Source organism: Ramlibacter monticola (assembly GCF_016722785.1).
Lineage (GTDB): Bacteria > Pseudomonadota > Gammaproteobacteria > Burkholderiales > Burkholderiaceae_C > Ramlibacter > Ramlibacter monticola.
In genome coordinates, this window is sequence record NZ_JAEQNE010000002.1 from 1 (window position 1) to 56,964 (window position 56,964).

The 56,964-nt window shown below is 65.6% G+C and carries 50 protein-coding genes and 5 pseudogenes (1 of these 55 only partly in view); 32 read left to right on the forward strand and 23 right to left on the reverse strand.

Annotation, left to right across the window (positions count from 1 at the left end; all coding sequences use genetic code 11):
- The 7 genes from JJ685_RS07985 to JJ685_RS08015 all read left to right on the forward strand — a co-directional run.
- A partial coding sequence (locus JJ685_RS07985; protein WP_408015460.1) for a ribulose-phosphate 3-epimerase occupies window positions 1-446 on the forward strand: 446 nt, incomplete at its 5' end.
- A gap of 161 nt (window positions 447-607) precedes the next feature.
- Window positions 608-1,633, forward strand: coding sequence for a phosphogluconate dehydrogenase (NAD(+)-dependent, decarboxylating) (gene gnd / locus JJ685_RS07990; protein WP_201673738.1), 1,026 nt, complete (start codon window positions 608-610; stop codon window positions 1,631-1,633).
- Entirely contained in the window at window positions 1,630-3,045 is a 1,416-nt protein-coding gene (gene zwf / locus JJ685_RS07995; protein WP_201673739.1) for a glucose-6-phosphate dehydrogenase, read from the forward strand. The genes gnd and zwf overlap by 4 nt, the downstream gene beginning before the upstream one ends.
- Entirely contained in the window at window positions 3,042-3,755 is a 714-nt protein-coding gene (locus tag JJ685_RS08000) for an HAD family hydrolase (RefSeq protein WP_201673740.1), read from the forward strand. The genes zwf and JJ685_RS08000 overlap by 4 nt, the downstream gene beginning before the upstream one ends.
- Entirely contained in the window at window positions 3,752-4,846 is a 1,095-nt protein-coding gene (gene tal, locus JJ685_RS08005) for a transaldolase (protein WP_201673741.1), read from the forward strand. Before JJ685_RS08000 ends, tal begins: the two co-directional genes overlap by 4 nt.
- Before the next feature lie 28 nt (window positions 4,847-4,874).
- On the forward strand, window positions 4,875-6,713 hold the full coding sequence (locus tag JJ685_RS08010) for a glycoside hydrolase family 15 protein (RefSeq protein ID WP_236598840.1): 1,839 nt from the start codon (window positions 4,875-4,877) through the stop codon (window positions 6,711-6,713).
- Window positions 6,710-7,420, forward strand: a complete 711-nt coding sequence (locus JJ685_RS08015) for an ROK family protein (RefSeq protein ID WP_201674701.1) — start codon at window positions 6,710-6,712, stop codon at window positions 7,418-7,420. Before JJ685_RS08010 ends, JJ685_RS08015 begins: the two co-directional genes overlap by 4 nt.
- 19 nt (window positions 7,421-7,439) lie before the next feature.
- Here JJ685_RS08015 and JJ685_RS08020 read toward each other — a convergent pair whose 3' ends face one another.
- Window positions 7,440-7,652 carry a hypervirulence associated TUDOR domain-containing protein gene (locus tag JJ685_RS08020; RefSeq protein ID WP_201673742.1) on the reverse strand — a complete coding sequence of 71 codons (213 nt, stop codon included), beginning with the start codon at window positions 7,650-7,652 and terminating at the stop codon, window positions 7,440-7,442.
- Entirely contained in the window at window positions 7,642-9,714 is a 2,073-nt protein-coding gene (tkt, locus tag JJ685_RS08025) for a transketolase (RefSeq protein WP_201673743.1), read from the reverse strand. The genes JJ685_RS08020 and tkt overlap by 11 nt, the downstream gene beginning before the upstream one ends.
- Before the next feature lie 98 nt (window positions 9,715-9,812).
- On the opposite strand from tkt, the gene JJ685_RS08030 reads away from it, so the two are divergent.
- The 8 genes from JJ685_RS08030 (at window position 9,813) to JJ685_RS08065 (ending at window position 16,721) form a co-directional block, all read left to right on the forward strand.
- Complete coding sequence (locus JJ685_RS08030) at window positions 9,813-10,199, forward strand: aldo/keto reductase (protein WP_330901729.1); 387 nt, start codon at window positions 9,813-9,815, stop codon at window positions 10,197-10,199.
- Between the two features lie 37 nt (window positions 10,200-10,236).
- Window positions 10,237-10,983, forward strand: coding sequence for an SDR family oxidoreductase (locus JJ685_RS08035; RefSeq protein ID WP_330901730.1), 747 nt, complete (start codon window positions 10,237-10,239; stop codon window positions 10,981-10,983).
- Between the two features lie 12 nt (window positions 10,984-10,995).
- A complete protein-coding gene (locus tag JJ685_RS08040) occupies window positions 10,996-11,232 on the forward strand; it encodes a putative quinol monooxygenase (RefSeq protein WP_201673745.1) in 237 nt (78 codons plus the stop codon).
- Window positions 11,233-11,523: 291 nt separating this feature from the next.
- Window positions 11,524-12,582, forward strand: coding sequence for an AI-2E family transporter YdiK (gene ydiK / locus JJ685_RS08045; RefSeq protein WP_201673746.1), 1,059 nt, complete (start codon window positions 11,524-11,526; stop codon window positions 12,580-12,582).
- Window positions 12,583-12,652: 70 nt separating this feature from the next.
- The gene (locus tag JJ685_RS08050) at window positions 12,653-13,120 is read left to right on the forward strand and encodes a hypothetical protein (protein ID WP_201673747.1); all 468 of its coding nucleotides are present in this window, start codon (window positions 12,653-12,655) and stop codon (window positions 13,118-13,120) included.
- The gene (locus JJ685_RS08055; protein ID WP_201673748.1) at window positions 13,117-14,631 is read left to right on the forward strand and encodes an ATPase domain-containing protein; all 1,515 of its coding nucleotides are present in this window, start codon (window positions 13,117-13,119) and stop codon (window positions 14,629-14,631) included. Before JJ685_RS08050 ends, JJ685_RS08055 begins: the two co-directional genes overlap by 4 nt.
- Entirely contained in the window at window positions 14,628-15,737 is a 1,110-nt protein-coding gene (locus JJ685_RS08060; protein ID WP_201673749.1) for a sensor histidine kinase, read from the forward strand. Before JJ685_RS08055 ends, JJ685_RS08060 begins: the two co-directional genes overlap by 4 nt.
- Window positions 15,738-15,851: 114 nt before the next feature.
- Entirely contained in the window at window positions 15,852-16,721 is an 870-nt protein-coding gene (locus tag JJ685_RS08065) for a slipin family protein (RefSeq protein WP_201673750.1), read from the forward strand.
- Window positions 16,722-16,730: 9 nt separating this feature from the next.
- Here JJ685_RS08065 and JJ685_RS29685 read toward each other — a convergent pair.
- Window positions 16,731-16,892: pseudogene (locus JJ685_RS29685) on the reverse strand (IS630 family transposase); the annotation flags it as partial.
- A 24-nt stretch (window positions 16,893-16,916) separates the two neighbouring features.
- On the opposite strand from JJ685_RS29685, the gene JJ685_RS08070 reads away from it, so the two are divergent.
- On the forward strand, window positions 16,917-18,014 hold the full coding sequence (locus JJ685_RS08070) for an NAD(P)-dependent alcohol dehydrogenase (RefSeq protein ID WP_201673751.1): 1,098 nt from the start codon (window positions 16,917-16,919) through the stop codon (window positions 18,012-18,014).
- A gap of 70 nt (window positions 18,015-18,084) precedes the next feature.
- On the opposite strand, the pseudogene JJ685_RS29690 reads toward JJ685_RS08070, so the two are convergent.
- Window positions 18,085-18,271 (reverse strand): annotated as a pseudogene (locus JJ685_RS29690) (IS5/IS1182 family transposase); the annotation flags it as partial.
- A gap of 623 nt (window positions 18,272-18,894) precedes the next feature.
- Here JJ685_RS29690 and radC point away from each other — a divergent pair.
- Window positions 18,895-19,410, forward strand: a complete 516-nt coding sequence (radC, locus tag JJ685_RS08080) for a RadC family protein (RefSeq protein ID WP_201673753.1) — start codon at window positions 18,895-18,897, stop codon at window positions 19,408-19,410.
- 92 nt (window positions 19,411-19,502) lie between these two features.
- On the opposite strand, the pseudogene JJ685_RS08085 reads toward radC, so the two are convergent.
- Window positions 19,503-19,757 (reverse strand): annotated as a pseudogene (locus JJ685_RS08085) (nucleotidyl transferase AbiEii/AbiGii toxin family protein); the annotation flags it as partial.
- On the reverse strand, window positions 19,754-20,371 hold the full coding sequence (locus JJ685_RS08090) for a type IV toxin-antitoxin system AbiEi family antitoxin domain-containing protein (RefSeq protein WP_201673754.1): 618 nt from the start codon (window positions 20,369-20,371) through the stop codon (window positions 19,754-19,756). The gene JJ685_RS08090 and the pseudogene JJ685_RS08085, both read right to left, overlap by 4 nt.
- A gap of 260 nt (window positions 20,372-20,631) precedes the next feature.
- On the opposite strand from JJ685_RS08090, the gene JJ685_RS08095 reads away from it, so the two are divergent.
- Complete coding sequence (locus JJ685_RS08095; protein ID WP_201673755.1) at window positions 20,632-21,831, forward strand: hypothetical protein; 1,200 nt, start codon at window positions 20,632-20,634, stop codon at window positions 21,829-21,831.
- A 50-nt stretch (window positions 21,832-21,881) separates the two neighbouring features.
- Here the strand turns inward: JJ685_RS08095 and JJ685_RS08100 are convergent, their stop codons facing one another.
- Window positions 21,882-22,280 (reverse strand): excisionase family DNA-binding protein, encoded by a 399-nt coding sequence (locus JJ685_RS08100; protein WP_201673756.1) that lies wholly within the window; start codon window positions 22,278-22,280, stop codon window positions 21,882-21,884.
- Between the two features lie 955 nt (window positions 22,281-23,235).
- Between JJ685_RS08100 and JJ685_RS08105 the strand changes: the two genes are divergently transcribed.
- From JJ685_RS08105 to JJ685_RS08115, 3 genes are all read left to right on the forward strand, one after another.
- Window positions 23,236-23,700, forward strand: a complete 465-nt coding sequence (locus tag JJ685_RS08105; protein ID WP_201673757.1) for a single-stranded DNA-binding protein — start codon at window positions 23,236-23,238, stop codon at window positions 23,698-23,700.
- A gap of 77 nt (window positions 23,701-23,777) precedes the next feature.
- Window positions 23,778-24,641 (forward strand): DUF932 domain-containing protein, encoded by an 864-nt coding sequence (locus JJ685_RS08110; protein WP_201673758.1) that lies wholly within the window; start codon window positions 23,778-23,780, stop codon window positions 24,639-24,641.
- A 100-nt stretch (window positions 24,642-24,741) separates the two neighbouring features.
- Window positions 24,742-25,095 carry a DUF7673 family protein gene (locus JJ685_RS08115; protein WP_201673759.1) on the forward strand — a complete coding sequence of 118 codons (354 nt, stop codon included), beginning with the start codon at window positions 24,742-24,744 and terminating at the stop codon, window positions 25,093-25,095.
- A gap of 140 nt (window positions 25,096-25,235) precedes the next feature.
- On the opposite strand, the gene JJ685_RS08120 is transcribed toward JJ685_RS08115, so the two are convergent.
- From JJ685_RS08120 to JJ685_RS08130, 3 genes are read right to left on the reverse strand one after another with little or no spacing between them, the layout of a single operon-like run.
- Window positions 25,236-25,697 (reverse strand): hypothetical protein, encoded by a 462-nt coding sequence (locus tag JJ685_RS08120; RefSeq protein WP_201673760.1) that lies wholly within the window; start codon window positions 25,695-25,697, stop codon window positions 25,236-25,238.
- Window positions 25,694-26,434 carry a StbB family protein gene (gene stbB, locus JJ685_RS08125; RefSeq protein ID WP_201673761.1) on the reverse strand — a complete coding sequence of 247 codons (741 nt, stop codon included), beginning with the start codon at window positions 26,432-26,434 and terminating at the stop codon, window positions 25,694-25,696. The genes JJ685_RS08120 and stbB overlap by 4 nt, the downstream gene beginning before the upstream one ends.
- The gene (locus JJ685_RS08130; RefSeq protein ID WP_201673762.1) at window positions 26,431-26,811 is read right to left on the reverse strand and encodes a hypothetical protein; all 381 of its coding nucleotides are present in this window, start codon (window positions 26,809-26,811) and stop codon (window positions 26,431-26,433) included. The genes stbB and JJ685_RS08130 overlap by 4 nt, the downstream gene beginning before the upstream one ends.
- A 411-nt stretch (window positions 26,812-27,222) precedes the next feature.
- Between JJ685_RS08130 and JJ685_RS08135 the strand changes: the two genes are divergently transcribed.
- Both JJ685_RS08135 and JJ685_RS08140 read left to right on the forward strand, forming a co-directional pair.
- Window positions 27,223-27,798: a hypothetical protein gene (locus tag JJ685_RS08135; RefSeq protein ID WP_201673763.1), complete on the forward strand. Its 576-nt coding sequence runs from the start codon at window positions 27,223-27,225 to the stop codon at window positions 27,796-27,798.
- A gap of 9 nt (window positions 27,799-27,807) precedes the next feature.
- Entirely contained in the window at window positions 27,808-28,782 is a 975-nt protein-coding gene (locus JJ685_RS08140; RefSeq protein WP_201673764.1) for a relaxase/mobilization nuclease domain-containing protein, read from the forward strand.
- Between the two features lie 167 nt (window positions 28,783-28,949).
- Here JJ685_RS08140 and JJ685_RS08145 read toward each other — a convergent pair.
- Window positions 28,950-29,301 (reverse strand): annotated as a pseudogene (locus JJ685_RS08145) (transposase); the annotation flags it as partial.
- A gap of 438 nt (window positions 29,302-29,739) precedes the next feature.
- Between JJ685_RS08145 and JJ685_RS08150 the strand changes: the two are divergent.
- The 9 genes and pseudogenes from JJ685_RS08150 to JJ685_RS29695 all read left to right on the forward strand — a co-directional run.
- Complete coding sequence (locus tag JJ685_RS08150; RefSeq protein ID WP_236598841.1) at window positions 29,740-30,636, forward strand: WYL domain-containing protein; 897 nt, start codon at window positions 29,740-29,742, stop codon at window positions 30,634-30,636.
- Complete coding sequence (locus tag JJ685_RS08155) at window positions 30,633-32,021, forward strand: toll/interleukin-1 receptor domain-containing protein (protein ID WP_201673766.1); 1,389 nt, start codon at window positions 30,633-30,635, stop codon at window positions 32,019-32,021. Before JJ685_RS08150 ends, JJ685_RS08155 begins: the two co-directional genes overlap by 4 nt.
- Complete coding sequence (locus JJ685_RS08160; RefSeq protein WP_201673767.1) at window positions 32,018-33,559, forward strand: argonaute/piwi family protein; 1,542 nt, start codon at window positions 32,018-32,020, stop codon at window positions 33,557-33,559. Before JJ685_RS08155 ends, JJ685_RS08160 begins: the two co-directional genes overlap by 4 nt.
- A gap of 210 nt (window positions 33,560-33,769) precedes the next feature.
- Entirely contained in the window at window positions 33,770-37,021 is a 3,252-nt protein-coding gene (locus tag JJ685_RS08165; RefSeq protein WP_201673768.1) for a helicase-related protein, read from the forward strand.
- On the forward strand, window positions 37,018-37,782 hold the full coding sequence (locus JJ685_RS08170) for a DUF4391 domain-containing protein (protein ID WP_201673769.1): 765 nt from the start codon (window positions 37,018-37,020) through the stop codon (window positions 37,780-37,782). Before JJ685_RS08165 ends, JJ685_RS08170 begins: the two co-directional genes overlap by 4 nt.
- Window positions 37,779-38,504 carry a DUF6988 family protein gene (locus tag JJ685_RS08175; RefSeq protein ID WP_201673770.1) on the forward strand — a complete coding sequence of 242 codons (726 nt, stop codon included), beginning with the start codon at window positions 37,779-37,781 and terminating at the stop codon, window positions 38,502-38,504. Before JJ685_RS08170 ends, JJ685_RS08175 begins: the two co-directional genes overlap by 4 nt.
- Window positions 38,505-38,519: 15 nt before the next feature.
- Window positions 38,520-40,424, forward strand: a complete 1,905-nt coding sequence (locus tag JJ685_RS08180) for a site-specific DNA-methyltransferase (protein ID WP_201673771.1) — start codon at window positions 38,520-38,522, stop codon at window positions 40,422-40,424.
- Between the two features lie 13 nt (window positions 40,425-40,437).
- The gene (locus JJ685_RS08185; protein ID WP_201673772.1) at window positions 40,438-43,530 is read left to right on the forward strand and encodes a type III restriction-modification system endonuclease; all 3,093 of its coding nucleotides are present in this window, start codon (window positions 40,438-40,440) and stop codon (window positions 43,528-43,530) included.
- A 681-nt stretch (window positions 43,531-44,211) separates the two neighbouring features.
- Window positions 44,212-44,403: pseudogene (locus JJ685_RS29695) on the forward strand (ArsC/Spx/MgsR family protein); the annotation flags it as partial.
- On the opposite strand, the gene JJ685_RS08195 reads toward JJ685_RS29695, so the two are convergent.
- From JJ685_RS08195 to JJ685_RS08250, 12 genes are all read right to left on the reverse strand, one after another.
- Window positions 44,399-45,649: a DUF1173 domain-containing protein gene (locus tag JJ685_RS08195; protein WP_236598903.1), complete on the reverse strand. Its 1,251-nt coding sequence runs from the start codon at window positions 45,647-45,649 to the stop codon at window positions 44,399-44,401. The pseudogene JJ685_RS29695 and the gene JJ685_RS08195 sit on opposite strands and share 5 nt — an antisense overlap.
- Before the next feature lie 16 nt (window positions 45,650-45,665).
- Window positions 45,666-46,805 (reverse strand): LPD7 domain-containing protein, encoded by a 1,140-nt coding sequence (locus JJ685_RS08200; RefSeq protein WP_201673773.1) that lies wholly within the window; start codon window positions 46,803-46,805, stop codon window positions 45,666-45,668.
- Between the two features lie 29 nt (window positions 46,806-46,834).
- Entirely contained in the window at window positions 46,835-47,488 is a 654-nt protein-coding gene (locus tag JJ685_RS08205; RefSeq protein WP_201673774.1) for an OmpA family protein, read from the reverse strand.
- Between the two features lie 21 nt (window positions 47,489-47,509).
- Window positions 47,510-49,501 carry a type IV secretory system conjugative DNA transfer family protein gene (locus JJ685_RS08210; protein WP_201673775.1) on the reverse strand — a complete coding sequence of 664 codons (1,992 nt, stop codon included), beginning with the start codon at window positions 49,499-49,501 and terminating at the stop codon, window positions 47,510-47,512.
- Window positions 49,498-50,586: a P-type DNA transfer ATPase VirB11 gene (virB11, locus tag JJ685_RS08215; RefSeq protein ID WP_201673776.1), complete on the reverse strand. Its 1,089-nt coding sequence runs from the start codon at window positions 50,584-50,586 to the stop codon at window positions 49,498-49,500. The genes JJ685_RS08210 and virB11 overlap by 4 nt, the downstream gene beginning before the upstream one ends.
- A complete protein-coding gene (gene virB10 / locus JJ685_RS08220; protein WP_201673777.1) occupies window positions 50,583-52,073 on the reverse strand; it encodes a type IV secretion system protein VirB10 in 1,491 nt (496 codons plus the stop codon). Before virB10 ends, virB11 begins: the two co-directional genes overlap by 4 nt.
- The gene (locus tag JJ685_RS08225) at window positions 52,070-52,990 is read right to left on the reverse strand and encodes a TrbG/VirB9 family P-type conjugative transfer protein (protein ID WP_201673778.1); all 921 of its coding nucleotides are present in this window, start codon (window positions 52,988-52,990) and stop codon (window positions 52,070-52,072) included. Before JJ685_RS08225 ends, virB10 begins: the two co-directional genes overlap by 4 nt.
- Complete coding sequence (locus JJ685_RS08230) at window positions 52,987-53,736, reverse strand: virB8 family protein (RefSeq protein ID WP_236598842.1); 750 nt, start codon at window positions 53,734-53,736, stop codon at window positions 52,987-52,989. The genes JJ685_RS08225 and JJ685_RS08230 overlap by 4 nt, the downstream gene beginning before the upstream one ends.
- A 98-nt stretch (window positions 53,737-53,834) precedes the next feature.
- On the reverse strand, window positions 53,835-54,530 hold the full coding sequence (locus JJ685_RS08235) for a type IV secretion system protein (protein WP_201673780.1): 696 nt from the start codon (window positions 54,528-54,530) through the stop codon (window positions 53,835-53,837).
- 26 nt (window positions 54,531-54,556) lie between these two features.
- Window positions 54,557-55,657 (reverse strand): type IV secretion system protein, encoded by a 1,101-nt coding sequence (locus tag JJ685_RS08240; RefSeq protein WP_201673781.1) that lies wholly within the window; start codon window positions 55,655-55,657, stop codon window positions 54,557-54,559.
- Window positions 55,658-55,671: 14 nt separating this feature from the next.
- Window positions 55,672-56,079 carry a hypothetical protein gene (locus tag JJ685_RS08245; protein ID WP_201673782.1) on the reverse strand — a complete coding sequence of 136 codons (408 nt, stop codon included), beginning with the start codon at window positions 56,077-56,079 and terminating at the stop codon, window positions 55,672-55,674.
- On the reverse strand, window positions 56,076-56,964 hold the 3' end of the coding sequence (locus tag JJ685_RS08250) for a VirB4 family type IV secretion/conjugal transfer ATPase (protein WP_201673783.1). Its footprint extends 1,607 nt past the window's final position; the window shows 889 of its 2,496 coding nt (coding positions 1,608-2,496); its start codon lies beyond the right edge, outside the window; the stop codon is at window positions 56,076-56,078. The genes JJ685_RS08245 and JJ685_RS08250 overlap by 4 nt, the downstream gene beginning before the upstream one ends.

The window sequence follows — 56,964 nt, forward strand, 5'->3', positions numbered from 1 at the left end:
TCCGGCCTGACGCGCTTCGCTTGCCGAACAGCCGTCAAGGAAGAAAAGACGAAAATCCCCCCGTCCTGGCCTGGAGGAATTTGACCCGGCCACAGGTGGAGGAATTTGAGGTGGCCATCCGGGTGCTCAACCCCGGCAGCCCCGTCGCCTTCGTCGAGCAGGTGCTGCACCTGTGCGACATCGTGCTGATGATGTCGGTGAATCCAGGCTTCGCCGGACAATCCTTTCTTCCCGAGGTGCTCCCGAAGATCCGCGAACTTCGACGAATGTGCGACTCGCACGGCCTGGAGCCGAGGATCGAAGTGGACGGAGGCATCGACGCTGCCACCGCGAGCCTTGCGGTGGAAGCGGGGGCCAGCGCGCTCGTCGCGGGTTCGGCGGTGTTTTGCAGCGACAACTGCGCCGATGCCATTGCGCGGCTGCGTTCGAGCGCTGCAACTCACTGAGCCCGACTCACGGCATCCGTCTCGCACCTCAGCGGCGCGCATCGCAAGCTCGGCGGGCTCTCAACGTGGGACTGCTCTTACGGGTTCTGAGTTGATCAGCCGATTGCGCTGCAAACCATCGCTGAGCAGCATGGAAGGTCACTCCCCACGAGGAGAACTCCATGCAGCTCGGCGTGATCGGATTGGGTCGGATGGGCGCAAGCATGGTGCGCCGCATGCTCGGCAAGGGCCTCGACTGCATCGTCCATGACCCGCAGCCCGCTGCCGTTACCCGCATGCGAAGCGAAGGTGCCAAAGGCGCGGCATCGATCGAAGCGCTGGTCTCGCAACTGACGCGACCGCGGGCAGTGTGGCTGATGGTTCCGGCCGGCGCGGTCGACGATGTCATCGACGAGCTGACGAAGTACCTCGAGCCCGGTGACATCGTGATCGACGGCGGCAACTCCTACTACCGCGACGACATCCGCCGCGCGAAACGATTCGCGGCTTCGGGCCTGCATTACGTCGACGTCGGGACCAGCGGCGGGGTCGCCGGCTTCGATCGCGGTTACTGCCTGATGATCGGCGGCGAGGAAGCCGTTGTCCAAACGCTCCAGCCGGTCTTCTCCGCCCTCGCCCCCGGCGTCGGCGCAGCGCCTCGCACAGCGGGGCGTGCCGGCGAAGTCACCGGTGTCGAAGAAGGGTATCTGCACTGCGGGCCGCACGGCTCAGGCCACTTCGTCAAGATGGTTCACAACGGCATCGAGTACGGCCTGATGGCCGCCTATGCCGAAGGGCTCAACATCCTGCGCAACGCGGGCGTCGGCAAGCATGCGCGCACGACGGATGCCGAGACCACGCCGCTGCGCGAGCCTGAGTTCTACCAGTACGAGCTGGACCTCCCACGCATCGCAGAACTCTGGCGCCGCGGCAGCGTGATCGGCTCGTGGCTGCTCGACCTCACGGCCAACGCGCTGCTGCACGATCCGCAGCTGAATGACTACGACGGGCGCGTCTCAGATTCGGGCGAGGGGCGTTGGACGCTCCAGGCCGCCATCGACGAAGCCGTCCCGGTGCCCGTGTTGAGTGCGGCCCTGTATCAGCGCTTCTCCTCGCGCGGCCAGGCGGAGTTTGCCAACCAGCTGCTTTCGGCCATGCGGCACGAGTTCGGCGGCCATGTCGAGAAGGCCGCGGAGCGCGCGAAATGACCGCCAACGCAGGGCGTGCGCATGCGCAGCACTCGGACGCGCTCGTCGTCTTTGGCTTCACCGGTGATCTGGCAAGCAAGAAGATCATCCCGGCGCTCTACGCCATGGTGAAGAAGGGGGCGTTAACGGTTCCTGTCATCGGGGTCGCGTCTTCGCCCCTGGGCATCGAAGCGATCCGACAGCGTGTTCGGGAGAGTCTCCAGCGCGAGGGCGGCATCGACGACAAAGCCGCCTTCGATCGCCTGCTTGGCCCTCTGCAATACGTCAGCGGCGACTATCGGAATGCGCGGACCTTCGCCGAACTGCGCACCGCCCTTGGCCCTGCACTGCGTCCGGCTTGCTACCTGGCGATTCCTCCGGGTCTGTTCGCCACGGTGATCCGCAGCTTGGGGGCTGCCGGCCTGGCGCGCGACGCACGCGTGATCGTCGAAAAACCATTCGGCCGCGACCTGGCCTCTGCAATCGAGCTGGATGCGATCGCCCGCTCGGTGTTTGCCGAGTCGTCGATCTATCGCATCGATCACTTCCTTGGCAAGGAGGCGATCATGAACATCCTCTATTTCCGCTTTGCCAATTCGTTCCTCGAGCCGATCCTGAACCGCGACCATGTGGCCAGCGTGCAGATCACGCTGGCAGAAGACTTCGGCATCGGCGACCGGGGACGTTTCTATGAATCCGCCGGTTGCCTGCGCGACGTGGTCGAAAACCACCTGTTCCAGATCGTCGCGCTGCTCGCCATGCAGCCGCCCGCCAGCCAGAGCTACGCCGCGGTGCAAAGCGCGAAGGCCAGCGTGTTGCGCGCCATGCGTCCGCTCACCCCGGATGACCTGGTGCGCGGGCAGTACGAGGGCTATCGCAAGGAGAGGAACGTGGCTGCCGATTCCGACGTCGAGACGTTCTGCGCGGGGCGCCTCTTCATCGATTCTTGGCGCTGGGCCGGCGTGCCGTGGTACCTGCGTTCCGGCAAGCGGCTTCCAACGAATGCCAGCGAGGTGCTGGTGCAATGGCGCGCGCCTCCGCAAAGGCTGTTCGACGATGCCGATCTCGCGGAGGGTCGCGCCAACTACTTGCGGTTTGCATTGCATCCGGTCGCGGCGATCGCGCTGGCCGCGCGCGTCAAGCGTCCCGGCCATGAATTCGCGGGCGATCAGCGCGAACTCTACTTGTGCGAAGGCGCCCTCGCGGGCGAGTCACCCTACGAACGCCTGCTGGGCGACGCGATGGCCGGCGATGGATCGCTCTTCACCAGCCAGGACGCCGTGGAGGCCGCCTGGGCGGTCGTCCAACCGGTGCTCGAGCGGCACCACCGCGCATTGCCCTACGAAGTCGGCACCTGGGGACCGGAAGCGGCCGACTCGCTGGTCGCGCCGCCTGGCGGCTGGCACAAGCCGCAATCCGGGCGCGCGCAATGACATCGGACGTCGTGTTCCTGCTGGATGTCGACAACACTCTGCTCGACAACGACGCGATCGTCGCCGACTTGCGGCAGCATCTCGAGCAGGCGTTCGGCGTGGCCAATGCAAATCGATACTGGACGATCTTCGAAGGGTTGCGCGACGAACTCGGCTACGCCGACTACCTCGGCGCGCTGCAACGCTATCGCGCCGGCTCGATGGATGGCGGCGATGCGCAGCGGCTGCTGCTGATCTCCGCGTTTCTCATCGACTACCCGTTCTCCGAGCGGCTCTATGCGCGTTCGCTGGAGGTCATCGAGCGCCTCGGCGCATTTGGCCCGACGGTGATCCTCTCGGATGGCGACGTCGTGTTTCAACCGCGCAAGGTGCAGCGCTCCGGGTTGTGGGACGCCGTCGCCGGACGGGTCCACATCTACGTCCACAAGGAATTGATGCTGGACGCGGTGCAGCGCATGTATCCGGCCCGCCACTACATCATGGTCGACGACAAGCTTCGCGTGCTCGCGGCCATGAAGGACGTCCTCCGTGAGCGTCTCACGACCGTGTTTCCACGCCAAGGCCACTACGCATTGGACGTCGCCAACATCGCGAAGTATCCGGCCGCCGACATGACGGTCGAGCGCATCGGCGATCTCGCCGATCTCGACATCTCGACACTGCCGGGCGTCGCGCCCGGCGCACCGACAGCGACCCAGGAGCAATCATGAACGGCAACACCCAGCAACTTCATGCGCTCGGCCAGAGCCTCTGGCTCGACAACATCAGCCGCGACATCCTTGTCGACGGCACGCTCGCACGCTACATCGCGGAATTTTCGGTGACCGGCCTGACCTCGAATCCCACCATCTTCGAGAAAGCCATCGGCGAGGGCACGCTCTACGACCAGGCGATCGCCGATCTGGCGCGTCACGGTAAGTCGGGCGAGCAGCTGTTCTTCGAGCTGGCGTTGCAGGACTTGCGGCAGGCGGCCGATCTCTTCCGGCCCGCCCACGACGCGACCGGCGGCGTCGACGGCTGGGTCTCTCTCGAGCTGTCGCCGCTGCTGGCGGACGACACTGCAGCGAGCATCAAGGCCGCGGCGACGCTGCACAAGGCAGGCGACAGGCCCAACCTGTTCATCAAGATCCCCGGTACCGCGGCCGGCATCCCGGCCATCGAGGAGTCGATCTTCGCCGGCGTGCCGGTCAACGTGACCTTGCTGTTCTCGCGCGAGCAGTACCTCGCTGCCGCCGAAGCCTACATGCGCGGCATCGAGCGCCGTATCGCCTCCGGACTCGACCCAAAGGTTGAGTCGGTCGCCTCGCTCTTCGTCAGCCGCTGGGATGTCGCGGTCAAGGAGCAGGTCGCGCCAAAATTCCACAATCGACTCGGCATCGCGATCGCGATACGCACCTACAAGGCGTACCGCGACCTCCTGGGCTCGGCACGGTGGCAGAAGCTCTCAAGCGCGGGGGCCCATCCGCAACGGCTTCTTTGGGCCAGTACCGGCACCAAGGATCCCGCCGCGCCGGACACGCTTTATGTCGAGGCTTTCGCCGCGCCCGACACGATCAATACGATTCCGGAGAAGACGCTGCAGGCCTTCGCCGATCATGGAAAGGTGCGCTCTGCGATGCGGTTCGATGGCGGGGATGCCGAGGCCGTGCTTTTGGAATTCAGGCGCGAGGGCATCGACGATGACGCGCTGGCCGCGCGGCTTCAGCGAGAAGGCGCCGAGGCGTTCTCGAAGTCGTGGCGGTCGCTGCTTTCCCGCTTGTCGGACAAGAGCTCTCAATTGGCCGGCGCGACGTCGCCGTGAGCGCGGGCGCGCGAGGCGTGAGCAGCTGATGCCCGCCCGGATCGAAGACTACGCGATGATCGGCGACATGCGCACGGCCGCGCTGGTCGGGCGCGACGGTTCGATCGACTGGTTCTGCGTTCCGCGCTTCGACTCCGGCGCCTGTTTCGCGGCGTTGGTCGGCACGGAGGAGAACGGCCATTGGAAGATCGCGCCGCGCGCCGCCGCCAAGGTGCGCCGTCACTACCAGAATGGCGGCCTGATCCTGGAGACCCGCTTCACCAACGAAGGCGGAAGCGTTTCCGTCGTGGACTTCATGCCGGTCGGCGAAGCGGACACATCGATCGTGCGCCTGGTGATCGGCCGCGAAGGCAAGATGTCGATGCAAACGCAGCTCGTCATCCGTTTCGACTACGGCGTGTCGGTGCCGTGGGTGAATCGCGTGGACAACGAGACGCTGACCGCGATCGCCGGGCCGTCGATGCTGGTGCTGCGCACACCCGTGCGTCTGCACGGCCAGGACCTGCACACCGAGGGCCGATTCACGGTGAAGAAGGGTCAGACGATTCCCTTCGCCCTGACCTATGTGCCGTCGCACCTGCAGCCGCCTCCGCCGCCGGATGTCCAGGCACTGCGCGAGCGCACCGAAGAGTTCTGGCGCGACTGGTCGCGGCGCTGCGAGGTCAAGGGGAAGTGGTCGAAGCATGTGCGGCGGTCGCTGGTCACGCTCAAGGGACTGAGCTTCCGTGCCACCGGCGGCATCGTCGCCGCGCCGACCACCTCGCTGCCGGAAAAACTCGGCGGCGTGCGCAACTGGGACTATCGCTACTGCTGGCTGCGCGACGCCGCTTTCACGCTGCTCGCGTTGCTGAATGCCGGCTATACCGACGAAGCTGACGACTGGCAGAACTGGTTGCTGCGAGCGGCAGCGGGCAGTCCGGACCAGCTGCAGATCATGTACGGCGTCGCGGGCGAGCGCGACCTACCTGAAAGAGAACTTGACTGGCTCACCGGTCACGCGGACTCGCGGCCGGTTCGCGTGGGCAACGCAGCCTCCGACCAGATGCAGCTCGACATTTACGGCGAGCTGGCCGACGTGATCAAGCACGCCGCGCTTGGCGGCCTCGCGGCCGCGCCGCGCCGCGAGGAGTTGCGCGTAGCGTTCCTGAAGCACCTCGAAAAAGTCTGGCGATTGCCCGACTACGGCATCTGGGAGATCCGCGGCGAGCCGCAGCACTTCGTTCATTCCAAGGTGATGGCCTGGGTCGCGTTCGATCGTGCGTGGCGGGCACGCGAGTCCGCGAAGAACAAGTCGCAACGCGCGCACTGGAAGAAGCTCGCCGCCGAAGTCCACGCCGACATCTGCCGCCAGGGCGTCGACAGCGCGCGCGGTTGCTTTGTACAAGCCTACGGTTCGCAAGGCCTCGACGCAGCGCTGCTGCTTCTGCCCATCGTCGGCTTCCTGCCGCCTACCGACACGCGCATCGAGGCAACGGTGGCGGAAATCGAAAGATGCCTCATGGCTGGTGGCTTGGTGCTGCGTTACCAAACCGCGAGCGGCGTGGACAACTTGCCGCAAGGCGAGGGCGCGTTCCTGCCCTGCAGCTTCTGGCTGGTCGAACTGTACGTTCTGATGGGCCGACAGCAAGAAGCGGTGAGGCTGTTCGAGCGGCTGCTGAAATGCCGCAACGACGTCGGCTTGCTGTCAGAAGAATACGACCCCCGCGCGAAACGCATGTTGGGCAATTTCCCACAAGCCTTCAGCCACGTCGCACTCATCAACTCGGCGCTTTGCCTGTTGCATGCCACGGGGAAAGGCGAACAGCCGCGTCCGCAAATGCGACACCAAGAGATCTCGCCGCCCACAGCGCGCAGAAAGAAAGCGTGACGGCCGTGCGCATTCTTGCCATCGACATCGGCGGCTCGCACCTGAAGGCATCCATCCTCGATGCGCGCGGGCGAATGCTGACGCAGAAAGTGACGGTGAAGACGCCCGATCCTTGCCCGCCTCGTGCGATGGTCGACGCGTTGGTGGCGCTGGTCCGACCGCTGCCGGCTCACGACCGGATCGCAATCGGTTTTCCCGGAGTCGTGCGCGATGGGCGGGTGATCACCGCGCCGCATTGGGTCACGAAGGAGTGGGCGGATTTCGAACTGCCGAAAGAGTTGTCACGGCGACTGCACGGCGCACCCGCGCGCATGATCAACGATGCCGAGATGCAGGGCCTGGCTGTCATCAAGGGCAAGGGGCTCGAGCTGGTGCTGACGCTGGGCACCGGCGCGGGCACAGGCCTTTTCCGTGACGGAGACGTCATGCCCCACCTCGAGCTGGCGCATCACCCGATTCGCGGCAACAAGACCTACGACGACTACATCGGCGACGCCGCGCTGAAGAAAGTGGGAGTGAAGCGATGGAACCGGCGCGTGGCGCGCACCGTCGACATCCTGTATGCGCTGCTGCATTTCGATCACCTCTTCATCGGTGGTGGCAACGCCGCGAATGTCTCGATCAAGCTGCCGGACAACGTGAGCCTTGTCTCCAACGATGCCGGCATCGAAGGGGGGGCCATGCTGTGGCGCCGCGATGGTCAATGAGGCGCGATGGCCTGTCGGCTTAATCGAGCTTGTGCAGCGCGCGTCCCTTGTGCAAGGCGATGTGTTCGGTCTTGTCGCTCTTGATCTCGTATTGGGGGTCGTCGGGGCTGCAGCGATGCATGTGGCCCTTGTAGTCGGTGTCGCGCGTGTGGACCTTGATGATGCGGCCGGTCACGTACCCGGCTTCGGAGTTCCACCGGACATGGTCCCCGACCTTGAACTCATGGAGCATGCATCTCCCCCGTCCTGGCCAACAGCCTGCGCGCGCGCGACACCACGTTCTCGACGGTGAACCCGTATTCGCGCAGCAGCACGTCGGCGGGCGCCGACGCACCGAAACGGTCGACGCCGAGCATCTCACCGCGATCGCCAATGTAGCGGTGCCAGCCTTGCGCCACGCCCATCTCCACGGCAAGACGCGCGGGCACATCCGGCGGCAGCACCTCGTCGCGATAGTCTTTCGATTGCGCCTCGAACAGATCCCAACTGGGCATCGACACGCAACGCACCGCGATGCCCTCGCCGCGCAGGCGCTCGGCAGCGGCGACGATCAGACCCACTTCCGACCCGCTGGCGATCAGGATCAGCGCGGGGCGCCGATCCTTCGCGTCGCTCAGCACATAGGCGCCGCGGCGCAGGCCTTCCGCATTCGCATTGCGCGCGCGGTCGAGCGTGGCGACATCCTGACGCGTGAGGACCAGTAGCGCGGGTCGATCACGCATCTCGATCGCCACTTTCCAGGCCACCGCCGTCTCGTTGGCGTCGGCAGGACGGATCACCGTGAGGTCGGGCATCGCGCGCAGGCTGGCCAGTTGCTCCACGGGCTGATGGGTCGGTCCGTCTTCACCCAGCGCGATGCTGTCGTGCGTGAAGACGTGCACCACGTGCAGCTTCGACAGCGCCGCGAGGCGGATCGCGGGACGCATGTAGTCGGAGAAGATCAGGAAGGTCGCCCCGTAGGGAATGAATCCGCCGTGCGCGCCCAAGCCGTTCACGATTGCGCCCATCGCGTGTTCGCGCACACCGAAATGAAGGTTGCGACCGGCAGGGCTCCAACCACCGCCGTCCGATCCCTGCGTGTCCTCACCGGTGGCCACGGGTGGATTGAAGTCGCCCAGGTCCTTGAGCGCGGTCTTGGTCGACGGGTCCAGGTCGGCCGAACCGCCCGTCAGCGCGGGCAGTTGCGGCGCAATGGCATTCATCACCTTGCCCGACGCGGCCCGCGTGGCCATGCCCTTGGCGTCGGCGGGAAAGACCGGAATGTCGGCATCCCAGCCGGCCGGCAAGTCACCGCGCAGCCGGCTTTGCAATTCCGCAGCCAGATCGGGGGAGGCCTGCGCATAGGCTTTCATGCGCGCGTTCCAGTTCGCTTCGTCGCGCTCGCCGCGCGAAAGCGCTTCGCGCATGCGCGCGAGCGCGGCTTGCGGAATCAGGAACGGCGGCTCGCTCGGCCATCCGAGCCGCTCCTTGGTCAATTGCACTTCGTCCGCGCCGAGCGGCGAGCCGTGAGCCTCGTAGCTGTCGTGCTTGTTCGGCGAGCCGTAGCCGATGTGCGTGCGCACCAGGATGAGCGATGGTCTCGATGTTTCCGCGCGCGCGCACTCCAACGCCTGGTCGATCGCATCGACATCGTTGCCGTCGGCCACCGACTGCGTGTGCCATCCATAAGCGTCGAAGCGCGCCGCGCGGTCCTCGGAAAATGTCATCGGGGTACCCGCGGACAGCGTCACACGGTTGTCGTCGTACAGGCAAATCAATTTGCCGAGTTTCAGGTGCCCCGCCAGCGACGCGGCCTCAGATGCCACACCTTCCATGAGATCGCCGTCACTGACGATCGCGTAGGTGCGGTGGTTGACGATTTCGTGACTCGCTCGGTTGTATCGCGCCGCGAGCTGTGCCTCCGCGATCGCCATGCCGACCGCGTTCGCAAAGCCCTGCCCCAGTGGGCCGGTGGTGACTTCGACGCCGGGCGTGTGTCCGCGTTCGGGATGGCCCGGCGCCTTGCTGTCCCACTGCCGGAAGCTCTTGATGTCGTCCAGCGGCACGTCGTATCCGCTCAGGTGCAGCAGGCTGTAGAGCAGCATCGAACCGTGCCCGGCCGAGAGGATGAAGCGGTCGCGGTCCGGCCAGGCGGAATTGCGTGGGTTGCACTTGAGATGCCGGCTCCACAATGCATACGCCATCGGCGCAGCGCCTAGCGGCATGCCTGGGTGTCCGCTGTTGGCCTTCTGCACCGCGTCCACCGACAGGAAGCGGATGGTATCGATGCAAAGTTGGTCGAGCGCGTCTGACATGGGGCAAACCCATTGTTCCACCATGACGCGAGCCTCGGTGCTCGACAACAAGAACTTGCGCGCGGTCGCTACGAACGCGATGGATCCCGGAAGAGCCGGTGCATTTTCTGGCGCTTTGCTGGTTCCTCTTCTTCATCATGGCGCGTGTGACATTGGTGTTCATCACCGGCGCGCGCAGGAACCTGCCGCGCTTCGCCGACGAAGCGCGGGAAGCCAATCACAACCTGGTCGCGCTGATCGGTGAAGTGGCCAAGCGGAAGAACGCAATGCCGGCACAGGTCGCGCTCGCCTGGCTCCTGGCACAGAAGCCGTGGATCACGTCGATCCCGGGAACCACCAAGTTGCATCGCCTCGAAGAAAACATCGGGGGCGCAAACGTCGAGTTGACCGCCGCCGATCTGCAGGAACTGGCCGACGTGATGGCGAAGGCGCCGGTCACGGGCGAGCGCTACAACGCCCAGATGATGAAAACCGTCAACCGTTGAGGCGCCTGAAATGACTGCACCCACACTCGAAGGGCGCGTGGTGCTCGTCACCGGCGGCGCGACCGGCATCGGCTTCGGCGCGGCCAAGCGCCTGATCGAACACGGCGCGATCGTCTACATCACGGGGCGCCGGCAGGACGTGCTCGACACGGCTGCCGGGAAGCTTGGAAAAGGGACCCATGGCATCCGGGCCGACGCCAGCATCAAGGCCGACATGCAGCGTGTCGCAGACGACATCAAGGCCGCGCATGGCCAACTCGACATCCTCTTCGCCAATGCCGGCGGTGGTCACGCCACGCCGCCGATGGATTTGACCGAGTCGCAGATCGACAGCGAGCTGTCCATCAACATCAAGGGCGTCGTGCTGACGATGCAGACGATGCTCGGGGTGCTGCGTAACGGCGCTTCGGTTGTCCTCAACGCCTCGATCACCGCCGACATGGGCCTGCCCGGCTTCGCGGTGTACGCCGCGACCAAGGCGGCCGTGCGTTCGCTCGCGCGAAGCTGGACGACCGACCTCAAGCACCGCGACATCCGCATCAACACGATCAGCCCTGGCGTGGTGCCGACCGAGGGCTACGGCCACGAGCAGAAGATGACGGACCGGCAGGTTGCCGATTACGTCGAGCGCGTCGCGACCGAGATCCCGGCCGGCCGTGTCGGCACGGCCGAGGACATCGGCGACGCCCTGGTCTTCCTGGCATCCGACCAGAGCCGCTACATCCGCGGCGTCGACCTGGTCGTCGATGGCGGCATGACGCGCGTCTACGCTGGCAAGAACTGAGGCCAGCACGAAATGCCGAACAACACACAGGATGAAGTCCACATCGTCTGCGAGCTGCGCTGCTCAACCGAGAACCGCGACCGCGTGCGCGAGCTCGCGCTGCGGTTCGTCGAGCCGGCGCGGGCCGAGCCGGGCTGCCTTTACTACGACCTGCACCAGAAGCGCGGTGCGCCGGACACGTTCTTGATCATCGACGGGTGCCGTCCCTCGCGCAGCTCAGCGACCCGCCGGCGGCGGCGATATCACTAGCTAGCTAGTGTCCTGAGTCAGAGGTTCGCAGACAAAAGCTCTCGATGCTTGCGAAGATGTCGTCTGCGGACGTCCTCGCCGAGACGCCTCGGTGAACACGACTCCGTCTTCCTCAGCTCGCGCTGCCCGGGTACGATCGAAAACCTCGGTGCGCCCGGGTTGCTCATCGCGGCTGGAGTTCCATGCAAGCGATGCCCGCCGGCCCCGGGCTGGTCCGTTTGCAAGCCGCGCGCAGTCCACTTGAGAATCGGGAATGCTGTTCAGACGAGCGGAACCACTTCGGGGTGCCCCATGGCGGAACGTCAACGCGAGCTGACCCGAACGCTTCTCGGCGCTATCTTCCTGGGCGGGTTGATCGTGGCGTCGCTCTGGATCCTGCGGCCGTTCGTTGCCGCCGCGATTTGGGCGACGATGATCGTCGTCGCCACGTGGCCCGTGCTGTTGTGGTTCCAGGCTCGGTTGTGGAAGCGCCGGTGGCTTGCCATTGCCGCAATGACCGCGGTGTTGCTGCTCGTGTTCGTAGTACCGCTGGCGCTCGCGATCGGCACGGTGGTCCTGAACGCAGACGAACTCGTCACGTGGCTGAAATCGATGGCCAGCTTCCGCATGCCGACGCCCCCGGACTGGATCGCCCGTCTGCCCTTCATCGGGTCGAAACTGACGCTGGCCTGGGAGCAGGCCGCAGCGTCAGGCGTCGAGGGGCTGCTGTCGCGAGCGATGCCTTATGCGGGAAGGTTGACGCAATGGTTGGCCTCGGAGGCCGGCAACGCAGGAGTCCTGTTCATTCAGTTCCTGCTGACGCTGATTCTCACGGCGTTGATGTACGCGAGCGGCGAAGCCGCCGCGCTGGTCGTTCTACGCTTCGGCCGCCGCCTGGCGGGGGACCGCGGCGAGAACGCCGTGCGGCTTGCCGGCCAGGCAATCCGCGGCGTCGCGCTCGGGGTGGTCTTGACGGCGGTCGTGCAGGCTGCACTCAGCGGGATCGGGCTGGGTGTGGCTGGAATTAAGTTTGCCGGGCTGCTCACGGCGGTGGTTGCCTTCTTGTGCATTGCGCAGGTCGGCCCGTCGCCGGTGCTGGTTCCCGCGGTGATCTGGCTTTATTGGAGCGGCGAGACGACGTGGGGCACGTTCCTGCTCGTCTGGTCCATGGTCGTTGTGATCATGGACAACTTCCTTCGGCCCGTGCTCATCAAGCGTGGCGCTGACTTGCCGCTGTTGCTGATCTTTGCTGGCGTGGTTGGTGGGCTGCTGGCATTCGGTCTGGTGGGTGTTTTCGTCGGCCCTGTCGTGCTCGCAGTGGCCTATACGCTGCTCCGAGCCTGGATCGACGACGACAGACTCGACCCATAGCGCCCCACTATGTTGTGGGGTGTCCCGACCGGTGCCACAACAAGTTACCCTGCGCCGCAGTCGGGAGACCTTGAGCGCACAATGGTCCAATAGTCTCGAGCGATTCCCTGCCGGGGCTTTCGGTGGGAGGCTGCAAATCGATGCTCCACGACGCTCGCACGACAGCGAGAATGATCCAGGCGCCGCGGCGGATGCTGCAGTCGCGGCATGGGCGGAAATCGACGCGCTGCTCGCGCCGGTTCTCGGCCGGCGCGGTGTAGCCGCGCTGTACCAGCGCAGCGTCCATCTGACGCTGACCACCCGCCCGTGGCTCGCCCCCGCCCGGGATGGACTGCTGCAGCCAGGCGGGCTCGCCCCATTGCACACCGCCCTGGCCGCACAGGACGGTTTGACCGCCGCCGCCGCCAGCGCGGAACTGCTGGCGAACTTCCGCGTTCTGCTGGTCAGCCTTCTCGGTGAGTCGTTGACCACCCGACTGCTGGCTCCGCAGCAACGCGCGCCCCCGCACGGCGACGCCGCCAAGGAATCCCAGCCATGAATGCCGCCAACGACCGAGCGATCATCCACCGCCTCCTCACCGGAGTGCCCGGCCTCGACGACGTGCTGGGAGGCGGCCTCCCCGAGTTCTCCTTCAACGTCATAGCGGGCCCCCCGGGGTCCGGCAAGACGACGCTGGCGCACCAGATCATGTTCGCGCTGGCCAGTGCGGAGCGTCCGGCCCTCTACTTCACCGTCCTGGGTGAGCCGCCGGTGAAGATGCTGCGTTACCAGCAGCAGTTCGATTTCTTCGACGCCGGCAAGCTGCAACACGCCATCCATTTCATCAACCTCGCGGAGGAGGCGGCCTCGGGCGACCTCGGCAAGGTGCTGCATCGCATCCTGGCTGAAATCGAGGCGAAGGGACCGGGGCTCGTATTCGTCGACTCCTTTCGCTCGCTCGCGACCACGGGGGCGGACGGCGCGGTGCCCCTGCGCAACCTGCAGGAATTCGTGCAGGAGCTGGGTGTGCTCATGACCAGCTGGCAGGCGACCACCTTCCTCGTCGGCGAGTACCCGGGCAACGACAACAACCCGGTGTTCACGGTGGCCGACGGCCTGATCTGGCTGCGCCAGAGCGAGCAGCGCAACTCGGTGGTGCGCAAACTGGAGATCGCCAAGATGCGAGGGCAAGCGACCCTGGCTGGCCTGCACTCGTTCCGCATCGACAGCGCCGGCATCCACGTGTTCTCGCTGCCCGCGCTGGACCGGCCGCAACTGCGGGCGGCCCCGCATCCGTCGCGGCAGCGCGTGCGCATGGGTGTCGAGGGGCTGGACGACATGCTGGGGGGCGGTCTGCCGCGCGGCTACTCGCTCCTGGTGGCCGGCCCGTCGGGCGCCGGCAAGAGCATCCTCGCCTCGTCCTTCCTGGTGGAAGGGGCGGCCGAGGGCGAAACGGGCGTCCTGGCGACCTTCGAGCAGCGCCCGGGCCGCTCGCGCGGGAGGGCGCTGGCGGAGCTGATCGCGGCCGGCCGCGTGGGCGTCATCGATGCGCGAGCGCCCGGCTTGTCGGTTGACGAGATCTGCACGTTGCTGGTCGCCGAAATCACGCGCCTGAAGGCCACCCGGGTGGTGATCGACTCGCTGTCGGGATTCGAACTCGCCCTTGCGCCGACATTCCGCGAAGACTTCCGCGAATCGCTGTCACGCATGGTGCTGGCGATCGCCAGTACCGGCGTGACCATCTTCATGACCTCCGAACTGGAGGATCGGTTCCTCGACCTGCGCTTCAGCCCCTACGGCACCGCCTTCCTCACCGACGCGATCATCGTGCAGCGCTACGTCGAGGTCGACAGCCGCCTGCTGCGGGTGATGGCCGTCGCGAAGGTGCGGGACAGTGCGCACTCCAACGAACTGCGGCTGTTCCACATCGACGACAACGGCATCCGGCTGGGAGGCATGCTGCACCAACACGAAGGCTTGCTGGGTGGCCGACCCACCCTGCGCAAGAGAGACCCAGGAGAGCCCATCGATCCCAGCTGGGGAAGCCCGAATCCGGAGAAGAGCTCATGAACCCCAATGTCCTTTCTTGCCGAGGTGCGACCATGAAGAGGGATTCTTCCCGCAGGGGCTCCACCCGGGGCCCCAGCCCGCTGGAAGTGCTGGCCGTCGAGGCGTCGGCCTTGCGAACCGAACTGGTGACGCTGCGACAGAAGCTCGCCAGTGTCGAACGAGACCTGAGCGCAGCAGGTGGCGGAGTCCTGCACGAGACCAATCAAGAACTCGTGGTGGCCGCCGTGCGCGCCCATGAAATCGCGGACGCGGCGCGCACCGCCCTGGAGCGCGTGAGCAGCCCGGCCGCCCCCGCAGTTGCCATGGCGCGGCGGGATTGGCCGGAGGCCTTCGACGATCTGCGAGAGGCCAACGAACGACTCGTGGTGGCGGCCCTGCACTCGCAGGAGCTGGAGGAGGAGGCGAAGCAAGCCTACCGCCAGTACGTGGCCTTCTTCGCCACCGTGGCCCATGAACTGCGCAATCCGCTCCTGCCGCTGCGGCTGGCGGCGCGCATGCTGGATCGTGCGCACGACGACCCCGAGATGCTGGCCAAGCTGCAGGCCACCATCACCGGGCAGGTGAATCACATCGCACGCCTGATCAGTGACCTTCTGGACGGCGCACGCGTGAGTACCGGAAAATTCCGGCTTGAGCGGGTGAGCGTCGACCTGGTTCGACTACTGGCGCTGGCCATCGAGTCCTTCCTCCCGCTGGCGGAAGGGCGCCACCAGAAGTTCAGCAGTGCGATGCCGGCGGGTGCGGTGCCGGTGTTTGCCGATCCGGTGCGGCTGGTGCAGGTCTTCGGCAACCTGCTGGAGAACGCCTCCAAGTACACGCCCGAGGGCGGCGAGCTCGGGTTGGTCGTCAGCGTCCAGGGGCCGAATGTGGTGGTCGCCATCTCCGACAACGGCATCGGTATCACCCCGGAGGCGCTGCCGCATCTGTTCAAGATCTTCGTGCAGGACGCCCATGCCGTGGCCTTCGACCGGGCAGGCTTCGGCATCGGGCTCGCCGTCGTGCAGGAACTGGTCCTCGAGCATGGCGGCGCCGTCGTCGCGACCAGCGCGGGGAAGGGCCGGGGGAGCCAGTTTCGGGTCACTCTTCCGCTTGAAGTGCCGGCGTGAGCCATAGCGCCCTTCGTCCGGCGGCCATCAGCCGGGCCCGGCCCTTGTGTTCGGAAACGCACGGACACAGGGGTGTGAATTCCCCATGCTCTGGAGGACCACTTGAAGGCCCGGATGAACCCCATCACCATCTTCGTTGTCGCGGCGATCGCGCTGGCAGGCGCGGGACTCGCATTCCTCGGCTGGCTGCAGGCGGCCGTGGCCTTGTGGGTGGTCGCGGCGGTCGTCGCCGCCTCGCTCAAGATGGCCAACACCTGGCAGAAGTTCGTCGTGCTGCGCGCGGGCAAGCTGCAAGGGGTCCGCGGACCTGGCCTGTTTGCCATCATCCCCGTCGTTGACACGGTAGTGGCCGTGATCGACGAGCGCATTCAGACCACCGCGTTCAACGCGGAGCAGGCGCTGACGCGCGATACGGTGCCTGTGAATGTTGACGCGATCATTTTCTGGCACGTGCACGACGCGCAGAAGGCAGCGCTGGCCATCACGGACTACCGGCAGGCGATCGACCGCGTGGCTCAGACGTCGCTGCGCGAGATGATCGGGTCGTCGATGCTGGCCGCTCTGCTATCGGACCGGCGCGCGGCCGACCGCCAGCTCGGGGAAGAAATCGGCGCCAAGACCGTCGAGTGGGGCGTGACAGTGCGATCGGTCGAAATCCGCGACGTCGCGATCCCCGTGGCGTTGCAGGACTCGATGTCGCGCCAGGCGCAGGCCGAACGCGAGAAGCAGGCCCGGATCATCCTGGGCTCGGCCGAAGCCGAGATCGCGGCGCGGTTCGTCGAGGCGGCCCGCGTCTACGCCGGCCAGCCGGGTGCCTTGCAGCTGCGGGCGATGAACATCGTCTACGAGACCACGAAGGAGCGCGGGACGACGATCTTGATCCCGAGCGCGATGGTCGACAGCATGAACCCCGCAGCCGTCGCCGTCGCCTTGGCGACGGCCCAAGCGGGTGCCCCGGTTGCAGCGGAAACACCTGTGCACTAGTCCACTGAATCATTGAAATGGCACCGGCTGGATTCGCCGGGAAGGGTCCGCGTATTTCCACTTGATCGGCTTTGGATCCTTGTTGTGCTCGCGGATGTATCGCATCAGCTTTTTCTCCAGATCCGATGTGAAGATTCCTCGGGCGATCACGTCGCGCTGGATCCGGCTGAATTTTCAACTCAAGGAGGCCTGTCCATGTCCGCCATGATGAAAGCTGCAGTCTTCGTCGAACCCGGTCGCATCGAGGTCGTGGACAAGCGAATCCCGGATGTCGGGCCGAACGACGCCCTGATCCGCATCACGACGACCACGATCTGCGGCACGGACGTCCACATCCTCAAGGGCGAGTACCCGGTGGCCAAGGGCCTCACGGTGGGCCATGAACCCGTGGGCGTCATCGAAAAACTGGGCAGCGCCGTCGCCGGCTACAAGGAAGGGCAACGCGTCATTGCGGGCGCGATCTGCCCCGACTTCAACTCATACGCCGCACAGGACGGCGCACCTTCGCAGGATGGCAGCTACCTGGTTGCGAAAGGCCTGTGCGGCTGTCATGGCTACAAGGCCACGGCAGGCTGGCGCTTCGGCAACCTGATCGATGGCACGCAAGCCGAGTACGTGCTGGTGCCGGATGCCGTGGCGAACCTGGCGCCGATTCCGGATGGCCTCACCGACGAGCAGGTGCTGATGTGCCCGGACATCATGTCCACGGGATTCAAGGGCGCTGAGAACGCCAACATCCGCATCGGCGACACGGTGGTCGTCTTCGCTCAGGGGCCGATCGGCCTGTGTGCCACGGCGGGCGCGCGCTTGCTGGGTGCGACCACCATCATTTCCGTGGACGGCAACGATCACCGCCTCGAAATCTCCCGCAAGATGGGTGCGGACGCTGTGCTCAACTTCAGGAACTGCGACGTCGTCGCCGAGGTCATGAAGCTGACCGGCGGGAAGGGCGCGGACTCCGCCATCGAGGCCCTGGGCACGCAGGGCACCTTCGAGTCCGCGTTGCGCGTGCTCAAGCCGGGCGGCACCTTGTCCAGCCTCGGGGTCTATTCGAGTGACCTGACCATTCCCCTGTCGGCGTTCGCGGCCGGCCTGGGCGATCACAGGATCAACACGGCGCTGTGCCCGGGCGGCAAGGAGCGCATGCGACGCCTCATGAACGTGGTGGCGTCGGGACGCGTCGACCTAGGTCTTCTCGTCACGCACCAGTACAAACTGGAACGGATCGTCGAGGCCTACGAGCTCTTCGCCCACCAGCGCGATGGTGTGCTGAAGGTGGCGATCAAGCCCTGACGGCGTCGGCCGGGCGGCTTGTTCGCTGCGCTCGTCACCCGGGTGCGTTGCGCCGGGCCTTGACCGCCGCCGGCGAGATGCCGGGTCGGCCGCCCTTGACGTCGGCCTGCGTACATCCGCGAGAACAGCCCGTTCATCCTGACCAACGCCTCGCGGGCCATCACGCGTATGCGACGCAGAGGATGGTTGGCGGGCACAAAGTCGTCCGGGCGACGCATCGTGAACAAGCCTTCGATGAACCTGTCGGAGCCGCGCATGAGTCGGAATCGACTTGGATCGAACGACTGATTTTCGGCCCCGAGTTCAGTGAGGCGAAGGTTGGCAACGGGTCGGGAGTGCCAGTTCAAGCCGCGTGCAAGCGGCCTCTCGCGAGTCCAGTTCGCTGCGGCGCTGGGCAGAGTCAGCAGCACCTTCGATACCGGTCGTTGGGGATGACGCACGCAGCGCCGAGGAATGACCGCGATCTGGCCGGAATCGTGAGTTCGGGCGTCGGCGGCGACGGACAGCAACCGCTGCACTGCGGCTGCTCGCGAAGAAGAAGTGAACTTCCGGAATGGGTCGTGTCTTGTCGGTTGCACGTGGTGTCCCGTTGACGCTAAGCCGTCATTCGCGCTGAGCCTCCGACCTGTACCTGTGTTCACGCTCCATCCCAGTTTCGTTCGACTGGGTGCGGTTCGACCCGACCATCCGCAGATAGATGGTGCGTGGTGGGTGGGCTTGCCTGGTCGACCCACGCTACCACGTCGTTCTCGCCGTCAAGGTCTGCGCGCTCGCGGGGCGAGCGCTTGCGGCCTGCGGCCGTCTGTGAACCCTGACAGCTGCGCTGCGCCGTGGTGCTCCGGTCTCGGGCAATCCCGCCCGACACAGACCGGAGTTCGCCATGTCGTCGTCTTCCACTTCCTCCGTTGATGTTGTCGCTGCGCTGCTGGTGCGCGATGTCGATGGCCAGTACCGTCCTGCTCGTGCCGACGAGGTTCTTTCCCAAGCGCGGCGGGTGTTGTCTCAACGGATGCGGCGCGGCGCCACGATGTCGTCACCGCAGGCGGTCAGGGACTACCTGCGCCTGGAAATCGGGGGCCTCGAGCACGAGGTGTTTTGCGTGCTGTTCCTGGATGCGCAGCACCGCATCATTGCGCTGAAGCAGATGTTCCGCGGCACGGTGACGCAGACCTCGGTGTACCCGCGCGAGGTGGTGAAGGAAGCACTGGGTTGCAATGCCGCGGCGGTGATCCTGGCGCACAATCATCCGTCGGGTGCTGTCGATCCGAGCCGGGCCGACGAGTTCCTGACGCAGACGCTGAAGACGGCGCTGGCGCTCGTGGATGTGCGGGTGCTCGATCACCTGGTGGTAGCGGGTGGCGAGGTCCGTTCGTTCGCAGAGTTGGGCCTGCTTTGAGGGCTGCGTGGGGCACCTGAGCGTGCCCCGCTGCGCTGTATGCCGGCCGCCGACGATCACGCGCCGTGACGGCTACGTCCGTGGGAATCCATGACAAGGGTGGGCACGTCGTCAGGGCCGAAGCCCAGCAGGTCGGCGTCGCGGGTTGGCTGGTGCGTCTGGCCGTACCAGAGCTGAGAGAGCAGGGCCCCCTTGAGCAGAAAGTTCGGTGCGTGCTCGGAGATGGACAGCCGGTAAAGCAGGCGTTCCAGGCCGTAGCGGGTCAAGGTCAGGTTGAAGTCCTGCTTCGACGTGTCGGTGTGCTGGTTGAGCCTGGCACGGATGGACGTGGCCCGGTTGGCGCTCATGCCGTGATGGCCTCGATGTAGGGGCGCATCACGTTGGCCGCGCGGCCGCGCGTGGCGTGGCGCCACAGGTCGTCCAGCCTGAACTTGCGCTGGCTCCAGCCGTCGCGCAGCGCTTCGAGCGCGACGTCCAGGCCGATCTTGTTGCGAAACCTGAAGCAGTCGACGATGGTCCGGGCTGCGTTGAAGACTGGCACCTGGATGCCGTCGATGTTCAGGTGTTCGACACCCTCGGCCAGAGCGTCGTCCGACATGCGAACGACGCGGATGGCAGGCTGGTCCAGCCGGGGGGGCACCATGTGCTGCGGGATGGCGATCCAGACCTCGAAGGGGGCCTGCGTGCCGATCTCGTGGACCCGCAGCGCGGACAGCAGGCAGACCACGCCCTTGGGCACGCGTGCCGAGACTTCTGCCAGTGAGCGGTGTTCGCTGATCGCCGCACCGGGCAGGCCGTACAGGCCCCGCGCCACGCGTTCGAGCTTGCCGGCCTGCACCAGGCGCGTCAGGGCGATCGTCGGCAGACCCTGCTGCGTCACGTCGCGGGCGCGCAGCAGCGTTCGGGCGCGTGCGAGACGCAGCACCTGCTGTTCGTGGGTGGCGGCGGCGACGGCCTTCATGCCCGGATTGTGTTGCGGAATGACTGTGAAAGTAGACATTTACAGTATAAATGCAACGTGTCCGCCGGTGTCTTCGCGCCGCCCGGTGGACGTTGTCCCACCGTTGGCTAGAATTCGCGTTCAGGCGCCCGCCGTACTTGCACGCGAGTAGAAACAGGCAACCCCTTCATCGTCAGTGATCTCCCTTCAGGGCCCTCGTCGTCGGGGACTTAAACGCGTGCGTCTGACCCGACTCGGCGAGGTTGACCGAAGGAAGACTCATGACCTTGAAAGAACTTGCGCACGCTGCGCAGCAATCCCTCCAGACCCGTGCCGGCTGCGTTGTCAAACGCAGTCATGTGCACGAACTCCTGGCCGCCGCGTTCCGCCACTCCTCATGGGCGGCGTTCCTGTCCGAATCGGTGCTGGCCGATGGCGGGGTCGGCGATGCGCCAGCAGGCGCGGGCCCACGGGTGATCGGGCGAGCGGTCCAACTGCAGTATGCGCAGGGCGCTGCGGTGGCGATGGCCGGCGCGCTGCTGGCCTTCGTCGCAGAGCGTCAGCTTTCGTCGGTGCGTTGGTCCGACCTGGCCGCCATGCTCACCCCTGCGACCCGTGCCGCCGTTGACGATGGGCTGGACGAGGCAGATGAATGGGACGACGACGACGACGAGGTGACGCCCGACGGGCCTGCCACCGGCTTGACCCGGGATCGGCTGCTGCGCTCGCCCTTGCTGTTGCACAGCTTGGAGCATGCGGCGGGGGCGCCGAACCCGCGGGTGCATCACCTGGTCGCCGCGCTGTACCGCTGCGAGCGGCCGAACGCGTATCTGTACGAGGAGTCGCTCAAGGGCAGGGTGCTGACGACCGTTGAGCGTGGCTGGGTGGACGACTACCTGCGGCTCGAGCCGCAGTTCCGGAAGTACGAGGCCCACTTGAAGGCGGCGGCGTTGGGTGGTGTTCGAGCCGCTGCGCTCGAGTACGCCGCCGCGTTCGACAGTCAGGCGTTCTTCGAACTGGCCGAACGTCTTTCCGGCGATGTGGATGCGGATCGCATGGCCGAGATCGCGGCGACGCCGCAATCGCGGGCCGCGTGGCTGCGCACCGCCGCAGAGCAGGGTTCGAGGTCAGCACTGGAGCAACTGGCCCATAAGGGCGACGAGTGGGCCGAGGAGCGCCTGGCTGAATCGGGGGATGCCGATTGGTTGCGGTCTGCGGCCGAGCGTGCGTTGACCAAGGGCGATGCTCTGAAGGCGTGGACCTGGCAGTACCTGGCGTTGAAGCACGGTGTCGATCTCACCGAGTCGACGATGGCCGCGTACCACGACGGTGGTGAGCGTGATGGGCAGTTCTACGACAGCGACTTCGGTGGTGCCTTGTATGCCGCCGGCTACGAGGCGCTGGCGTTGCCGCAGCTGGGGCCGGTCGAGCATCGGGATGCGCAAGCCAGGGCTCGCGAGATCTTCGGACGGACGCCGTAGGGGTTTGATGCTGCCCCGCCGCAGGCGGGGCAGCCTCTCGCACGCTGATGTCAGCCCGCAGAGATCTCGCGATCGAGGTGGGCGCCGAGTTGGCCCAGGGCCTTGCGGCGCCGTGTCTGTTCCCTGCGGTGCCAGGCCAGAACGGCCGATTTCAGAACGCGGCGCTGCTTGCCCACTTGCTGGTGCAACGGGATGTCGCCCGCGTCGATGCGGGCCACGAGGTACGGTCGGGAAACGCCGATCAGGTCGGCTGCTGCCTGGGTGCTGAGCACCGTGTCGGCGGCGGCTACGGCGTTCCGAGTGGGTGTGTTCGTCCGCACAAGGATGCGCGGGGCCTGGAACAGTTTGGTGAAGTCATCCTGGATGGCGCGTGCAGCATTCGGGGTGAGCCTGGCGTGCCGGCGCAGGACGGCGATGAGTTGATCGATGTCGATATTGAGCGTCAGCATCGGGAGGGCTGCGGCTCGGGAGGGCTCATCGGGATTGCGGGCGGTCCTCATCGCTCCAAGTCTAGAAGCGCGAATCGAGGTTGTCGAAGATGGCGTAGCAGCGATCAAGGTTGGCGCTGAGTGCGTGGCGCGTGGTGGTGGATGCGATGCCGTTGCTGATGCCAGGTCCGGTGGGCCAGGGCGTGTCCCCGCTGCGCGGGGCCGGGCTGTTGCGCTGAGCGTCGAGCCGCTGTCAAAGGCCCAGCGTCTCGACCCTGACGGGCTGCCATCCCTCACGCAACACGGTCAGCCCGGCGGAGCCGGCCGAAGCACGCGGCGGCCCTTTCCCGTGCCCGGGGATCGCGGGCCCTGATTCCTTCACGCTGCGCGTGAACGAGGCCCGCTTGGCGAACTGACCGGCTTGCACGTCGCTGCGCTCGGTGCGGCGCCGGCCAGATCGCCACCCCGTCACCCGCCATGCCCGGAGCCGGGCCGCTGAATGCCGGATGCAAAGGAGTGCTCGCAGCGGCTCGACCGCCGCGCCAGTCGTTCGCCTGGCGGCTCCCTTGGTGGCACGTCGGCCGCAGCGGCGCCGCTGCTTGTGAACGTTCGGTCGCCTTCGCTGCAACCGCTGCGCCAGGCAAGCTGGCACATCGGCCGCGGTGCTGCGCCGCCTGTGGGGACATTGGGAGATGGGTAGCCCGTGCGCCAGTCGTCCCACCGCGATCCCCCCACAAGCCCCCGTCAAGTGGGTGAGGGGGACTTGTGGGGGGATCTTCAAGCGGTGGGCCGGGAAACCGGCTCACTGCAATGGCCGCGAAGAACACCACCCATCCCCAACCCCTTCCCGTGAGGGAAGGGGCCATGCCCACCCCCCGCCCGCCCGTGGGCGGGAGCGAGGGAGTCCGAGCGAGAGGATCAGTTTTCAGGGAACCCGGACCGGGACCCGTCTGATTGCTCTCGATCGGAGAACTCCATGGCAAATGTCCAAGTCATCCAGCGTCACGCGCACCTGGCAGGCGCCGTCAGGCTCGAATTCGTCAACGGCCGCGAGGGCAAGATCGCCAAGGCGGTGCTGACCGCGATCAGCAACACGCGGCGAGGTTCGGGCGAGACGCGCGAGGAGGAGTCCACCGCGATCCAGTGGACGCTGTGGGGCAAGCAGGCCGAGAACGCGTCCGAGTACCTGGGCAAGGGCTCGCACGTCAACATCCTGGGCCGCCTGCGCAACAACAACTACGACAAGGACGGCGAAACCGTCTACGGCATGGCGTTCACCGCCGAGGAAATCGACTACCTCGACAGCCGCGCCGAGTCCGAGGCGCGCCGCAACGGCGGCCACAGCGTCGAAGGCAGCGCGAGCAGCGGCGAGCAAGCCGCGCCGGCCGCCATCACCCGCAAGCCGCGCAACGCGCGCCAGCCAGCGCACGCCGACTCCTGAATCCGCACCGGGTGGGCGTGATGCCACTGAGCCGCGCCCGCCCTTCGAACCTCATTCAACGATCGAAGGAAGCCATCATGTACTCGACTCCGACACTGGCCACCCGCTTTGCCCGCAACACCCGCGTGATGCGAGGCGACCAACCCCTGAGCGAAGACCAGATGCGCGCCGTGGCGCCGTCCATCTTCGCCGAGGGCAAGCACGCGAGCCGCTCCGAGCGCTACACCTACATCCCCACCATCGATGTCCTGCGCGGCCTGCGCCAGGAGGGCTTCGAGCCCTTCATGGTCGCCCAGGGCGCCAGCCGCGTGGAAGGCAAGGCGGAGTTCACCAAGCACATGATCCGCATGCGCCACGCCGGCCAGGTGCAGACCCGGCCCGAGGCGAACGAGATCATCCTGATCAACAGCCACGACGGCGCCAGCTCGTACCAGATGCTCGCCGGCATGCTGAGATTTGTCTGCTGCAACGGCCTGGTGGTGGGCGAGGTGGTGGAGGACATCCGCATCCCGCACAAGGGGAATATCCAGGGCGAGGTGATCGAAGGCGCGTTCCGCGTGCTCGACGAGTTCGAGGCAGTGGAGGAGCACACCGAGGCGATGAAGGCGCTGCAGCTCGAGCCGCCCGAGGAGATCGCCTTCGCGACGGCCGCCCTGGCGCTGCGATTCGGCGAGCGCCGTCTAGAGGAAACCGGTGGGCACCGACCCGCGCCGGTCAGGGCCGAGCAACTGATCGAGGCGCGCCGACCCGAGGACATCGGCCACAGCCTGTGGACCACTTTCCAGCGTGTGCAGGAGAACGTGATCCGTGGCGGGCAGCCTGGCCGCAGTGTGCAGGGCCGCCGCCTGCACACCCGCCCTGTGGGCAGCATCGACCGCGGCGTGAGCCTGAACCGGGCGCTGTGGATGCTGGCCGAGGAGATGCGCAAGCTCAAGGCCTGACGGGTTGGCGATGACTTTCCGGTGGAAGTCATCGCCTCCGGTGCGACCGGCCGGCCCGAACATCGGGCTGGCCGTCTCTCAAGTACCCGAGGAACTTCAAATGAACCACGACGCCATCGATGCCGAGATCGGTGCCTACGGCACGCGATCCCGTCGGGCCACGCAGAACGGCGCTCAGGCTTTCGCGCGGCTGCTGAAGCTGGCCGAGGAGCGCGACTCCGGCCAGATCCCGCGCATCGCGCGCTTCCTGGCCGCAACGTACAACGGCCAGGCCTTCCAGTTCAACCTGTTCGAACTACGTGCCGTCGACAATGCCATCGGCGACGACATGCTCAGTTGCCTGGACGCGCTGCGCTGGGGCCGGGCCGACCTGCACAGGCTCATCCCCGACGGTGACGCCCGCGTGCGCGCCGTGATAGAGCGCTGGGGCTTGCGCTGGCCGAACGACACTTGAGCGCCGAGCCGCGGCGCGCAGAGGCGAGAAGGGCGCGGGCCGGCAGTCGCCGGCCCGCGCAATACGCGGCGCCACACTGCCTTTGGCCGCGCGGGGCCGATGCGCTACGCGCAACCCGCAAAGGCCTGACATGCCGGCGCTCACCGTGCCCCCAGCGAAACCGCGAACGCCCAAGTGGTGGCAGATGCCACCGCGGCGACTGCCACATACATCAGCCACTGTTCCCAGCGCCGGTTCGGTCGCTCGATCAGCGGCTGCAGTGCCGAACGCAGCCGCTGTATGGTCGCGCCGAGCTCGGCACCGAAGGCCACGCGCGCCGCGTCGGCCATCGCCCGGCCCTGTTGCTCAATCAACCGGCGCGCCGCCTCATCTGCACGAGCTGCGAGATGCTGAACCGTCCGGGTCTTGGCGTTCTCCGTGATCGCCGCCATCCGGCCTTCGAAGGAAGCAAGGGTCTCGCGCAGGCTGGCGTCCGCCTGGCCAATCTCTCTGCCGATGTCCTGCAGAACCGGTGTCAAGCCCCTGACGGATTCGATGAGACTGCCCGCCTCACCAATCGCCTCGATCATCAACGCTTCGCGTGCGGCAACCGGATCGTTCACGATGCCACTGCCGTCGCGGCAGCCTCACGATTGGAAAAGCGGCCGAGGTCCAGCGCTGCGAAGCATGCGTCCAGCTGAGACACGACACCGCGCGCGAGTCGCCGGGTTGCCAGCTTCTGTCCGAGCGCCATCTTCTCGCTTCGATCAGTGGCACGCGCGATGAGGCGCTTGTAGTCCGTCTCGTCGCGCGCAATCTCAGCCAGATCGGCGCCCGACCCCCTGATTCGGGCATACACCTCGTTGATGCCGAGCCGACAGCAAATGTTGGCCGATGCAATGGGCTTCTGCTCGAGAAATGCCAGCAGGTTGTGAAAGGTTCGCTCGAGCGGCTCGCGATCGTCCACCATGTTGAAGATGATCCGGATCCGATCCGGCGGGACCCCCACCGCGTGCAGATCGGCCAGCGTAGCAATGGTGTCCTGCTGCTGCTTCGGCGGCGGGACCGAGGGCACGATAAAGCAATCGAACTCCTCGTGGCTATCCTTATAGAGGTGCATCAGCCGCATCAGCTCCTCGACGTTGCTGGCGCCGATATCGACCACCACCTCATCGACGCCTTGGAGGTACTCCTGGAGCTCGCCGAACTGGAAGCCGCGCATCGACTGCGACTGACCTTCGTCGGCGTTGATGCTCTCGATGGCGATGACGCGGGCGCCTGGGAGGCGCGGCGCGAGGAGGTGTCGTGCAATCGTGGACTTGCCCACGTTGCCCGAGAAGCTGATGACCGCGAGTTTCATTTCGAAGACTCCTTCAAGAACAGGGTGTTGGTGGGACGGCCACGCATGAATTCCTCGGCGATGGCCTTTCCAGGCAGCGGCGCCGTGCCCGGCGCGGGGTGAGGTGTTAAGACGGGGCTTGTTGACTTGCCACGACTTGTCAAACCCATTTGCGGAACCGTTGGAAAGGCTCCTGGCGTGGATCCTGCCGTTGTCAACGTGCCCTTCAGCACTTCACGGCGAACCGTGCTGATGCTGACCAGGACGCCCGCGTCTTCCAGTGCATCGCGTATCGCAGACAAGGTGTGCCCTTGGGTCCGCAAGCTGACGATGTCGGCCGCGTACGTCAGCGCCTTGCGTTTGGCATGACCAGGTGGGCGACGTGCTTGTAGGCTCATGGCGACTCGATGCAGCAATTGAGTCCAGCGTAGTGCTTGCAGGGACCACTTCGTGCGATGACTCCGACCGAGAAATCATCGAATCCAGTTCGATGATGATTCGATCCTTGGGGGCGCCGAGGCCATTCCTGATCATCCTCGCCGAGCCTTGATCGAGGAATGTGCGAAGCCGGTTCGAACGCGTGGCGATACCCGATCGCAGCTGTTCGACGGTTTGCCGAATACGCTTCACTTCTTGGCGAAGGTGTACCGATTCCTCGTCGATGCCAGCACGCCGCGCGATGATTCTTGGGCGGAAATCATCGGCCTAGCGACGTCGATCCAAGCCAATACTGAATGCATGGTGAGTGCAGAGATAGGCGCGGTGCCGCCAGTTTCACAAGCGCTTCGCGCCCCTCCATTCGTCGGCTTATGAACACCACCGCCCATGACTTCGTCACGGTTGATATGCGCGGCTTGAAGGCCACGCTGGTGGCCCGCGCGCTGGCGGGGCGGGTGAGCGTGTCGGTGCTGGTGCGTGGGGCTGTGGCGCGCGATCTCGGGCTTTCAATCGAGGACGCCCCTTACCAACTGAAGGTGCCCAGCGGCGCCGCTTCGAGCGCCGCCAGCGTCAAGCTGTCGATCCGCATGACATTGGAGGAAGTTCGACAACTCGCCGCCGGAGCACGCGCTGCGGGCTTGTCGCGCGGCGCCTATCTTGCCGGCCTCGTTGCCAACGTACCCGTGCTATCGGCCGGTGGGGGCCGTGCCGAGCACATCGCCGCACTGATGGCTTCCAGCGCCGAACTGTCGACCCTCAGCCGCAACGTCCACCGACTGACGGTGCTGCTGCGCCAGGCCAACGTAGAACCCGCCAGGCCGTACCGCGAGATGCTGGACTCGCTGGCCGGCGACGTGCGCCGTCACCTCGAGTTGGCCGCCCGAGTGTTGGCCGAGCTGCAGCCAAGGAGCCGCGGTGCTCGGCCCACAACAAACTCCACCCAGTGACAGATCGCCATGGCTCAACCACCCAACATTGACGGCATCTTGATCACGTGGGGCGACCGCCTGTTCTACCCCAGCAATCGCGTCGTCAAGGTGAAGCCGCAACCCAGGCTGAGTGGCGAGGCGGCGCGCTTGCGCGCTGCTGCCATCCGCAAGCGCATCGAGGCGACAGTGGTTCGGCGTGCGCCCCAAGTGATGGTCAAGGTGACTGGCGGTGGGCGCGGCATGAAAGCTATCGCTGCGCACTTCCGCTACATCAGCAAGAACGGCCGGCTGGAGATCGAGGACCAGCGCGGCGAGGCGATGCGGGGCAAGGACAGCTTGCGCGACCTGGCCGATGAGTGGCGCATTGGCGGATCCCTGATTCCCGATGAAGCCGAACCCGGCCACCGGCGCGAGGCCTACAACATCATGCTGTCGATGCCGCGCGGCACGGACCCATTGACCGTGCAGCGCGCGGCGCGTGAGTTCGCGCAAACCGAACTGGCTGGCCACAAGTACGTGATGGTCCTGCACGACCACCAGGCCAACCCACACGTGCACATCAGCGTGCGGGCCGAATCGCGGGTGGGAACGCGACTCAACCCGCGCAAGGCCGACCTACATCGCTGGCGCGAGACATTCGCCGGAAAGCTGCGCGGGCACGGCATCGAGGCCGAGGCGAGCCGGCAGGCCACCCGCGGCAGTAGCCGGAACTACGACCCCTTGTGGCGCGTGAAGGCGCGAGAGGACGGTCGGTTGCGTACCAGCCGGCCGGGAACGAAGAGCGGGTCCCGATCCCGAGCGACGCGGGCGGAGGCCATTGAAGCCTGGAGGCAACTCGGCCAAGCCTTGGCGAAGTCGGGAGGCCCTGCAGATCAGGAACTGTCGCGATCGATCGCCAAGTTTATACACGACATGTTGTCGACGCAGATTCCGGTCAGTCCAGATCGCGCCACGAATCGGCCAGCGCCAGTCCTGCAGACCCAGCCCAAACTTGAACGGTGAGGCCGGTGGCGGGGAGCGCCGTCACGGTGATCTCTTCGTCGCGACCGCCACCATTGCAGGCAGGCCCTGCCCGCGTACGCCGCGGTGAAGTGCATCACGACAACCGTCTTGAACGCATCGGTGCCCACTTGGCGCGCGTCGGGCACCAGCAGGTTGGTGTCGAAGCGGCTGTCCACGCCGATGTGCAGCTCATCCCGAAGTACCACTGCTGACCTTTCTTCGTCCGCCGCATCTCGGGGTCACGCTTCTTGTCGGCGTTCTTCGTCGAACTGGGCGCGCCGATGATGGTGGCGTCCACGATGGTCTCCCGGTTCCCACCTTCAGACCGCGGCTTTGCAGAACCTCGCCGACCTTGGCGAACAGCTTCTCGCCCAGCTTGTAAGTGCCCCGCAGACGGCGGAACTTCAACAGCGTGGTCGCGTCGGGCACGCGCTCGCGTCCCAGGTCGATGCCAACGAAACTGCGCAGGCTGGCACTGTCGTGCCGCGCTTCCTCGCAGGCCTCGTCAGCCAAGTTGAAGCCCCTGGAGCATCAATCCCTGGTCCAGGCCAAGCACGAGACCCCCGACCGGCGCGCGTGGCACGTGTCGCAGGGCCGGAATCAGGCCGCCGGGCCAGGTGTGCGTGCCACGTTCATCAACCAGCACACCATTGAAAAGTAGCCGACCAACGTGAGTACCCGCCCCACTTTGGTCGGAATACTCGCACGGGGCCTTCGACGCGATGCGGCCATGCGCAGGGGCGACAAGGAAAATGCCACCGCGCGAGTGGTATCGAGCGAACCGGCCATACCGGCAGCCAATGAATTGGACAAGGAACGCCCGCGGACCAGGGGCGAAGCGTTGGGCCGTACTGCGCGCAGGTGACATCTGTCCTTGGGACATGATCAAAAAGATGATCGTGGTATGCTCCTCTACAGATGAGCGTGACTCTTGCGTCGCGCCGAGGGGGGGCTTTTTTGACAGAACCTCTGGATGCTTCTCAGGCACAGCGTGAACGGCTGGCGTTCTTGGAGTTGCGCGCGTTCTTCACAGGGGAGCTAAGACGCGCCGACATTGAGGCGCGCTTCGGCATTAGACCCGCGGCCTCCACGCGCGACCTTGCGCTGTATCGTGACATTGCGCCTGACAATCTTGAATACGACCTGGCGGGCCGTTGCTACCGGCCCTCGCCGTCTTTCGCCCCCGTTTTCGAGTTCAATGCGGACCGCGTCCTCGCTTGGCTGCTGCAAGGCTTCGGCGACGGGTTGGACCTAGGTTTGAAGCCGGCTGCTCCCTGCGAAGGACCAGGCCAGCTCACGCGCCCAGATCTGCAGGTTCTGGGCGCGATTACCCGGAGCATGTGCGCCCGCCGCGCGACGCGGATTAGCTACCTGTCACTGTCCTCGGGCATGAAGCGCCGCGAGATCGTGCCTGTTGCCTTGGCCGACAACGGTCTGCGTTGGCATGTGCGGGCCTTCGACCGCGAGCGCGCTCGTTTCGGCGATTTCGTGCTGACGCGCATCTCGAAGGTGCAGGAGATCGAGGGCGAGGTCGACGAGCGCGAGCTCTTAGGCGCCGACGAGCAATGGGCGCGCATGGTGGAGATGGAACTCGCACCACACCCTAACATCAAGCATCCAAAGGCCATCGAAGCCGACTACGGAATGCAGGATGGAGTCTTGCGTATCAAGGCACGTGCGGCGCTGGCCGGCTATGTGCTGCGGCGATGGAACGTGGATGCGAGCCCAGACCACCGACTCGATCCAGCGACCCATCACCTGTGGCTGCGCAATACGCCGACCCTCAATGGTGTCGAAAGCGCGGCCGTGGCGCCCGGCGTATATGCCGGGCCCGGCAAGGAGGCGGTCGTATGACGCGCGAGGCGATCTTCATCAGCCATGCGACCCCCGAGGACAACGATTTCGTCCGTTGGCTCGGCTCCAAGCTGGAACTGGCCGGCTACAAGGTTTGGCATGACCTCGCGCGGCTGAAAGGCGGGGACTACTTTTGGGACAAGATCGAGGCGGCCATTCGCAACGATTCGTTTCGCTTCATCGCCGTCGTGTCCAAAGTGGCCGTCGGCAAGCAGGGTGTCAAAGACGAGTGGGCGGTGGCCGGCACGATCGAACGTGGCCTGCCGGGCTTCATCATTCCAGTTCGCATCGATGGCATCCCATTCAGCGATGTGCCGATCTCGCTGCACCGCAAGAACCTGATCGACTTTGCGTCGGGATGGCACAAGGGCCTAGCAGCCCTGGTCGACACGTTAGAAGAGGCCGAAGCGCCCAAGGTTTCGCGCATCGATCCTGCTTTGGCCCGCCATTGGTTGCCCGAGCTCAAAGAAGGCGCCATCGTTCGGACCGACGCGAAGGAGACGCTCGATTCGACTTGGCTTCGCATCCTCGCGCTTCCGCCGGCGATCGAGACCGCGCGCATTCTCGGCAAGGATCGCGAGATCAAAGTGACGGAGGAGAACCGAAGGCTGCCTTGGTTTGAGCACGAGGACCGCATCGTCGGATTCGCCAAGGGTTCGGACCTCGTGTCGCTGATGGCCAAGTCCGTGATGCTCAAGGCGGCCAACGCCGCGGAGACGGCCACCTTCATCCAGGAGGGCTCGACGCTCGGCGACAGGGAAGTGCCCCGGTGGGAAGCTCGTAAGCGCGTGGGCAATCTCGTCCGCCAGGCCTGGGAACTGGCGATGGAGGCCAAGGGCTTCGCCAGCGTCTACCAAGCTAGCGGTCGGAGGATCTTCTATGCCACTCCGGAGCTCACGGGCGGGCGCGGTAAGTTCGTCTCCTATGAGGACTTCGACGGGACGAAGCGCCGCAAGGCGCTCACCGGCAAGAGCGAGAAGCGCGGGGCTTGCTGGGCTTACGGCGTCGGCATGGTGACGTCCTTCGACGAGCCTTGGCGCGTGGAGCTCCGCCACGCCGTCATCTTCACCGACGAGGACGGCAAGCCGCTCGAAGACGCCTTGAAGGCGCATCGCCTGCGCCGAGGCTTTTGCAAGAGCTGGTGGAACGAGCAGTGGCGCACGCTCATGCGCGCCTTCCTGTGGCTGGCCTCGGACGGCAAGCCGGAACTGCTTTTGTCGGTCGGCTCTGGCCGCAGCATCTCGCTGTGCTCGACGCCAATCCAATTCGAGGCGCCAGCCGGCCTGTCGGATGTGGCGCACGCCATCGATGCGGAGCCGGTCGACGAGATCGACGAGGAAGATACCGCCCAGGAGGAAGACGGCGAAGAAGAGGGCGCTCAATGACCTTTACCCCTCGCCTTATCGAGATCGCTGAGCCCGAACTGCAATTCGCCTTCGGCCAGGCCATGGCACACCCGAAGGACGGTCTCTCGCTCTACGGCCCGCTGCGCGGGCCGCTCACGGGCGGCCGGCTCCGCATCGGCGTCGTGGCCACAGCGCGCGGCCGTCGACTCTATGGCAAGTTCTCCGAGCGGCTCGGCAAGCCCATCGCGCCGGCCAGGCCCGACGACCCAAACCACACGCTGTTCCCCGGTTTCCAGGCGATCTTCGGGGTCGAATGGCCCTTGGAGCCAGCGGCTTTCATCGAGATCGACCCGGCCGACCTCGACGCTGCGATCAGCATCCCCGATCGACACCAGGCGATCCACAAGGCGGTTTCGCTCTACTCGGACGCCATCGCGGAACATCTACGCGACGACGCCGAGGCGCACATCGATCTCTGGATGGCCATCGTGCCGGAGGATGTCCACAAGCACTGCCGCCCGCAGTCGAAGTCGAAGAAGGGTGGCCCGGAGCAGACGGCGCCGGTTGCCCTCATGGACAAGAAGCAGGCGACTCGGCTTTTGACCAATGAGCCTGGGCTGTTCGCCGAAGACGCCAAGTCCGCGGAGATCTACCTCTACGAACTGGACTTCCACAACCAGCTCAAGGCCCGCCTCTTGGAGCACAAGGCCGCGGTCCAGGTCGTGCGCGAGACGACGCTGGCGCCTGAGGAGTTCCCCAACAAGCTCGGCAAGCCGCTGCGTCCCTTGCAGGACTCTGCGACGCTTGCGTGGAACCTGGCGACGACCTGCTACTTTAAGGCGGGCGGGAAGCCTTGGCAGCTCGCCCATGTGCGCCCCGGCGTCTGCTACGTCGGCGTCGTGTTCAAGCAGGACGCTTCGAACCCGGAGCCGGGCATGGTCTGCTGCGGCGCCCAAATGTTCTTGGAATCGGGCGACGGCGTCGTCTTCAAGGGCACGCCAGGCCAGTTCAAGTCTGAGAAGGAAGACGAGTTCCATCTGCCCCGGGACAAGGCCAAAGCGCTGATGTCGCTGGTGGTGGAGGCCTACCGCAAGAGCCATGGTGGCGAAGCGCCCAAGGAGCTGTTCATCCATGGCAAGACCCGCTTTTCATACGAGGAGTGGGAGGGCTTCCGCGAAACGGTGCCACCGGAGACCAACGTGGTCTGCGTACGCATCCGCGAGGACTCCGGAGTCAAGCTCTATCGCCATGGTCCCAGCGCGATTGCCCGCGGCCTGGCGTGGGTGAAGTCCGAGACTCGCGGCTACCTGTGGACCAAGGGCTACGTCACCCGGCTTCAGACTTATGCCGGCCGGGAGGTGCCGAGTCCTTTGACCATCGAAATCGCTCGGGGGAACGCCGATATCGAGCAGGTCATGGCCGACGTGCTGGGCCTTACAAAGCTCAACTACAACGCGTGCATCTACGGAGACGGCGTTCCCGTGACGCTGCGATTCGCCGACACCGTCGGCGAGATCTTGACCGCGGCCCCGCGCAGGAACGACCTGCCTCCGCTGCCATTCCGCTACTACATATGAGCGGCATGGCGACGATCGAACACACGGCATGCGAAGCCTGCTCTTCGCATGCGCGCGCCTGGATGCGGCGCGCCATGGGAGAAGAAGATGAAGCTTGAAGAGATCGCGAAGGGCGCGCTCGTCCGCGGCGGCCTCCGAGACGCGCCGGGCGAGGAACAGATCAATCTCTCCCCGTCCCGAGGTTAAATTGCGGAGGGGGAGCGAACATAAATGAAACTGGTTCGTAATGCTGGTACTGATCGCGTCGTAGATCTCATCTCGCCGGAGCTCATTGCGGGCAACGCGATCGACCTCATGACATCATCGGGGTCGCTATTCGCGTTCGAATCGCTTCAAGAAGGCGCCAACAAGCTCAGTGCCGCTCGGTTGCTGCTGCCCGCAGAAGCTGCTGATTTCAACCTCCTCGGGACCGTCGCCGACCGTCCAGCACGGAACCGGCTGAAGGCCCCGAACATCGCCATGCAGTTCGCGGAATGGATTCGCCGCAAGGCTGAAGTCCGGTGTGCGCCAGGCGCCATCCCCCAAGGCCTCGCGGTGCTGCGCGGACCTGACGGCAAGGCCCGGCAAGCCGTGCACGGGTCGTTCGGCTTATCGACTGATGGACTCGGCATTACCCCCGGCAACCCGCTGAGCTTCATTCAAGCGTCGGAGTCCGAGCAGGAAGCCGAGATGCTGGCCGAATGGTTCGATGCCCAGTGGGACAGCTTGGGCCAGCAACCCGACGCGAAGGCGGCGATCCTTGCCGCCTTAGACGACCTGGCTGCCGCGCGGGACCCAATGAGTGTCTACACCGCCATGCTGTACCACCTATTCAGGGCCGACAGCCAAGACATGGACGAGGACCGCATCGTCAAATCAGCCACCGGCATCCGCGACACCATCGTTTGGAAGAAGCTCTACAAGTTCCAGCGCGACGGCGTCGTCGGCGCCATCGACAAATTGGACCGCTTTGGCGGCTGCATCATTGCCGACAGTGTTGGCCTCGGAAAGACCTTCGAGGCGCTGGCCATCATCAAGTACCACGAGCTTCGCAACGATCGCGTTCTGGTGCTGTGCCCCAAGCGCTTGCGCGACAACTGGACCGTCTACAAGGCCAACGACCAGCGCAACATCTTGGCGTCCGACCGCTTCAACTACGACGTGTTGAACCACACCGATCTTTCGCGTGACGGTGGACTGTCGGGCGACATTGACCTCGCGCACATCAACTGGGGCAACTACGACCTCGTCGTCATCGACGAGTCTCACAACTTCCGCAACAAGAAGGCGCCGAAGCAAGGCGCCGAGACGCGCTACGACCGGCTGATGCGCAAGATCATCCGCGAGGGCGTCAAAACCCGCGTGCTGATGCTGTCAGCGACGCCGGTCAACAATCGCCTGGCAGACCTGAAGAACCAGATCGCCTTCGTCACCGAGGGCGACGACACCGCCCTCTTTGACCACGGCATCGCCAGCGTCGACAGCACCACGCGCCGCGCCCAAAAGTCCTTCAACCGTTGGCTGGAGCTGCCCGAAGAAGAGCGCACCCCCCAGTTGTTGGTGGAGATGCTGGGCTTCGACTACTTCGCGCTGCTGGACCACCTGACCATCGCGCGCTCGCGCCGCCACATCGAGAAGTATTACGGCACCGCGGAGACCGGCCGCTTCCCCGGCCGACTGCCGCCCGTCAACATCAAGGCTGATGTCGACAAGGCAGGCGAGTTCCAGCCGATCAAGGAGATCAACCTCGAGATCCGCCGGCTCAAGCTGGCCAGCTACGCGCCGCTGCGCTACGTCAAGGAGGACAAGCTGCCTAGCTACGACGCCAAGTACAGCACGTCCATCCGCGGCGGCGAGAGCATCTTCCGTCAGGTCGACCGCGAAGAGAGCTTGATCCACCTGATGCGGGTCAACCTGCTCAAGCGGATGGAAAGCTCGGTCTTCTCCTTCGCGCTGACCGTGGGCCGCCAGCTCAAGGATGTCGACGAGACCCTGGCTCGGCTGCAGGCCTACAAGGCCGGGAGCGTCGGCGCCGAAGACGAGTTCGAAGAGATCGACATCGCGGATGTCGACGTGGACGATCCCGCTTTCGAAACCCTGCTCGTCGGCCGCAAGGTCAAGGTGCTGCTCGGCGACATTGACCTCGCTCGCTGGCGACAGGACCTCACCGAAGACCGCAACCGACTGGCTACGCTCAACGCCGCCGCACTTCAAGTCGATGCCGCCCGTGACGGCAAGCTCGGAAAACTGCGCGCCCTGATCGCGGAGAAGGTGCGCAACCCCATCAACGCGGGCAATCGCAAGGTCATCGTCTTCACCGCGTTCGCCGACACGGCCGAGTACCTATACGACCACTTGGCGGACTGGGCCAGGACCCACCTACAAGTCGAAGCAGCTCTGGTCACCGGCTCGGGACGCAACCGGTCAACCCTGCCCGGGATGCGCAAGGATCTGACCACGATCCTCACGACCTTCTCCCCGCGATCCAAGGAGCGCCCTGCCAGCCTTGCCCAAGAGGGGGAGCTTGACCTGCTGATCGCCACCGACTGCATCAGCGAGGGCCAGAACCTGCAGGACTGCGACTGGCTGGTGAACTACGACATCCACTGGAATCCGGTGCGGATCATCCAGCGCTTCGGCCGGGTGGACAGGCTGGGCTCGCCCAACACCAGCATCCAGCTCGTCAACTTCTGGCCCAACATGGAGCTGGAGGAATACATCAACCTGGAGCAGCGCGTCAGCGGTCGCATGGTGCTGCTGGATGTCTCTGCCACTGGCGAAGAGAACATCATTGAGCAGCAGTCCGGCGACCCGATGAACGACCTGGAGTACCGGCGCAAGCAGCTGCTGAAGCTGCAGGACGCCGTGATTGACCTTGAAGACCTGTCCAGCGGCGTGTCCATCACCGATCTGACTCTCACCGACTACCGCATCGACCTGGCGCGCTACCTCAAGGCCCACCCCGGGAAGCTGGAGAGCATGCCCCTGGGCGCCTGCGCCGTCACCACCAGCTACGAAGCCGACATCCCCCCCGGCATGCTCTTCTGCCTGCGCGCCGAGGGGGTCGCGGCCGAGAAAGCCGTCGACCCCAACTATCCGCTGGCGCCCATCTACCTGGTGCACATCGGCGAGCACGGCACCGTGCTGCTGCCGTACACGCAGGCCAAGCACGTGCTTGATCGGCTGAAGCGCTTGAGCACGGGGCGAGAGCTGCCTGACGCGGGCGCCGTCGCCCGCCATGCCAAAAGCACGCGACAGTACTCCGAGATGCGCCACGCCCAAGACCTGCTCGCCGCTGCGGTGGGCTCGATCGTTGGCAAGGGGGAGGAACGGGCCGTCGCCAGTCTCTTCACGTCGGGCGGAACCCATGCCATGCGGGGCGAGTTCGCCGGCATGAACGACTTCGAAGTGCTGGCCTACCTGACTGTCCTGCCGGGTTCTGCAGCCACGGCGGGAGCCGCAGCGAGCACGACTGCGGCATGAGTGCCGATGCACTGATCAAAGCTCTCGGTCTGCCCGATGCCACTCGGGTCGACCAGCGCGTGCCGAAGAAGCTGCTGGCCGAGCATGGAGCCGCCACTGCGGCCGACAGGCGCCAGGTGCAGGACTGGGTGGAAGAGGTCCAGTGGCTGGCGTCCCTAAAGCCTCACCTGATCGGCGTGCCGGCCTTCAAGGATGCGCAGCGCGAGTACCTGGAGGTGGCAGTACTCACCCTGAAGCTGAAGCCTGGCGCCAAGCTGGGTCGCCTGGGGGAGCTGCTGCATCGTGCCGTGCCCTACCCGGTGCTGCTGCTAACCAGCTCGGACCTTGGCACCAGCCTGTCGCTCGCGCACATCCGCGCATCCCAGAACGAAGCGGACAAGACGGTGTTGGACGGCCCCGTCCTTTCCGTCCTTCTGCCGGAGGCTGGCCGCGGGCAGGACTTCTACGAGGCGGTGGCGCTGGCCAAGCAGCCACAGTCCGACCTGTTCGCGCTCTACCAAGGCTGGCTCGACACCGCAAGTGCGTTGGACATTGCCCAGGAGACGGGCTGCTTCCAGCCCAGTCTGACGCGTGAGCGGGCCGTGGAACGGCATGCCGCCTTGCAGGGTTGTCGTGAGCTGAAGGCGCAGATCGCACATTTGCGCAGCCAGGCTGAGAAGGAAAGGCAGATCGCCCGCCAAGTGGCGCTGAATCAAGAGATCCATGCCGCGCAGAGCCAGTTGCAGGCCCTGCATCGAACCCTCTCCGGAGACGTGGCATGACGCACGCCCCCGCATCACAAGACGCCAACTTGGAGCTCGACACGCTGGGCCAGGCGCTTGCCCGAGCCGATCAGCTGGATGACGCCGTGATGGCCGCCATCGCCGCCGACCAGTACCGCCCGTACGACGGTTCGGCGCGCATCAGCGTCAGTGTCAGTGCCGCCTGCGTGGCGCTGGAGCATGGCCGCGCGCTTCGCGTTCTGGTGGCGCAGGGGCTATCGACAGCGGCGCTCAGCCTGCTTCGCCTGCAGCATGAAGCGCTGACGCGCGCCGTGTGGCTGCTCTACGCAGCGACGGACCTCGCGGTGGACAAGCTCGCCGCCCCGCTGTCGAAAGAGACCGAGGCCGCTGCCAACAAGCTCCCGATGCTGGCCGACATGCTCAAGCAACTGGCCGATAAGCCGGCCGCGGCGCAGCCGCTCCAAGGCCTGCAGGCATTCAAGGACAACAACGCTGCCGCGCTCAACTCCTTCGTGCACGGTGGCATCCACGCCCTGCATCGCCATGCGCAGGGCTTTCCCGAGCCGCTGGTGATCGGCGCCCTTCGCAACTGCAACGGCCTGATCTTGATGATTGGCATGATGCTGGCTGTACTGGCTGGTAGCCAGCCCATGGTCCGGCGCGTCAGCAGGCTCCAAGTTGAGTTTGCCGCTGATCTGCCGCCGCCCCTGCCGACCCACGCCAGCGCCGATGGCGCCGTGGGACAAGCCCAAGAACACTGAAGTCGAAGAAGAACCATGTCCATCCAAAAGATCGAACCCGGCATGCCAGAAAGCCAGAGCGCTGACATCCTGGCCGACAACCTGGCCCGGCTGAAGGCCCTGTTCCCAGAGCTGCTGACCGAAGGCGCCAAGGGGCCCGCCATCAACATCGACGTACTCAAGGCCCTGGTCGGTGATGCCACGGCGACCGACGCGGATGAGAAGTACGGCCTGAACTGGCACGGCAAGCGCGCCGCGCGCCAGCTCGCCCTGACGCCCAGCGCCGGCACGCTCCGCCCCTACCCCGAAGAGAGTGTGGACTGGGACACGACGCAGAACCTGATGATCGAGGGCGACAACCTCGAAGTGCTGAAGCTGCTGCAGAAGAGCTACGCCGGCAAGGTCAAGCTGATCTACATCGACCCGCCGTACAACACCGGCAAGGACTTCGTCTACCCCGACAACTTTCAGGACAGCATCCAGAACTACCTGGAGCTGACCGGTCAGATCGAGGGTGGCCGCAAGATCAGCAGCAACACCGATGCCAGTGGGCGTTTCCATACGGACTGGCTCAACATGCTGTACCCGCGACTGAAGCTGGCGCACAGCTTGTTGAAGGACGACGGGGTCATCTTCGTGAGCATCGCGGACCACGAGATCCACAACCTGCGCGCGGCTTTGAACGAGGTCTTCGGCGAAGAGAACTTCATCGCATCGGTCATCTGGCAGAAGGTCTACTCTCCCAAGAACTCGGCGCGTCACTTCTCCGAGGATCACGACTACATCGTCGTCTACGCCAAGAACGCTGAGACGTGGACTCCGCGCCTGCTGCCTCGAACCGAGGAGATGGAGGCGCGTTACTCGAACACCGACTCCGACCCCCGCGGCCCGTGGAAAGCCGGAGACCTCTCTGCACGAAACTACTACGGCGAGGGGACCTACCCCATCACATGCCCTTCTGGGCGTCAACTCTCTGGCCCTCCGCCAGGGACTTACTGGCGGGTATCGCGGCCCAAGTTTGACGAACTGGACAAGGACAACCGAATCTGGTGGGGCACCGACGGAAACAACGTCCCTGCCATCAAACGATTCCTATCTGAGGTGAAGGATGGCCGAGTACCGCAAACCCTCTGGACGTACCAGGAGGTTGGCCACACCCAGGAAGGCAAGAAGGAACTTATAGCCTCTGTTGACTTCCCCAACTCCGATGTCGTCTTCGACACGCCTAAGCCAACACGGCTGATGCGTCGGATCTTGCAGCTCGCCACTTCACCCGACGACGCCGACCTGATCGTCGACTTCTTCGCGGGAACCGGCACCACGATGGACGCCATGTTTGCCCAGAACGCCGAAGACGGCGGCAAGCGGCGCTGCATTCTTGTGCAGTTGCCCGAACCGCTGGCCGGTGCGGCGTCGGTAGGTTGGACCACCATCGCTGACGTGACGCGCGCGCGTATCAAGGCAGCTGGACAGCGTCACAAGGAAGGAAACGCGGAGTTCAATGGTGACGTGGGCTTCCGAACTTTCCGCCTGGACACATCCAATATCAAGGCCTGGTCGCCGCGCAGCGACGACGTCGCGCAGTCACTACTCGACCATCTTGAGCACGTGAATGCTGGCCGCAGCAATGACGACGTCCTGTACGAGCTGCTACTCAAGCTCGGACTGGACCTGTGCGTGCCCATGCAGGAAAAGAAGATTGCAGGAAAGACGGTTCACAGCATCGGCAGCGGCGTCCTGCTCAGCTGCTTCGACGAACGCATCAGCGTTGCCGATGCTGAGCCGCTGGCGCTGGGCATCGTGGCCTGGCACAAGGAGCAAGCCACTGCGGGCGAGGTGACTTGCGTCTTCCTCGACAGTGCGTTCGAGAACGATGTCGCCAAGACCAACCTCGCCGCCATCCTCGAACAGCATGGCATCGCCAAGGTGCGTAGCCTGTGATGGGGGTGCTGCGATGAAACTTCATTTCGAAGCGGACCTTCCGTACCAGTCCGAGGCGATCAAGGCCGTCTGCGACCTGTTTCGGGGGCAAGAGATCTGCCGCACCGAGTTCACGGTGTCGGTGCGCGCAGCGCGCAGCTACGACGACCTGGAAGCCACGCAAGGCTCGTTGGACGGCATGCTGGCCACCGAGCAAGGGGGCATCGGCAACCGCTTGTCTTTGCTGGACGAGGAGATCGAAGAGAACTTGCGCTCGGTCCAGTTGCGTAACCGCGTACCGCCTTCCACCAAGCTGTCGCCCGACTTCACGGTGGAGATGGAGACCGGCACTGGCAAGACCTACGTCTACCTGAAGACGGCCTTCGAACTGAACCGCAACTACGGCTTCACCAAGTTCGTGATCGTTGTGCCCTCGGTCGCCATCAAGGAAGGCGTCAACAAGACGCTGCAGATCACGCGCGAGCACTTCGAGACGCTGTACCCCAGCGCCAAGGGCTATGAGTTCTTCCAGTACGACTCCGGCAACCTGAGCAAGGTGCGCAACTTCGCCACCAGCCCGAACGTACAGATCATGGTGATCACCGTCGGCGCGATCAACAAGTTCGGCGACGAGCAGGAAGCTGCGCTGGAGGAGGCCGATGAAGCCCTGCGTCGCGAGAAGAGCAAGAATGTGATGTACCGCGCCAGCGAGAAGACGGGCGGCGAGAAGCCCATTGACCTGGTGCGCGCCACCCGGCCCATCCTCATCGTGGACGAGCCGCAGAGCGTGGACGGCGGCATCGACGGGCGCGGCAAGAAGGCGCTGTCGCGCATGCACCCGCTGTGCACACTTCGCTACTCGGCCACTCATGTGGACAAGCACAACATGGTGTACCGGCTCGATGCCGTGGACGCCTACGAGCAGAAGCTGGTCAAGCAGGTCGAGGTGGCATCGGCCACCGTTGAGCAGGGTTTCAATAAGCCCTACGTGAAGCTGGTGGGCATCAGCAACAAACGGGGTGTCGTGGCTGCCACAGTGGAACTGGACGTCCTGGGCAAGGCCGGCAGCGTCCAGCGCAAGGAAGTTCTGGTGCAGGACGGCGATGACCTGGAGCAGACCACGGGCCGCGAGGTCTACGCCAGCATGCGCGTGGGCACGCTGCGGGCGCCCACTAAGAGCCCCAAGACCGAGGCCCTGATGGAACTGCACCTGCCCGGGGGGCAGGAATTCCTGCGCGTGGACGACAGCTGGGGTGGCGTGGAACCGCTGGCGGTGCAACGCGAGATGATCCGCCGCACGATCAAGGAGCATCTGGACAAGGAGAAGCGCCTGCGCCCCATGGGCGTCAAGGTGCTGAGCCTTTTCTTCATCGACGAGGTGAGCAAGTACCGCGTCTACGACGATCAGGGCAACCCGCAGAAGGGCGTGTACGCCACGATCTTCGAAGAGGAGTACCAGCGCTGGGCGCGGCACCCCGACTACCGCAGCATGTTCAACGAGGTCGACCTGAGCGCGGCGGCGCACGAGGTGCACAACGGTTACTTCTCGATCGACAAGAAGAAGGTTGGCGGCAAGACGGTGGAGATGGTGAAGGACACCAGCGGCAGCACTGCGGCCGACGACGACACCTACAACCTCATCATGCGCGATAAGGAGAAGCTGCTCAGCTTCTCTTCACCTCTGAAGTTCATCTTCAGCCACTCGGCCCTGAAGGAAGGCTGGGACAACCCCAACGTCTTCCAGATCTGCAACTTCAGCACCCGATCGACTGAACGCTGGCGCCGGCAGACCATCGGCCGCGGCTTGCGCCTGTGCGTCAACCAGGAAGGCTTGCGCCTGAGGGGCTTCGAGGTGAACACGCTAACCGTGGTCGCTAACGAGAGCTACCAGCAGTTCGCCGACAGCCTGCAGAAGGAAATCGAGGAAGACGGCTTCCAGTTTGGCGTGGTGCCCGACCACCTCTTCGCGGGCGTGGCCGTCAAGCAGGCAGATGGAACGCAGAAGCCGCTTGGCTTCGATGCCTCCAAGGTGCTGGCCGAACACCTGCGTGCCCAGCGACTGATTGATGCCAAGGGCAAGGTGCAGGACAGCCTACGCCAGGCAATCAAGGAGGGCACCCTGACGCTGCCTCCGGAGCTTGAAGCCCAGCGTGCCCAGGTTCTGGAGCTGCTGCGCAAGGTCGCCGGCAGGCTGGAGATCAAGAACGCCGACGAACGACGGCAGGTGCCCGTGCGGCGTGCTGTGCTGGACAGCCCCGAATTCAAGGCGCTGTGGGACCGCATCAAGTTCAAGACCACGTACCGGGTCCACTTTGACAACGACCGGCTGATTCGTGACTGCACTGCCGCGGTGATCGCCGCTCCGCCAATCAGCAAGGTTCGGCTGCACTGGCGCAAGGCCAATATGGAGATCGGTCAAGCCGGCATCGTGGCTCAGGAGACCGGAGGCGCGAGCGTCGTTGTGCTGGATGAGGGCGACATCGAGCTTCCCGACATCCTGACCGAGCTGCAGAACCGCACACAACTGACTCGCCGCAGCATCGCGCAGATTCTGGTCGAGAGCCATCGCCTGCACGACTTCAAGCGCAACCCGCAGCAGTTCATCGAGATCGTGGCCGATGTGATCAACCGCTGCAAGCGCGTTGTGCTGGTGGATGGCATCCGCTACCAGCGCCTGGGCGATGACCAGTACTACGCGCAGGAGCTGTTCGAGAAGGAAGAGCTGACCGGCTACCTGAAGAACATGCTGCAGGACGCGCAGCGCTCGGTCTACCAGCACGTCGTCTACGACTCCGAGGTCGAGCGCGACTTCGCCGACCAACTGGAGAAGAACGACGCGATCAAGGTCTACGCCAAGCTGCCGGGATGGTTCAAGGTGCCTACACCGCTGGGCACCTACAACCCCGATTGGGCCGTGCTGGTGACGACACCCGATGGCGACCGCCTCTATTTCGTCGTCGAGACCAAGAGCAGCTTGTTCGGTGACGACCTGCGCGACACCGAGGGCGCCAAGATCGAGTGCGGCCGTGCCCACTTCAAAGCACTGGCTGTCGGCGAGAAGCCGGCCATCTACGACAAGTTCAAGGACGTGGCGGGTCTGGTGGAGAGAGCACAAGCAGCCGCGTAGCCCAGGTCCACGCAAAACGACGCAGAGCGACTGGACTTTCTGCAGCACTTGAACCCCAGGGAGGCAGCAGTCATGGATTCGAGAACGTTCCACCGTCTTGGCTTCGGCGTTCTGGGGTCCGATGTCGGAGTTCGCGCACTTGAATGAGGCCCGGTTGGCGTCGCAGATCCAGTGGGCGAGCTCATGCCCTAGCGAAAAGCGGCGGCGCCCCGGGTTGTCGTCCAGAGCCACGCTGATGACGGCCTGATCTCCGCTCGCGACGAGGCGCGCCGCGCAGCCGTCCAGACGGCGGTAGACCGCCCGCGCTTCGCGCGACGCCGCGATCGCCTCGAGGTCGATGTGTTCGGGCGCGCGCACCCCCTGGCCCCAGAGGAGGCGCTCCGGTGGGCTCAGGGCGGCGGGATCAATCATCAGCTTCGGGGTCGATCTTCCCCAGGCCACCAGGTTGTCGTAGAGGGATTGCAAGTCGGCCTCCGACTGGCCCGGTCCCTCGCGGAACGCCGTGGCAAGGCCTGGATCCACCCGAAACGCGTTGTCGATCAACTCCTTGATGCGTGCCATGGCGGGCCGGTGCTTCGCAACGGCAGGCATGGCGACGGCGCGCGCCTTCGCTGCCGCCGCGCGCTCGCGCATGGCGGCAGCCACCGCGGCGTCAAGCTCCATGGCCACGAAGCGCGCGACGGCCTCGGGGTCACCCAGTGGACCGACGATCAGCTGATCGACGCCATGCTGGCGCATCCTGTCCTGATCAATCGCCCGATCGTGGTGACGGCGCTGGGCGCGAAATTGTGCCGGCCTTCCGGGGCGGTGCACGAGCTGCTGCCGTCCGGCCCGCTTGCGCCTTTCGTGAAAGAGGACGGCGAGGTGGTCATTCGACACCGGATTCAGGTGGCTTCGGGTGAGGTGTTGGCCGAGGCGGCGGCGATGGCATCGCTTCGCTCGATGGATTCCACAGCCACACTGTTAAAGAAGCATCGCAAACCTCGCGGCACTGCGTGGTGTCTTCGATGCCAGGATGCGCGATGAAAAGCAACGGCGACGCACCGTCGCAGTCGGTCAGCATGGCACTGGCCAGCGCGCTCCCTGCACCCAGGTTGTAGCGAAGCCCTTTCACGAATGACCGCCCATCAGCCACGAGCCGCTCAATGAGCTGCTTCTCGAAGACGCCTTCGACCGGCAGCCATTGCCGGGTCACCGGCATCAACGAGAGCTCGACGATCGTCGGAACGCCTGCAGCTGAAACGCTGAAGGTCGCAATCATCACCATCTGAACGTCCTCGGCAGCACCCCACAGCGCCAACTCAGACTCGAAGCGCCGACCAAGCTGGCCATAGAGTTGTTCGTCCAGCGCAAACGCCTGGTCGGGTACATGCTTCACCACGGCCTTGAAGCCATAGCGTGCCGGCACGATCTCCTTCACTTCGCCGATCAACAGCATCAGGTGCTGCGGCTTCCCGGGCACGGGCAGGGCGTGCTGCCAATGCGCCAGGCGCCGCGCGTTGATCGCGTCGCGCTGATCTATCGAGAAGGGTTCCGGCACGTAAAGCCGGGCGCGCAGCGCATCGCCCCGCGCGAGCTTGAGCTCAGCGGACTGAAGCAGGTGCCTTCGCACCGTGGCCCATGTTCGCTTACCCGCGAAGCCAGGATGCCAGCGCGTCAGCTCGGCCTGGTCCCAAAGGTAGTGCAGCAGACCGCGCAGCGAAAGCTTGGTGCCATCTGATGCCACGCTGTCGTCGCCGCCCGCCGGCGGCATCTGCGCGCGGCCGGGCATCTTTGTCAGCGGGAAGTCCAGCTTCAGCGTCGTCTCGCCGGTGGCCGGGTCTTCGGTGATCGCGCTGCCCAGAACTTGCCCTAGGCCGGAGAACTCGGCCGGCGGATCGTAGGACGGGCAGTCGGGCGCGTGGTGGCTGCCGGTGTCGGGCATTCGCTTGACGATATAGCCATGGCCCAGGCGCGCCACGTACATCTCGACGCCTTCGACCAGGCACATGCAGCGGGGGCGCTGCTGAGAGTGGTGGGCATCGGCGATGGCTTCTGCGAAACCAGGCGATCGGCTGTCGAAGCGGCGACCACCGACCTCGTACACCGCCGAGGGAGCCGTGATGCCAAGAACCGACATTTCCACAGGTGCGGCCTCACCGCACGGGCGCGGGGGTGGCCCGTTCGCGCGAGCGCTGCAGCTCGGGCGTCGGCACCACGACGGGCCGCTGCGACGGTGCCGCCTTGTCGTACACCTTGACCTTGGGCGCCTGGCCATCGCGGATGCGCTGGTCCAGCTTTTCGGTCGCAGCCGCCATCACGGCCGCGCGTTGCTTCTCGGGCACCTTCTTGGCGACCAGCACCGCCTCGATGGCAGCCAGCACGGCTTTCCGGCCGCCGCCGCGGCCGGAGGCTTTCTCGGTAGTTGCCGCCGCGCCGCCACTGCTGGCATCCCGGGCCGGCTCGATGCGGTTGACCAGGCGCGCCTCGCGCTCGCGCTTGAGCAGTTCCAGGTCGCCCGGGTTCGGTTCGTAGCCCAGGGTCTTCACGCCTCGCACCGAGGCTTCGAGCCAGACCATGCGCCTGAAGTCCTCATGTCCCGACACACGCAGTGCCTTCCAGTTGCGCGCCTCGGCCACGTCGACCATCGACCGGGCGACCGACGGGCTGTTGGTGTCGGTGGCCAGGCGGAAGGTCGATTCGGTGAAGGCGACGCGCGACGTGTCGCCGCGGAAGCGGTATTCGGTGCGGCCGATGGTCACATCGCCAAGGGTGATGGGCGCGCGCTTGATGATGTAGCGCTCCATCAGTGCGGCTTCGAGGCGCGCGACGAGGGCAGCGCGTTCGGCCTGGGCATCGATCTTGGCAATGGCCTTGGCGTCGACTTGCTTGGGTTGCGCGGGTGACTTGGTGGCGCCGGGCATCGGGACCACCTTCGTGGCCTCAGGCACCTCGTCACGCGTCAGCACGGGGTCCAGAGGCCGCTCTGGCGCCGCCGGTCGCTGCGGTCCGCGCTGCCACTCGCCGTCGATCTTCTGGATTGGCGTGCGCTTGCCGTCCTCGGCCACGGCGACGAAGCGGCTGCTGCCCAGCTGCTCGGCCTTGGCAACCATCTCCGGCAAGGTGTTGGCACGGTAAGTGACCTCGGCGAAGGGGTCGTACAGCTCGTAGCGCTCGCCGGAGATGTCGTCAGGTGCTTGGAACCGCTCAATGGCTACGGTGGCGCGGTTGGCGGGCTCGACGGCGCCGCCCTGGGCGGGTGCCGACTTGCGGGCCTGGGAGTGGTCTACATCCATGGCGACCTCGCGAAGGTGGGGTTGGTGGCTCAGGGCAGGGTGATCGCGGTCGCACTCACTGCAATCGGAAGTGCGCGGTACAGCTCGATCTCGACGCGGCGGTTCAAGTCGCGGCCTCCGGCGCTGGCGTTGTCGGCCACGTGGTCGCCGGCCGGCTGGTAGGTGGCGCGAATCCGTGCCGGATCCACGCCCGCGGCGACCAAGTAGTTGCGCACCGCCGTGGCCCGATTCCGAGCGATGCGGCTCTCGGCCGGTGCGTCGCTGGTGCCGTCGGTGCGCCCGCGCAGCAGGATCAGCGGCGAAGCCCTGGCGTCCTCGATCAAGGCCGCAGCAACGTCGGCAGGGATCACGACGCGCGTGCTGCCAAAGTCGAATCGCACAGTGAACACGGTGTTCGCCGGGACCCGCTGGCCGGGCGGCCCCTGTATGCCGGCCAGCATCTGCTGGCGCGCCGCCGTGTTCGCCAGCGTGGCCGCCGTCGTCTCCGCCAGGCGCCCGGACTCGGTAGCCAGCAGGCGCGTGTTCTGCAGGTCGTGCTTGCAGACCTGCAATTCGACGGCCATCCGGGAATTGACCGGGCGCTTGTGCGACTCGTCCACGGTTGGCGGTTTCGGCGGCGAACTGCAGGACGCCAGCAGCAGGAGCCATGAGACAAGGGGCGTGAGGGCGATGCTCACTCGCATGGTGGTGCTCCCAGATCTAGTTCAGTTCGGCGCGCTCGACCGTGTTGGGTCGGCGATCAGCACGCCGTCCTCGTCGGCTGCCGGCTCGATCGCGCCGCCGATGTCGGCGTGGCCCGGCCGGGTACAAAACAGGTTGAGCACGGACTCGGCGATCTGGTCTGGCGGCCCGTTGGAAAGGTCGGGCAACCCCGACAGGTCGTGGGCCAACGCGTCGATGTCCAGGCTTTCGCCCGGTGCCAAGTCATCGTCGGCATAGCGCCAGCGCTCCTGCACGCGCGCCAGGTGCAGGTCCATGTCCATGCGCGGCACGGCGGGCGCCGGCAGCAGGCGCGACGTGAAGGCCTTTTCGCGGTAGTAGCGGATCTTCTCCCCGAGGATCGGCTTGCAGTTCTCGAAGATCACTACCAGCCGTTCGCTGCCCAGTTCCTTGAACTCCTGCGGCAGCAGCAGCGCCCGACGCTGCTCGCTCTCGTTGCGGCTGACGGTGCTGTGCCCATGTCCGCTGAGGGACTGGCTGCGCCCCCGCGAGGTGGCACGCTCGGTGAAGTGGCCGAGCATGGCGCTGTACTCGTCGGCGTCGCGCTGCTCGCGTGGGGCGTAGAGGATCTGCAAGCCGTGGTTGGTGGCGAAGGTGCGCGCCTCCTTGTCGCCGTAGACGGCATCGAGCTGCGACATGGCCTGCACCACGGTCAGCAGGCGCAGGTTGTAGCCGGCCAGGAAGGCCGCGGCACTGGTGATGGCGCCCACACGCCCCATGGCCGTGAACTCGTCGTTAATCAGCAGGCACTGCACCCTGAGCGCCGGGTCCTGCTCGGGCAGGTGCTGGGTGTTCAGGCTGACGATCTGGGAGAAGAGCAAGTTGAGCAGCGGCCGGGCGTTGGCCAGCCGGTTCGGCGGGATGCGGACGTAGACCGACATGCGGCGGCGCCGCAGGTCCTCGAGCCGGAAGTCGTCGGCACTGGTCGCCGCATCGACCACCGCATCTGCAAAGATCGTCAACGGCGCGTTGAATGTCGCTACCACGCTGGACAGCGTGTTCTCCGAGTTCGACAGCAGTCGTTGCAGGGCGTCGGTGCACTCGTCCGAGAGGGGATTGCTCTCCTCACGGCGCTGCGTGATCAGGCCGCTCAGGTGGTCCTTGAGTGACCGACCCTTGCCCGACGACTGGCGCAGCATCTCGCCGATGGTGCGAGGTAGGGCGGGGGTTTCGAGGAGGACGAGGCCGAGGCCGAGGAACAGGTTGCGCGCCTGATCGCTGAAGAAGGCTTCTGACGACGTGCCGCCGCCGTCGTTGGGGAAGAAAATCTGGCCAATGGTGAGCAGGTCGCCGACCCGGTGCAGCGCGCTGGTCCGTACGGCAGTCAGCGGGTTCCAGCGGTGGCTGCGCGCGTCCTCGTCGAAAGGGGAGAAGGCGTAGATGGCCTGGCCATGCGCAGCGCGATAGCCCGCCGTGATGTCATAGTTCTCGCCCTTGATGTCCAGCACCACGACGGAGTCGGGCCAGTTCAGCAGGTTCGGGATGACGACGCCCACGCCCTTGCCACTGCGGGTGGGTGCGGACAGCATCACCGAGAGCTGCCCGGGCAGCGAGAGGAACCGCCCACGGTGCCGGCCGATCAGGATGCCGGGTTGGCGGTCGCCGCCGGTGAGCCCTGCGCGATCGACTTCAGCGGGACTCGCGAAGCGCGCATCGCCATGCAGCGCGCGCCGCGGCCGTGCGGCGGCGACCAGGCCGGCGGGCAGGAAGACCAGAAGGCCGAGACTCGAAACGCCAATGGCGAGCTGCAGCTTCTTGCGGAGTTGGGCATCGTCGGCATACAGGTCCCAGTAGTGAACGATGCTGGTGAAGTGCGCCTGCCGCGGGTTGGCCCTGTTCAGCACCAGGAATAGAACGCCTGCCATGTAGACCGCCGCGCAACCCAGCGCGACGTAGCCGATGACGGCAAAGAGGCTCGCCGCGACCTTGCGGCCGGGGGGCCAGGCCGAAAAGGGTAGGTTGGTGACGCTGCTCATGCTGCAGCCTCTGCCTGATCATCCCAGCGGCCGAGCCGCTGCCGCCGGGGCTCGTAGAGGATCTCGGAGATGAAGCGCCCGCGCTCATCGCGATCGAACTGCACGATGACGTCGACCACGACGCTCAGCAGCCACTTGATCTCGTTCAGGCGCAAGCCGCCGCCCGCCCCGGTTTCGCGGATCATCAGCGACATCTGCTCGAAGGCGAGCGCGCAGCTGCCAGCGTGAACGCTGGTGATGCTGCCCGGGTGGCCCGAGGCCGCGAGGCGCACGAAGTAGAAGCACTCGTCGCCGCGCACCTCGGCCAGGAAGATGCGGTCCGGCTTCATGCGCAGGCAGGCTTCCAGCAGCGACTTGGCGCTCACGCGGGCGGTGCCCTGCGCATCCTTGCTGTAGAACAGGTGGACCACGTTCGGGTGGTTGGGCAGCGTCAGTTCGGCCGTGTCCTGGATCGTGATGAGGCGCTCGTGCTTCGGCACTTCCTCGACCAGGCCCTTCATGAAGGTCGTCTTGCCCGAGCCGGTCTTGCCGCTGACGACGATGGTCTGGTGCTTGCGCACGGCCAAACGCAGGAATTCGGCATAGCGGCTGGCATCCTTCAGTGCCACCAGCTCGCGCTCGAAGGGCAGCAGTTCGGCGTTGGGCGTGTGCGTCACCATCGCCGTGCGCTCGAACAGCCCTTCGCGCTCGAAGTCGTCCAGCCGCTTGATCAAGTGCGACGGCTTGCGCACCGTGATCGACACCGTGCCGCGCGGCACGGCCGGCGGGATGACGAACTGGATGCGCTCACCGCTGGGCAGCGTCGCTGACAACAGCGGACGCTCCTGGTTGACCTGCTGGTCGCAGAACGTGGCCACCGCGGTCGCCAGCGACAGGCAGCGCTCCTGCGTCATGTAGGGCGCCGGCACGGTCTGCCACCCGCGCGCCGTCTCCACCAGCAACTCGCCCGGCCGATTGACGCAGACTTCCAGCACACCAGGGGCATCGAGTTGATCGCGCAGGGGGCGCAGGAACTCGACGACCGACGTGGCGTCGCCGCACCAGCCTTCGTTCCGGTCTTCGTGCTCGCAGGTGTGTTGACTCATTGCGCACCTTCGCGAAGCAGTTCGTTTGCCGTGGGCTTGAGCTCGTACACCGACGAGAAGTCCACGTCGCGGGCCACGTAGATGCCGACGATGCCGCCCTGGTTCTGGTAGATCAGCGGCGGGATGTTGATCGTGCTGTCCAACACCTTCTCGGCGAGCTTGCTGGTGTTGGACGTGGTCGACGAGAGGATGACGGTATCGCCCTGGCGGTCGTTCGCCTGGTTCTGGATGGAGAGCTTCACCGCGTCCTCGATCAGCGAGAGCAGCGTCGCGGCGCCGATGCGTTCGACCCAGCGGTTGTCGACGTACCCGTCGATGCCTGACTCGCCGAGCTGGCCGGTGCCGGGAGAGTCGATGTCGACCGTCACGCCCAGCGGGGTCCGGATGCGGGTCCAGAGCACGGGGATGCGCACGGTGCCCGGCCGGACCGATGTCATGCGGTACTCGCCGTCCAGGTGCGAGCCGCGTTCGATCAGCAGCACGCGGCCATCCTCGCTGAAGACATTGCGCTGTACCTGGCAGCCGACGAGACCCGAGGTGGCGCTGATCACCTTGGTCTTGAGCGCGCAGGTGAAGGCCGTGCCCTTGGGCAGGGTCAGGCTGCGGTTTCCCAGCATCGAGGCCGCCACCTTGGGGGTGGCCGAGCCCTGGAGCTGGCCCCCGAACAGGCCACCCCCGGCTGCGGGCCCACCGACAGGTGCGGTGCCTGCCATTGGATTCCCACCAAGGAGGGCCGCCGACGGCATCTGCCCCATGGCCTGGCCCGTGCTCAGTGCCGCGGTCTTCGTCATGTTGTCGAGCAGACCCTGCAACTGGCGCTGGTAGCCTTCAAGGTTGCGCGATGTCGCCGCGATCGGATCGTTCGGGTCGGAAGGCTCGGGCGAAGCCATTCCCTCGGAGTGGGAGCCCGATGCATCTGCCCTTCGGGTGGAGGCCCCTGGTGGGGGGAGGGTACCCGGCCGGGTGGTGACCAGCAGGATGGGGGCGTCCTCTGGCGAGACGACCTTGGGGCCGCCCGATGCGGGTGCACCTGATCCGGTGCGGCGGACGCCGATGGGCTCGGCCAGGTCGTCGGCCGTAGGCACTAGCGCCGGAATGCGCGGCGCGGGCGCCACTGGGGCATTGGCGGTCGGCGCCGGCGGCATTTCGAGCTTGCGTGGCTCGGACGTGGCGGCGGTGGGCTTCTCGCGCACCAGCTTCGACTCCGCCTCGTCGGCCTTCTTGCCGCTGGACGAGAAGCGCTGGATCGTGACCGCAGCGACGGCGACCAGGGAACCGATGAGCAGGACCACGGCCAGCAGCCCCTTCTTCGACATCGAGATCCGCTGCCGCGCCGCGACGTTGGGAATGCCAGGTTCACCGGGCAGCGGTGCGATCGAGTTACGGTCTGGACCCGGGTTGGTGCCCAGCTCGGGGTCACGGTTGCGCGGATCGTTCGGGTCGCGCGGATCGTGCGGATCGTGCGGATCGTGCGGATCGTGCGTCATGGTGTCGCCCCCTTGTGCGCGTCGGCCGGCTTGGTGTTGCCACTGAAGTCGGCCTTGAGCACGCGTTGCACGCCTGGCACCGTGGTGCCATCGCCCGGCGGCTTGCCGTCCGGGTCGAAGGCCTCGTTCCAGAGTCCCACCACGGCGGAGCCCGCGCGCAACATCAGCCGCCGGCTGACGCGGTCCACCACGAGCAAGTCGTCTTCCATGCGGGCGTTGACCAGCGTCTCAACGCCGTCACTCAGCACATGGAACACGGCCGGCACTTCGCGGTTGCCTGGGAAGCGCAGGTAGGTGAAGCGCCCGTCGTCGAAGACCAGTGTCGGCACGATGTCCTGCGAGCCCCTGCCTTCTGCGATGGAATACTGGGTGTTCATCACCTGCGGCTTGGCTTGCATCCGCTCGGCGACGACTTGCTGTGGCGGCGGAGGTGGTGGCACGGCGGGCAAGGCCACCGGCAGCGCCGTATCGCGCAGCGCAAGGCGTGCCGCCGGTGCAACGCGCGCCGGTGCCTTGACCACGAGTCTGTATACCGGTGGCTTGGGATCGCCATCGGCGAGCACCACAAAGCGGAATGCATGCGTGCGATGGTCAGTGACCACGGCCAGGTTGTTGGCGGCACTGGCCGTACTCTTGGCCTTGACGAAGAGGGTGCGACCGCCCGCTTGGGCCGCGACGCACCAGGCTGCCTCTGCCTTCGCACAGTCACCCCCCAGGCCGGCCGCCACCTCGGTGATCGATTCGTCGGCATCGAGCACGACGAGGGTCACGACACCGCGCTTGACCGGCACCGTGACGACGGCGCGCGAGTCGTAAACCACCTCGCGCAGCCGCGGATCGGTGGGCTCGGGGGCCACCGCCGCGGCGTTGCTGAGTGCCAGGCCGAGTATGGCCACCAAACAGGTCGCGCACTTCACGGCTTGGCTCCTGGCTCGGCCGTGTTGATCTCGGGATCGGACCGGTACGCCGTGACGACGAACCCGAAGGGGTTCTCGAGCCGGTCGCGCTCCTTGGCCAGCACCTTGGGCTGGTACTCGTAGACGATGCTGGCGACATGCCGGGTGGTGACATCGGGCAGGTTGCGACCTGTCAGGCGCACCACCTTGTCATAGGTCACCATGGCCTCCCCCCGGTTTCCGCTGCGGCCGGAGGGAGCCAGACGCACGCCGATGACGTTGATGCGCCAGTCCTCGGCGGCGCCTATCCTCTTCTGCAGGGCGCCGTCGCCCTCGAACTGGCGGTTGTAGTCGGTGAAGACCGCCGGCACCGCCATGCGCGCGACCTGGTCGAAATCGCGTTGCAGGAACATCCAGCTGTAGCCCTCGCGAGCCCGGACGAAGGTGGCCAGGTTGTGCTTGTCGAGGGTCTCCATCTGCGGGATGGTCTCGACGGAGAGGCGCTGCTGGATCGTCACTTCGCCGGTGACGCGGTCCACCACGATGGGGATCTCGACGACGTGGCGCAGCGGGCCCTGGACGAACACCGCTGCGATGCCGAGGAGGCCCAGCGCGAGGCCGGCGATGGCCGCCCACCAGGCGCGGCGCTCGGAGCGTTCGAGCATCAACGTGCGGTCGACTTCCCACGCGCGATTGGCGCCGATCGCAAGCGTCTCGGCGGCGGCCTTGCCAGTGTCGTTCCCAGTGCTGCGGGAGCGATCGGGCAATGCAGCGGCTCTTCCTGGCGTCAGGACGGCACTCATGGCGAGACCTCAGTTGGGCTGCGCGCGATCTTCGTTGGGTACAGGACGCAGCGGTTCAGAGTTCACGGGAGGTAGTCGGCCACCTTCCCCGTGCGGACAAGCATCTGGTACTGGCGCTCCCGCTCGCGCGACCGGGCGATGCGCTCCTCGCTGTCGGCCATGCCCCGCAGCATTTGCACCTGGGACATCTCGTGCGCCAGTAGCGCGTTCTCGGCGCCGATGCGGGCCTGGATCTCCTGCACCGCTTTCTGGTCGCTCGTCGCGTTGATCTGGCCCATCAGCGACTGAATCTGCGACAAGCGACCCGCGGCCGATTTCATCGCGTCCTGCAGCAGGCCTTTCTGCTGGTACGGTTGCGCGAGCGAAGCTTGGCAGCTGGTGCGAGCGTCACCGGCCAGGTCCATGCAGTTGTAGACCATCCCCGCGTCGCGCAGCGCCTTGGCCGTTTCATTCAGGCCGGAGTAGCCCGAGGTGTTGACGGCGTTGAGGTAGGTGTACGCCTCGGCCGGCACGTAGTTCGTCAGCCGCGGGTTGTTGAAGACGTTGCCGAGGTTTCGGATTCCATTGATGCTGTTGAGCTGATTCTGCAGCTGGCTGATCTGCTGGATCTGGTTGTTGATCTTCGTGATGTCGTTGACAACCTGCTGGACCGTCTGGACCAGGTTGGCGACATCGATGACCGGGATGCCCTGGGCGCGGGCGCTGCCGGCGCCGAAGGCGATGAGTACAGCGGCGGCGACCTTGAGACGTGCGAGCATAGCGACGCTCCTGTGCTGGTTGACGATCACGCCCGCCCGCGCAGCGCGGCGAGTTTGTAGGCGGCCGTTCGCACCGCGCCGTAACCCTGGCGAACTGCGGCGCCGGCACCGGCGGCCATGGTTCCTGCGGTTCGGCCAGTGGCGGCAGCGGCGGCGCCTGTGACGTGGCCCGCCACATACGGCAGGCCAGCACCGGCCCGGACGACACCGCCGGCTGCACCTGCGGCACCGGCACCCCTGGCGGCGGAGGCCGAACGCAGGCCCGAGACCATCATGGCGTTCTGAATCATCTGGATGCCTTGTTGGATTGCGGCACCGCCGGTGAGCGCAGAGGCGAGGCTCGGGGCCTGGAAGCAGATGATGGCCATGAGGATCATGACGACGCAGTACTTCAGGGATTCACCGACGACGTTGAAAGTCGGGCCGAGGAAACCGCCCTGCGACTGAATGACCTGAACCATGGCCTGTCCCATGTAGATGCTCAGGCCCAGTGCGAAGAATGCGAACCATGTCAGCACCACGGAGTTGAGAACCATCGACAACCAGCTGTCGAAGAAGCGCGCGGTGGGCCGCCACGCCAAGCAGAGAACGAACAGCGGGCCAACAGCAATCACGAAGGTTAGGAACACCTTGGCGAGCGTGACCACGAAGAGCGCAATACACAGGAAGATGACATTGCCAAAGGCCGTGACCACCGCGGCGAAGACCAAGTCCAGCCGCATGATCCCGGCGTCCTTGAGAAGATCGAGAACCAGAAGGCTGGCCTGGTCGTTGAACGCATCGAGAAGCGCATACGGCGATGTCACCGTCATCGGATCGGTCGCGGCCGGCAGGAACGTTGTTGCTACGCCAGTGGCAAGCGCATTGGCGCTGTCTGCCACATTACTGATATAGAAGCCTGACTGAAGGGAGAAGGCCAAGACGAGTCCAATCTTGAAGACCTTCCACATGAACACTGGGAGGGTCTCCGACACCTCATTGCGCAGGACAGCCCACCCGTAGAGAGTGACCCAGATCGTCATACAGGCCAGCGCGATCGGAGCAATCGCTGCCATCAGCGACGACACAACGCCGAGAACATATGTGCTGAGAACAGTGTTGAACTGATTGCCGACCCAGGTGAACATGACGCAGGCTCCCGCTACTGCACTGCCGGAATTGGCAAGCTCTTGATGCTCACGCATCCCTTCCCGAGATCGGGGTACCGGCAGTGCTTCCACTCCGATCCGGTCTTCACCACCCATACGCGAGACCGCTTCTCTGAACCGTAAGTTGACGCCCGGCACGTCGTCGGTCTCGCGAAGACCTCGGTGCACTCCATCAGGCCCTCAGGCGTCTCGACCATCTTCCAACCACCCCCCGAGCAGCCGGGCGTGGCTGCGGGACAAGGCTTCGCGAGAAGTGCCCCGGCGGTCGGCGGCGTCTCCACCTTCTTTGTTCCATCTGGCATCACCTTGACGGCCTCGTTGCCCTTGACGAACTGGGCGCTGGCGGTGGTCGCAGCGAGCGCAAGCGCGACCAGCACGGGGAGATGACGAACGGCCTTCATGCGGCCCTCCTTGAGGTACGAAGCCTGCGATCGTGGACCTCACGAAGGAGAACGGGAAGCCATTGAAACGGATCGTTGCCATGCCGTTCGCGCACGACATCAAGCAGAGCGACGTTGTCGGTGGTGGCCGAGAGCACGGTGATGAAGTCCTCGAGGCCCACGAGGTCCAACTCGCAAATGGCGCTCGCGTGGCCTTGCTTCACCAGGAAGCGGCGGCCGCCTTGTGCGCCGAAGCTGCGCACGATCTCGAACTCGGCCTGACTGAGCCCGAATCCGTCGACGTATTCCTCGCGCACCGCCTCCGGATTGGCCAGGAAGATTTTGGTAACGCTCTGCTCGATCATCGTGCGGCCGATGGGGTGACTCAGTACGTCGGACGGGCTCTGCGTGTCGAAGATGCCCAGGCCGTTCTGCTTTCGGATCGTCTTCTGCTTTTGCTTGGCGAAGTCGCTGAAGATCTCGTGGTCCAGCGCCTTCCAGAATTCGGAGATCACGTAGATCAGCCGCTCGCCGTTGACGAGTTCTTCCATGACCTGCAGCAGGTACATCATCACCGGCGTGCGCACCTCGGGCAGTTCGAGGAACTCGGTGGTGTCGAAGCCGATGACCGAGGCCGCCTGCAAATCGAGCAGGCGGTCGTCGGCCTGGTCGAAGACCCAGCCCAACGCGCCGCCTTGGCACCAGCGGCCCAGACGCTCGAAGAGGCTGTTCTCGCCGGACTTCGGCAGGTTCTGCCGCACGGTGGAGAAGCGCCGCAGCGAGGCGGGCATCATGGCCACGGCCTTGACCGCATCGGCGATGGCGCGCTCGTCGGCCGGCAGCAGTGGCAGCGCCGGCGTGGCGACGCAGGTGCGAATCAACTGCTCCCAGAACTGGATGCGGGCC

Bases quoted from the DNA above. Each gene is read 5' to 3' on its own strand.
- JJ685_RS08095 (WP_201673755.1), top strand. From the start codon at position 20,632: ATGACCTTGAAAGAACTTGCGCACGCTGCGCAGCAATCCCTCCAGACC.
- JJ685_RS08020 (WP_201673742.1), bottom strand. From the start codon at position 7,652: ATGCTCCATGAGTTCAAGGTCGGGGACCATGTCCGGTGGAACTCCGAA.
- JJ685_RS08170 (WP_201673769.1), top strand. From the start codon at position 37,018: ATGAGTGCCGATGCACTGATCAAAGCTCTCGGTCTGCCCGATGCCACT.
- JJ685_RS08060 (WP_201673749.1), top strand. From the start codon at position 14,628: ATGAACCCCAATGTCCTTTCTTGCCGAGGTGCGACCATGAAGAGGGAT.
- JJ685_RS08070 (WP_201673751.1), top strand. From the start codon at position 16,917: ATGTCCGCCATGATGAAAGCTGCAGTCTTCGTCGAACCCGGTCGCATC.
- JJ685_RS08240 (WP_201673781.1), bottom strand. From the start codon at position 55,657: ATGTTCACCTGGGTCGGCAATCAGTTCAACACTGTTCTCAGCACATAT.
- JJ685_RS08140 (WP_201673764.1), top strand. From the start codon at position 27,808: ATGGCTCAACCACCCAACATTGACGGCATCTTGATCACGTGGGGCGAC.
- JJ685_RS08115 (WP_201673759.1), top strand. From the start codon at position 24,742: ATGAACCACGACGCCATCGATGCCGAGATCGGTGCCTACGGCACGCGA.
- JJ685_RS08000 (WP_201673740.1), top strand. From the start codon at position 3,042: ATGACATCGGACGTCGTGTTCCTGCTGGATGTCGACAACACTCTGCTC.
- JJ685_RS08100 (WP_201673756.1), bottom strand. From the start codon at position 22,280: ATGCTGACGCTCAATATCGACATCGATCAACTCATCGCCGTCCTGCGC.
- JJ685_RS08205 (WP_201673774.1), bottom strand. From the start codon at position 47,488: ATGCGAGTGAGCATCGCCCTCACGCCCCTTGTCTCATGGCTCCTGCTG.
- JJ685_RS08200 (WP_201673773.1), bottom strand. From the start codon at position 46,805: ATGGATGTAGACCACTCCCAGGCCCGCAAGTCGGCACCCGCCCAGGGC.
- JJ685_RS08055 (WP_201673748.1), top strand. From the start codon at position 13,117: ATGAATGCCGCCAACGACCGAGCGATCATCCACCGCCTCCTCACCGGA.
- zwf (WP_201673739.1), top strand. From the start codon at position 1,630: ATGACCGCCAACGCAGGGCGTGCGCATGCGCAGCACTCGGACGCGCTC.
- JJ685_RS08195 (WP_236598903.1), bottom strand. From the start codon at position 45,649: ATGTCGGTTCTTGGCATCACGGCTCCCTCGGCGGTGTACGAGGTCGGT.
- JJ685_RS08065 (WP_201673750.1), top strand. From the start codon at position 15,852: ATGAACCCCATCACCATCTTCGTTGTCGCGGCGATCGCGCTGGCAGGC.
- tal (WP_201673741.1), top strand. From the start codon at position 3,752: ATGAACGGCAACACCCAGCAACTTCATGCGCTCGGCCAGAGCCTCTGG.
- JJ685_RS08135 (WP_201673763.1), top strand. From the start codon at position 27,223: ATGAACACCACCGCCCATGACTTCGTCACGGTTGATATGCGCGGCTTG.
- virB11 (WP_201673776.1), bottom strand. From the start codon at position 50,586: ATGAGTCAACACACCTGCGAGCACGAAGACCGGAACGAAGGCTGGTGC.
- JJ685_RS08155 (WP_201673766.1), top strand. From the start codon at position 30,633: ATGACGCGCGAGGCGATCTTCATCAGCCATGCGACCCCCGAGGACAAC.
- JJ685_RS08090 (WP_201673754.1), bottom strand. From the start codon at position 20,371: ATGAAGGCCGTCGCCGCCGCCACCCACGAACAGCAGGTGCTGCGTCTC.
- JJ685_RS08010 (WP_236598840.1), top strand. From the start codon at position 4,875: ATGCCCGCCCGGATCGAAGACTACGCGATGATCGGCGACATGCGCACG.
- JJ685_RS08245 (WP_201673782.1), bottom strand. From the start codon at position 56,079: ATGAAGGCCGTTCGTCATCTCCCCGTGCTGGTCGCGCTTGCGCTCGCT.
- stbB (WP_201673761.1), bottom strand. From the start codon at position 26,434: ATGAAACTCGCGGTCATCAGCTTCTCGGGCAACGTGGGCAAGTCCACG.
- JJ685_RS08235 (WP_201673780.1), bottom strand. From the start codon at position 54,530: ATGCTCGCACGTCTCAAGGTCGCCGCCGCTGTACTCATCGCCTTCGGC.
- JJ685_RS08165 (WP_201673768.1), top strand. From the start codon at position 33,770: ATGAAACTGGTTCGTAATGCTGGTACTGATCGCGTCGTAGATCTCATC.
- JJ685_RS08175 (WP_201673770.1), top strand. From the start codon at position 37,779: ATGACGCACGCCCCCGCATCACAAGACGCCAACTTGGAGCTCGACACG.
- JJ685_RS08210 (WP_201673775.1), bottom strand. From the start codon at position 49,501: ATGAGCAGCGTCACCAACCTACCCTTTTCGGCCTGGCCCCCCGGCCGC.
- gnd (WP_201673738.1), top strand. From the start codon at position 608: ATGCAGCTCGGCGTGATCGGATTGGGTCGGATGGGCGCAAGCATGGTG.
- JJ685_RS08160 (WP_201673767.1), top strand. From the start codon at position 32,018: ATGACCTTTACCCCTCGCCTTATCGAGATCGCTGAGCCCGAACTGCAA.
- tkt (WP_201673743.1), bottom strand. From the start codon at position 9,714: ATGTCAGACGCGCTCGACCAACTTTGCATCGATACCATCCGCTTCCTG.
- virB10 (WP_201673777.1), bottom strand. From the start codon at position 52,073: ATGACGCACGATCCGCACGATCCGCACGATCCGCACGATCCGCGCGAC.
- JJ685_RS08110 (WP_201673758.1), top strand. From the start codon at position 23,778: ATGTACTCGACTCCGACACTGGCCACCCGCTTTGCCCGCAACACCCGC.
- JJ685_RS08180 (WP_201673771.1), top strand. From the start codon at position 38,520: ATGTCCATCCAAAAGATCGAACCCGGCATGCCAGAAAGCCAGAGCGCT.
- JJ685_RS08105 (WP_201673757.1), top strand. From the start codon at position 23,236: ATGGCAAATGTCCAAGTCATCCAGCGTCACGCGCACCTGGCAGGCGCC.
- ydiK (WP_201673746.1), top strand. From the start codon at position 11,524: ATGGCGGAACGTCAACGCGAGCTGACCCGAACGCTTCTCGGCGCTATC.
- radC (WP_201673753.1), top strand. From the start codon at position 18,895: ATGTCGTCGTCTTCCACTTCCTCCGTTGATGTTGTCGCTGCGCTGCTG.
- JJ685_RS08130 (WP_201673762.1), bottom strand. From the start codon at position 26,811: ATGAGCCTACAAGCACGTCGCCCACCTGGTCATGCCAAACGCAAGGCG.
- JJ685_RS08040 (WP_201673745.1), top strand. From the start codon at position 10,996: ATGCCGAACAACACACAGGATGAAGTCCACATCGTCTGCGAGCTGCGC.
- JJ685_RS08185 (WP_201673772.1), top strand. From the start codon at position 40,438: ATGAAACTTCATTTCGAAGCGGACCTTCCGTACCAGTCCGAGGCGATC.